Annotated in this window: 42 protein-coding genes (2 of these 42 cut by a window edge); 8 read left to right on the top strand and 34 right to left on the bottom strand. The window is 48.1% G+C overall.

What is annotated here, in order from left to right; translation table 11 throughout:
• The 7 genes from DW205_RS06065 to DW205_RS06035 all read right to left on the bottom strand — a co-directional run.
• On the bottom strand, nt 1-582 hold the 5' portion of the coding sequence (locus DW205_RS06065; RefSeq protein ID WP_005862998.1) for a GDP-L-fucose synthase. The gene continues 495 nt to the left of window position 1, outside the view; the window shows 582 of its 1077 coding nt (coding positions 1-582); the start codon lies at nt 580-582; the stop codon falls past the left edge of the window.
• Between the two features lie 25 nt (nt 583-607).
• Complete coding sequence (rfbA, locus tag DW205_RS06060; protein ID WP_005863000.1) at nt 608-1483, bottom strand: glucose-1-phosphate thymidylyltransferase RfbA; 876 nt, start codon at nt 1481-1483, stop codon at nt 608-610.
• Between the two features lie 88 nt (nt 1484-1571).
• Nucleotides 1572-2096 (bottom strand): nucleoside 2-deoxyribosyltransferase domain-containing protein, encoded by a 525-nt coding sequence (locus DW205_RS06055; protein WP_005863002.1) that lies wholly within the window; start codon nt 2094-2096, stop codon nt 1572-1574.
• Nucleotides 2097-2345: 249 nt separating this feature from the next.
• The gene (pgl, locus tag DW205_RS06050; RefSeq protein ID WP_008778414.1) at nt 2346-3047 is read right to left on the bottom strand and encodes a 6-phosphogluconolactonase; all 702 of its coding nucleotides are present in this window, start codon (nt 3045-3047) and stop codon (nt 2346-2348) included.
• Nucleotides 3048-3051: 4 nt separating this feature from the next.
• Nucleotides 3052-4518, bottom strand: coding sequence for a glucose-6-phosphate dehydrogenase (zwf, locus tag DW205_RS06045; RefSeq protein ID WP_005857714.1), 1467 nt, complete (start codon nt 4516-4518; stop codon nt 3052-3054).
• A gap of 4 nt (nt 4519-4522) precedes the next feature.
• Nucleotides 4523-5983 carry a decarboxylating NADP(+)-dependent phosphogluconate dehydrogenase gene (gnd, locus tag DW205_RS06040; RefSeq protein WP_005863005.1) on the bottom strand — a complete coding sequence of 487 codons (1461 nt, stop codon included), beginning with the start codon at nt 5981-5983 and terminating at the stop codon, nt 4523-4525.
• Between the two features lie 10 nt (nt 5984-5993).
• Nucleotides 5994-7373 carry an FAD-dependent oxidoreductase gene (locus DW205_RS06035; protein ID WP_005863007.1) on the bottom strand — a complete coding sequence of 460 codons (1380 nt, stop codon included), beginning with the start codon at nt 7371-7373 and terminating at the stop codon, nt 5994-5996.
• A 376-nt stretch (nt 7374-7749) separates the two neighbouring features.
• On the opposite strand from DW205_RS06035, the gene DW205_RS06030 reads away from it, so the two are divergent.
• Together DW205_RS06030 and DW205_RS06025 are read left to right on the top strand one after the other, a co-directional pair.
• Nucleotides 7750-8667, top strand: a complete 918-nt coding sequence (locus DW205_RS06030) for a DUF2156 domain-containing protein (RefSeq protein ID WP_005863009.1) — start codon at nt 7750-7752, stop codon at nt 8665-8667.
• A gap of 3 nt (nt 8668-8670) precedes the next feature.
• Complete coding sequence (locus DW205_RS06025; protein WP_005863012.1) at nt 8671-9633, top strand: GNAT family N-acetyltransferase; 963 nt, start codon at nt 8671-8673, stop codon at nt 9631-9633.
• A 67-nt stretch (nt 9634-9700) separates the two neighbouring features.
• Here the strand turns inward: DW205_RS06025 and DW205_RS06020 are convergent, their stop codons facing one another.
• The 23 genes from DW205_RS06020 to DW205_RS05905 form a co-directional block, all read right to left on the bottom strand.
• Nucleotides 9701-11944 carry an LruC domain-containing protein gene (locus DW205_RS06020; RefSeq protein WP_008778415.1) on the bottom strand — a complete coding sequence of 748 codons (2244 nt, stop codon included), beginning with the start codon at nt 11942-11944 and terminating at the stop codon, nt 9701-9703.
• 923 nt (nt 11945-12867) lie between these two features.
• Nucleotides 12868-14187, bottom strand: a complete 1320-nt coding sequence (locus tag DW205_RS06010) for a sigma-54 dependent transcriptional regulator (RefSeq protein ID WP_005863015.1) — start codon at nt 14185-14187, stop codon at nt 12868-12870.
• Nucleotides 14188-14237: 50 nt separating this feature from the next.
• Complete coding sequence (locus DW205_RS06005) at nt 14238-15410, bottom strand: DUF418 domain-containing protein (RefSeq protein WP_005863017.1); 1173 nt, start codon at nt 15408-15410, stop codon at nt 14238-14240.
• 370 nt (nt 15411-15780) lie between these two features.
• Entirely contained in the window at nt 15781-18267 is a 2487-nt protein-coding gene (locus tag DW205_RS06000) for an ATP-binding protein (protein ID WP_121963068.1), read from the bottom strand.
• 15 nt (nt 18268-18282) lie between these two features.
• Nucleotides 18283-20001, bottom strand: coding sequence for a phosphoethanolamine transferase (locus DW205_RS05995; protein WP_005863022.1), 1719 nt, complete (start codon nt 19999-20001; stop codon nt 18283-18285).
• Between the two features lie 136 nt (nt 20002-20137).
• On the bottom strand, nt 20138-21811 hold the full coding sequence (locus DW205_RS05990) for a sodium:alanine symporter family protein (RefSeq protein WP_008778417.1): 1674 nt from the start codon (nt 21809-21811) through the stop codon (nt 20138-20140).
• Between the two features lie 149 nt (nt 21812-21960).
• The gene (locus DW205_RS05985; protein WP_005863025.1) at nt 21961-22302 is read right to left on the bottom strand and encodes a hypothetical protein; all 342 of its coding nucleotides are present in this window, start codon (nt 22300-22302) and stop codon (nt 21961-21963) included.
• Nucleotides 22303-22421: 119 nt separating this feature from the next.
• Entirely contained in the window at nt 22422-23420 is a 999-nt protein-coding gene (locus DW205_RS05980) for a glycoside hydrolase family 130 protein (protein WP_005857736.1), read from the bottom strand.
• A 19-nt stretch (nt 23421-23439) separates the two neighbouring features.
• On the bottom strand, nt 23440-24759 hold the full coding sequence (locus DW205_RS05975) for an MFS transporter (protein WP_005863027.1): 1320 nt from the start codon (nt 24757-24759) through the stop codon (nt 23440-23442).
• A gap of 52 nt (nt 24760-24811) precedes the next feature.
• Nucleotides 24812-25696 (bottom strand): WD40 repeat domain-containing protein, encoded by an 885-nt coding sequence (locus DW205_RS05970; protein ID WP_005863029.1) that lies wholly within the window; start codon nt 25694-25696, stop codon nt 24812-24814.
• A 147-nt stretch (nt 25697-25843) separates the two neighbouring features.
• Nucleotides 25844-26716: a 3-hydroxy-5-phosphonooxypentane-2,4-dione thiolase gene (gene lsrF / locus DW205_RS05965; protein WP_005863031.1), complete on the bottom strand. Its 873-nt coding sequence runs from the start codon at nt 26714-26716 to the stop codon at nt 25844-25846.
• Between the two features lie 68 nt (nt 26717-26784).
• A complete protein-coding gene (locus DW205_RS05960; protein WP_005863034.1) occupies nt 26785-27399 on the bottom strand; it encodes a DAK2 domain-containing protein in 615 nt (204 codons plus the stop codon).
• A 9-nt stretch (nt 27400-27408) separates the two neighbouring features.
• The gene (locus DW205_RS05955; protein ID WP_005863037.1) at nt 27409-28425 is read right to left on the bottom strand and encodes a dihydroxyacetone kinase subunit DhaK; all 1017 of its coding nucleotides are present in this window, start codon (nt 28423-28425) and stop codon (nt 27409-27411) included.
• Nucleotides 28426-28466: 41 nt separating this feature from the next.
• Entirely contained in the window at nt 28467-28781 is a 315-nt protein-coding gene (locus DW205_RS05950; protein ID WP_005857750.1) for a hypothetical protein, read from the bottom strand.
• Between the two features lie 18 nt (nt 28782-28799).
• Nucleotides 28800-31247, bottom strand: coding sequence for a cytochrome c biogenesis protein CcsA (ccsA, locus tag DW205_RS05945; protein ID WP_005863039.1), 2448 nt, complete (start codon nt 31245-31247; stop codon nt 28800-28802).
• Nucleotides 31248-31363: 116 nt separating this feature from the next.
• Nucleotides 31364-35350 carry an SUMF1/EgtB/PvdO family nonheme iron enzyme gene (locus DW205_RS05940; protein ID WP_005863041.1) on the bottom strand — a complete coding sequence of 1329 codons (3987 nt, stop codon included), beginning with the start codon at nt 35348-35350 and terminating at the stop codon, nt 31364-31366.
• A 110-nt stretch (nt 35351-35460) separates the two neighbouring features.
• Nucleotides 35461-36219: a hypothetical protein gene (locus tag DW205_RS05935; protein ID WP_005863044.1), complete on the bottom strand. Its 759-nt coding sequence runs from the start codon at nt 36217-36219 to the stop codon at nt 35461-35463.
• A gap of 34 nt (nt 36220-36253) precedes the next feature.
• Nucleotides 36254-37348, bottom strand: a complete 1095-nt coding sequence (locus tag DW205_RS05930; RefSeq protein ID WP_005863046.1) for a hypothetical protein — start codon at nt 37346-37348, stop codon at nt 36254-36256.
• Nucleotides 37349-37359: 11 nt separating this feature from the next.
• Complete coding sequence (locus DW205_RS05925; RefSeq protein ID WP_005863048.1) at nt 37360-39135, bottom strand: YncE family protein; 1776 nt, start codon at nt 39133-39135, stop codon at nt 37360-37362.
• Nucleotides 39136-39152: 17 nt separating this feature from the next.
• Nucleotides 39153-39950: an IclR family transcriptional regulator gene (locus DW205_RS05920; RefSeq protein WP_005863050.1), complete on the bottom strand. Its 798-nt coding sequence runs from the start codon at nt 39948-39950 to the stop codon at nt 39153-39155.
• A gap of 165 nt (nt 39951-40115) precedes the next feature.
• Nucleotides 40116-40604 (bottom strand): Dps family protein, encoded by a 489-nt coding sequence (locus DW205_RS05915; RefSeq protein ID WP_008772444.1) that lies wholly within the window; start codon nt 40602-40604, stop codon nt 40116-40118.
• A 154-nt stretch (nt 40605-40758) separates the two neighbouring features.
• Nucleotides 40759-41442, bottom strand: coding sequence for a porin family protein (locus tag DW205_RS05910; RefSeq protein WP_005863056.1), 684 nt, complete (start codon nt 41440-41442; stop codon nt 40759-40761).
• Between the two features lie 135 nt (nt 41443-41577).
• Nucleotides 41578-42066: a Dps family protein gene (locus DW205_RS05905; protein WP_005863058.1), complete on the bottom strand. Its 489-nt coding sequence runs from the start codon at nt 42064-42066 to the stop codon at nt 41578-41580.
• Nucleotides 42067-42547: 481 nt separating this feature from the next.
• Between DW205_RS05905 and mfd the strand changes: the two genes are divergently transcribed.
• The 6 genes from mfd to DW205_RS05870 all read left to right on the top strand — a co-directional run bounded on the left by mfd (nt 42548) and on the right by DW205_RS05870 (nt 53307).
• Entirely contained in the window at nt 42548-45910 is a 3363-nt protein-coding gene (mfd, locus tag DW205_RS05890; protein WP_005863060.1) for a transcription-repair coupling factor, read from the top strand.
• 27 nt (nt 45911-45937) lie between these two features.
• Nucleotides 45938-47839: a long-chain fatty acid--CoA ligase gene (locus DW205_RS05885; RefSeq protein ID WP_005863062.1), complete on the top strand. Its 1902-nt coding sequence runs from the start codon at nt 45938-45940 to the stop codon at nt 47837-47839.
• A 9-nt stretch (nt 47840-47848) separates the two neighbouring features.
• Nucleotides 47849-48019, top strand: a complete 171-nt coding sequence (locus tag DW205_RS22110; RefSeq protein ID WP_008772450.1) for a hypothetical protein — start codon at nt 47849-47851, stop codon at nt 48017-48019.
• A gap of 342 nt (nt 48020-48361) precedes the next feature.
• Entirely contained in the window at nt 48362-49189 is an 828-nt protein-coding gene (locus DW205_RS05880; protein ID WP_005863064.1) for a DUF6261 family protein, read from the top strand.
• Between the two features lie 179 nt (nt 49190-49368).
• A complete protein-coding gene (locus DW205_RS05875) occupies nt 49369-51957 on the top strand; it encodes a DUF5686 and carboxypeptidase-like regulatory domain-containing protein (RefSeq protein ID WP_005863066.1) in 2589 nt (862 codons plus the stop codon).
• Nucleotides 51958-52011: 54 nt separating this feature from the next.
• Nucleotides 52012-53307 (top strand): Na+/H+ antiporter NhaC family protein, encoded by a 1296-nt coding sequence (locus DW205_RS05870; protein WP_005863068.1) that lies wholly within the window; start codon nt 52012-52014, stop codon nt 53305-53307.
• 151 nt (nt 53308-53458) lie between these two features.
• Here the strand turns inward: DW205_RS05870 and DW205_RS05865 are convergent, their stop codons facing one another.
• The 4 genes from DW205_RS05865 to DW205_RS05850 form a co-directional block, all read right to left on the bottom strand.
• The gene (locus DW205_RS05865) at nt 53459-54427 is read right to left on the bottom strand and encodes a hypothetical protein (protein ID WP_005863070.1); all 969 of its coding nucleotides are present in this window, start codon (nt 54425-54427) and stop codon (nt 53459-53461) included.
• Between the two features lie 6 nt (nt 54428-54433).
• Nucleotides 54434-54976 (bottom strand): ferredoxin domain-containing protein, encoded by a 543-nt coding sequence (locus DW205_RS05860; protein WP_005863072.1) that lies wholly within the window; start codon nt 54974-54976, stop codon nt 54434-54436.
• Between the two features lie 71 nt (nt 54977-55047).
• Nucleotides 55048-57162 (bottom strand): KamA family radical SAM protein, encoded by a 2115-nt coding sequence (locus DW205_RS05855; RefSeq protein ID WP_005863074.1) that lies wholly within the window; start codon nt 57160-57162, stop codon nt 55048-55050.
• A 123-nt stretch (nt 57163-57285) separates the two neighbouring features.
• Nucleotides 57286-57671 carry the 3' portion of a response regulator gene (locus DW205_RS05850; protein ID WP_005863076.1) on the bottom strand. The gene runs 10 nt beyond the window's last position, so 386 of the gene's 396 nt are visible here — the last part of the coding sequence; its start codon lies off the right edge, out of view; its stop codon occupies nt 57286-57288.

Raw genomic sequence — 57671 nt, 5'->3', positions numbered from 1 at the left:
GCATTTCGCCAGATGGATCTTACGGATCATGGCTGGCAACACATGCGAGGTCTCCAGATTGAAATTATCATTCGGCCCGTAGAGGTTAGTAGGCATCACGGCGATATAGTTCGTACCGTATTGCAGGTTGTAACTCTCGCACATCTTGATACCCGCTATCTTGGCGATCGCATAAGGCTCGTTGGAATATTCCAAGGGAGATGTCAGCAAGCAATCCTCCGGCATCGGCTGCGGAGCCTCACGGGGATAGATGCAGGTGCTTCCCAAGAATAATAATTTCTTTACATCGTTTTTCCAAGAGGCATGAATGACATTATTCTGGATCATCAAATTATTGTAGATAAAATCGGCACGGTACAGACTGTTCGCCATGATACCGCCGACGTGCGCCGCCGACAAGAACACATAGTCCGGCCGTTCAGCGGCAAAAAACTCGTTCACAGCGGCTTGATCCGTCAGATCCAGTTCCGCATGCGTACGAAGCAGAAAGTTCGTATACCCTTTGCTACGCAAATTATTCAGAATGGCGGAGCCTACCAAACCCCGGTGACCGGCAACAAATATTTTACTGTCTTTTTCCATCGATATCTCGTATTCTGAACTACTTCTACTTATTAATCAACCTCATCAAATACTGGCCGTACTGATTCTTAATCATCGGCAAAGCCACTTGCTCAAGTCGCTTCTCATCAATCCATCCTTGCTTGAAAGCGATCTCCTCCAGACAAGCCACCTTCAGTCCCTGTCTCTTCTCGATCACCTCCACGAAAGTAGATGCCTCAGACAACGAGTCGTGAGTCCCGGTATCCAACCAAGCGAATCCACGTCCCAATAGCTGCACTTTCAACTCCCCATCCTTCAAGAACCACTGGTTCACGGTAGTGATCTCCAGCTCTCCACGGGCGGAAGGCTTGATATTCTTGGCCACGTCCACCACCTTGTTCGGATAGAAATACAATCCTACCACGGCGTAATTCGATTTCGGTTCCTTCGGTTTCTCCTCGATACTGAGGACGTTCCCATCCGCATCGAACTCGGCCACGCCATAGCGTTCCGGATCGTTTACGTAGTAACCGAACACGGTCGCTTTTTGTTCGTTCTCCGCCTTGTCAACGGCCTCTTTTAACATACGGGTAAAGCTCTGTCCGTAAAAGATATTATCACCAAGCACCAAGCAAACGGAGTCATCGCCAATAAAGCGCTCTCCAATGATGAAAGCTTGCGCCAATCCGTCCGGCGAAGGCTGCTCGGCATATTCAAAACGAACGCCATAATCGGAGCCATCGCCCAGTAAACGACGAAAGCCCGGCAAATCCTGCGGGGTCGATATAATAAGAATCTCCCGTATCCCCGCCAGCATGAGCACGGATACCGGATAAAAAATCATCGGCTTATCATAAATAGGTAGAAGTTGCTTGGAAACTCCTTTAGTGATCGGATACAAGCGGGTACCCGATCCACCGGCTAAAACTATACCTTTCATATTCTTTCCATTTTGTTCGACAATACTCGCTTAGGATCGATTCCACACCGTCCCTAAAACTATACAAAGTTAAACAAATAATAATAGATTAGCGCATGGTTTTCAAAAAATCGTCCATATTCTGATACAATGGGACGCCATAGCGCGCACAAGTTAAGCGCACATTATCATACCGGTAAAAGCCGGGCTCGCAAATCACCCGCAACTTTCCGGAGCGCATAAACAGCCCCATCTCCAATAAAGTTATCGGGGATTTGCTGCTCGCCAGAATGTTCATGATAATCAGATCGGCTTTCTCCAGATGCTCCAGTTCCCAATTCACCTGATGCTCAAAATCGGACATCTCCCCGCTCAACCCTTTATCCCTACGAGGATTGAACAAGAGATACCGTCCCTCCGGAAGCGCTCGGAACCAGTCGCAGGTAGCCTTCTGCCAATCCACACTTTTCCCCATATCGATCGTGCCGGCCAAAAAGATTTTTTGGTATACTGCTTCATCCAAATCCTTATTTTCAGTATCGGGATACAAGACAACGACCTCAGATTGGGCAAACCCTCCCATCGGCACCAAAAACAAATATAATATACACAGTACAATATTTCTCGTATTCATGTCTCAAAGCTTACTTTTCAAGCAACAAACTTCGCAAAAAAACATGAATCCAACAAATACATTCACTTTAAATGTGGGCAACAGTCTTGTATATACTAATAGGATATCACGAGAAGTAGTACTTACTTGGACGGTGAAGTATATCTCCTAGGGTACTTGCAGTATATCTTCTCCAAGGAGAGGAGTATATGTACGTGTTTTTTCGAAAACACGTACATGTTTTTTGGAAGGACTCGGCATGTAGCAAAATCATGGGTTCAGCCCATAAATCGTAGCCTGTACGGCATGCGATAAGATATAGGCCGCAGGCGTGTCGTTTGAGGGGGAATAGCCTTTGGAGAGCCTCTGGATTACGGGTTCCTTGTTCGTGCCCAGTATCGGGACCAATAAGGGGGCGCCGTTCAAGATAAGCGGTCCCGTCATGGTGATCCGGTATTGGCCGGTAGAAGGTTGCTGGGATACCGCATAGTTACGGCTATCCGACAATAGCTCCATGGTGGTAGGGAAAATGGATGCCGTATGGGAATCCTCACCTACGCCGAGGATGATGCAATCGAACGTAGGCATTTGATTGAACAACGGCAAGAATTCCTTTACGACCCATGAATAACGCATCGCCTCGGTACCCGGCTCGTTCTCGCCCTTGATCCGGTGGATATGATCCGCCGGGATACACAAAGGCTTAAAAAGCAAATGATTCGCATGACCGTAATTACTATCCGGACTCGTTGGTGGAACGCAACGCTCGTCCACCCAGAAGAAACGGATGTTATTCCAGTCAATCTTATCCTTATACTCATCTACCCAGAGGGAAAACATATGCTTCGCCGTCTCCCCTCCCGAGAGCGCTAAGTTAAACGGAGCGAAGTCTTTGCGGCGAATCATCGCCATCATGTCCTCCGTCATCGACCGAAGCGCCTCTTTCATCTCATTATATCTCTTTATTTCCATAAAATTATCTTCTTTGGCAGGCGCAGACTTTCTTTTCCGCACCTAAAATAACAGTTTCCTCCGGTCCGTCCTCGCCCGGCTCATAGAAGAATAAGTTCTTCGAACCCTCCTCTTTCCAATGGAGCAAGATCGGATCGATAAATTTCCAGCTAGCCTCCAAAGCGTCGCTACGAGCATACAGGGTGGAATCGCCCAGCATGGCATCCAGCAACAGACGCTCGTAAGCGTCAGGAAGATAGCTCTTCGAGAGGGAATCGTAGCGGAAGTCCATGCTGACTTGCTTCACCTCGAAACCGGCTCCCGGCATTTTCAGCCCGAACTTCAAGGATATACTCTCGTTCGGTTGGATACGGATGGTCAATTTATTGCAGGAACCTCCCGAACATTGACCGACAAACAGTTGATGGGGCGTAGACTTGAAGTGGATCACTACCTCCGATGACTTCTCCGGCAACTTCTTTCCCGTATAGAAATAGAAGGGCACACCGCTCCAGCGCCAGTTATCGATAAAGAATTTCATCGCCACATACGTCTCGGTATTCGAGTCGGGAGCTACGTTCTTCTCTTCCCGATAACCGATATATTGTCCACGGACAACCATCTTATCCATATCCAACACCGTATACGGGCGTATGGAGCGGAATACTTTCACGATCTCGTCACGAATCGGTTCCGGCTCGAATATAGAGGGAGATTCCATGGCGATAAACGACATCAATTGCATTAAGTGATTCTGGATCATATCCCGCATCGCCCCGGCTCCATCATAATATTTCCCTCGATTCTCCACCCCCAAGGTCTCAGTAGCGCTAATCTCGATGGAATCGATATAATTATGATTCCACAATGGCTCGAAAATACCGTTCGAGAAACGCAATACCAAGATATTCTGCACGGTCTCTTTCCCCAGATAATGGTCAATACGATAAATCTCCTCCTCATGGAAGATATGTCGTAAATGATCATTCAACTGGCGGGCAGACTCCAAGCTGGTGCCAAACGGCTTCTCCACGATGATCCGCCGGAAACCATCCGGAGACTCGGTCTTGTTCAAACCACTCTCCAGCAAACATTGCGGGACGATCTCGTACATCACCGGCGGGGTAGCCAAGTAATAGATGATCTTATCCGGCAAGTCATGTTTCTCTTGCAAGAACTCGATGCGCTCACGCAATTTGTAGTATTCATCGGCGTTGGTGGAATCGAAGGCGAGGTAATAAACATTCTCCAAGAAGTCATCGATCAAGCCCTCGTCGTAGGTCTTTCCCTTCTGTGCCTCCAAGATATGCGTATGTTGCTCCGCACGGAACTCCTCATCGCCATAAGCGGTACGGGCGGCTCCCAAGATGCAGAAGCGGTCGGGTAGCAAGCCACGAACATATAACTCGAACAAAGAGGGAAGCAACTTGCGACTGGTAAGATCGCCCGACGCCCCGAATATAACTAATAATTGATTATCTGCTTTCTTCATGCCTTTATACGTTATAAGTTCCAGAAACCGTCTTTCCTCCCTCACCCGTCCAGTTGGTATGGAAAAACTTACCACGCTCCCAATCGACCCGCTCATAAGTATGAGCCCCGAAATAATCCCGCTGGGCCTGAATCAAATTAGCGGCGGAATGCGGGGTAGACAGTCCATCGAAATAGCTCAACCCCGAGCTCATCGCCGGCAAAGCCACTCCATGCAAGGCACCCTCGGCTACCACTTGCCGCCAAGCCAACAAGGAAGACTCGATCTTTTGAATAAAGAACTCATCGAATAAGAGGTTCTCCAGATTCCGGTTCTTCTCATAAGCCTGCGTAATTTTCTCCAAAAAGACAGAGCGTATGATACATCCCTTCCGCCAGATCTTGGCGATCGTACCGTAATCCAACTGCCAATCATATCGATTAGTGGCTTGGTACAACAAAGAGAATCCCTGCGCATAGGAAACCAACTTAGCGGCATACAAAGCCTGCTTGATCTCTTTCTCCGAGATCAAGGTCTGCCCCAGCACGCCACTCTTCGGATAAAGCGAGGACGCTTTTTTCCGTTCTTCCTGCATGGAAGAAAGCATACGGGCATAAACAGCCTCGGTAATCAATGTCAGCGGATCATTCTCGTCCATAGCGGCGATAGCGCTCCATTTACCGGTACCCTTCTGGCCGGCGGCATCCAATATCTTATCTAGCAGGTAGCCCTCCCCCGCCTCGTCCTTGAAGCGGAGAATATCGGCCGTAATACCGATCAGGTAGCTATCCAGCTCTCCCGTGTTCCAATCCTCAAAGATACGAGCCAAGGTCTCATTGTCCAGATCCAGACGATTCTTCAATAAAGAATACGCCTCGGAAATCAACTGCATATCTCCATACTCGATACCATTGTGTACCATTTTCACGAAATGGCCGGCTCCACCCGGACCAATCCATTGGCAACAAGGCGTCCCGTCGTCCAGCTTGGCGGCGATGCTTTGCAAGACATCCTTCACCAAAGGCCAAGCGGCAGGCGAACCACCCGGCATCACGGAAGGCCCGTACAAGGCTCCGATCTCGCCTCCGGAGATTCCGGTACCTACGAAGTACATCCCATGCGCCTCCATCTCCTTCACCCGGCGTTCCGTATCATGGAAATCCGAGTTACCACCATCAATAATCACGTCGCCGGGTGATAAGTAAGGAATCAATTGAGCCATCAGCTCATCCACCGGGGCACCCGCTTTTACCATCAGCATAATCTTGCGAGGACGCTCGATAGACTCAACAAATTCCTGTATCGTATGGGTTCCTATAAAATTCTTTCCTTTTCCACGACCGCTCATGAAGCGGTCTACCACGCCTTCCTCTCCCGGCGCTGTACGATTATAAACGGATACGGCGAACCCCTTACTTTCCATATTCAACGCAAGGTTCTCGCCCATCACAGCCAAGCCGATTAATCCAATATTTGATGTTTTCATATTTATGTTTTTATTTTATTAATCCAAATAAATCATTTAAAGCCTCACTCATCGACGGATGGGTGAATATCGAATCCCGAAGGAATGTGTAATCTTGCCCGAGACGCATCGCCAAGCTAACCGTATTTATGACTTCGCTGGACTCGGCGCAGAATAAGGTACATCCTAGGATCTTCCCGGTATCCGCATCTACCACGGCTTTCAGTAAGCCATCCGTCTGCTCGATGGTACGGGTACGAGGCATAGCGGCGGCAGGCAGGCTGGCCACCTTTATATTTTTCTCCATCTTACGGGCTTGCGTCTCGTTCAACCCGACATGGGCCAACGGAGGATCGATGAATACGGAATAAGCCACTGCTTCCCGATCGTCCAAGCTCCGGAAACCATTACCAAACAGCTCTTCCCGGATAATACGGTAATCATCCAAAGACAGATAGGTGAATTGTAATCCGCCATGTACATCCCCGATCGCCCAGATATTAGGGATATTGGTACGCAACTTACTATCCACCTCGATAGCGCCACGATTAGTCGTCTGTATTCCGGCGGCCTGCAGATTTAGGCTTTCCGTATTCGGTTTACGGCCGGTAGCCAAAAGCACCGCCTCAGCATCCAGCCGCAAGGTATCTCCCGAGATAGCGTTACGGCAGATCACCGCAGCCCGCTCAACATCCTGCTCAATCGTCTGCACAACCGTGTTCAAATGAATGGTGATCCCTTTTTTCTCTAGCGTGGACTTCACCGAATCGGCGATGTCCCGGTCCTCACGAGGGATGAACACCTCCCCTGCCTCCAAGATCGTTACCTTCGACCCAAAACCGGCGAACATGGAAGCGAATTCCAGCCCGATATATCCGCCTCCGACAATAACCAGATGCCGTGGCAGTTTCTCCAGTTCCATAATGGAAGTACTTGTATATACGTAAGGATTATCCTCGATACCGCTTATCGTAGGAATAATCGTCGTGGCTCCGGTATTGATGAATATCTTCTCGCCTTCCAGCAAGAAAGAGTCCGTATCCGTTTTCACGACAATCTCATAAGGGGAACGAAAAGAAGCCTCTCCGGTATAGACCGTTACGGTCTCCCGATCATCCAGATTCTTGAAATTCTTCTCACGAAGCAAAGAGGTCAGTTTCTCCTTGGCGAGGATCGCCTGCTTAAACTCCTCCGCATATTGCTCGAAGGTAGAAGGTCTGCGATACCCTGTCACTTGAGCGTAATGTACAAGCGCTTTCGTCGGTATACAGCCGATATTGATACAAGTACCTCCGTACATACCCGTCGAACGCTCCACCACAGCTACATTCCATCCATGGTTGGCCAAATCCGCCGCCAAGGTTTTTCCACCTTTCCCAAAACCAATAATAATCGCATCGTACTTTTTCATCTCTGATTTATCTTCTTTTCGTTAGACATTAAAATAACATTCGTTTTAACCTAATTGTTGCGAATTTCATATTGCAAAAATAGCTCCAGCCCCTATTTTACAAAATGGCTGTTCAACCTATAAGTTTAGCCATTTTTCCCGAAACAACAAAATAACGGACAATATGCTTCGCCTCATCCTTCTCTACGCCACCTAACGCACTCGTTAAGTCCACCGGAAAATATACATTTATGGACTATGTAAAGGTAGGGTTACCTTTACAAATCGTGATGGGAATCGTGATGGTATTTATATCACCTTTATTATTCCCATTCTAAACATTCGCACATGCATTTTAGTTTTATATTTGCAGTTGTAAAACAGTACAAGAAAATTTATGGATATACCGTTTAAACCGATTAGGTTAGAAGACAAAGAGATCATAACCTCATTTACATTTCCCAGCGATTATCGCAATTGTGATTTCTCATTCGCGAACATGTGCAGTTGGCGTTTCTTATATGACAGCGAATTCGCTATCGTGGATGGCTATTTATTAATCCGTTTCATGATCGAGGACAAGAGCCGTTTCGCCTATATGATGCCTGTCGGGGATGGAGATTTAGCGGGTGCCGTTCGTTTGCTAGAAGAGGATTCCTTAAAATATGGACATCCGCTCTGTATGCTGGGTATCACCCCCGACGCCAAGGAGCAACTGGAAGGCGCACTTCCCGGAAGCTTTTTCTATATCCCGGAGCGGGATTATTTCGACTATATTTATTTACGGGAGGATTTAGCTACCTTACGGGGTAAGAAATATCAATCCAAGCGTAATCATATCAATAATTTCAAGAAACGTTATTCGTACGAGTATGTCCCTATCACGCCGGATATCGTACCGCAATGCCTGAAACTGGAATGTAAATGGTATAAGGCAAATAATGGAGATAATGACGAGGAAGAGCTTAATGACGAACGTCGCTCCCTTACCTATGCCTTGCATCATTTTGACAGCCTAGGCCTGATCGGTGGCGCTCTCCGGGTGGATAACGAGATTATCGCTTTCTCTTTCGGGGCCCCTATCAACCATAATACATTCGGGGTTCACGTGGAGAAAGCGGATGTGAATTTCGACGGTGCCTATACGGTGATTAACCAAGAGTTCGCTTCTCACCTTCCGGAACAGTATACTTACGTGAACCGGGAGGAGGATCTCGGCATACCGGGGTTGCGCCAAGCGAAGCTTTCTTATCAGCCTACCATACTATTAGAGAAGAGTGCCGCAATAAAAAAGCAACTTACGCAAACTAAATAAATTATGGACAAGAAACAACAAATCGTAAACTTATGGCGTACCTGCTTCGGGGATTCCGAGGCATTTATCAGCCTTTATTTTGATCGTGTTTACAAGGACGAGAACGCAATGACCATCGAGAAGGACGGTAAAATAGTATCTGCCTTGCAGATAGTTCCTTATACGATGACTTATTTGGGTACCGAGATCTCGGTGGCCTATATCTCCGGGGTGTGCACGGCTCCGGAAGAAAGGGGTCAGGGGCTTATGCGGCAACTCTTGCAAGAGACATTCGAGGAAATGGAACGGCGTGAGGTCGCTATCTCCGCCTTGATCCCTGCCGATCCTTGGCTATTCGACTATTACCGGGAACAGGGTTATACCGAGGCATTCGATTATTCCGTGGAGACGTATATCCGCCCGAATACGCCGGTTCAACTCCCGAAGATAACGGTTATCCAACCGGAGGTACCGACAACCGACGAATTGTTCGCTTATTTCAACCGCAAATTACGTGAACGCCCTTCCTGTATCTTGCACTCGCAGGATGATTTCATCACAATACTCCGGGATCTGCAATTAGATAACGGAGGAATGTACACAGCCTTGGACGAGAACGAGAAGGTGGTTGGCATGGCTTTCGCACTGCCTCTTGAGGCGGGTACAGCGCCGTCCGACAAAAAGCTTTTTATCAAGGAACTTCTTTACGACTCGGAAGAGATCAAGGAATTACTATTGCAAGAGCTTACCCTGCAAAATAACATATCGCAAGCGACGGTCAATACCCCTCCCACCCCTCCGGGTACCTTACCTATGGGTATGGCCCGCATCATCGACACGAAACGCATGATCCACCTCTGGCTATCCAAACAACACGAAAGCCCCGTCTCCAAAAAAGACTTGGAACAAATGGATAACCAAACGCTAACACGACAGTTGATGGGGTACCAAGGGAGGACGGCTTATATGAGTTTGATGCTGGACTGACAAAGAAAATCCCCTAGCTAAGACGATTTTTGGCTAGGGGATTTTATATATAAATATATAACTACTATTATTTCTTTACCGGCTTATGATAAACATATTTCTCTTCCGGATTCATATACCAATTTTTCTGGCTTGTGCCTGATGAAGCAGACCATTCCTTAAATGCCGGGTATGCTTGATCAATAGAAACGACTTCTGACGCATATTTAAAATCACTCATCGGGATAATAAATCCCCACATTGTCTTATCTGAATTGTCAGGGTCATTAGCAACATAATTATTTGTCTCAGCTTTAACCCGATCAGTCGGTTTATAACCAGCCAAATGGACTTCTGAACGATTCTGGGCATTACCACCATTTACTATAAAGAAATTCAAATAGAACATATCCAGATCATCTGATGAAACAGGACTGTTGAATTCGACCTCATATTGCAAAGTTCTTATGCCATAATCGTTAGCATTATTAAATGTATTCACGGGCACTCGCTTATCCACATTACCCATAATCCTATGCGCATCATCAAACAAAGGTAGCACCGCAGCAGAAGGATTCGACTCTATTTCATTTGCCGATTCAAAATATCCATTATAGGCAAACACGCCATTCGGCACAGAAGCTTTCGTTATCTTGGCGGTCGTTAATCTATCAAACTGGATACCTGCTCCCAATGTCTTTGTAGCTCCTACCGCAATCAAGTTGACAGTTAAGATCATACTTTCTACATTGTTTGCGCCGTCCATAACCAATTGACTCTGTATGCCCAACACCAAATCATTCATATCATAATCACCAAAAGCAGGCCAATTATCTTCCATGGCGAATGTATAGTAGGGACCATTGGGAACTTCTATCGGATAATTAGGATTAGAAGGAGGATTTGTCGAACCTTGATTACCATCACCCGTGCAATCGCCCGCAGGAATTGCAATTGAAGCGTTTTTATCAACCTGCTTACTTCCACCAGACAACGTTAGATTTTTCGAAAGTTCATTCCCTTTCCATAAGTCTCCCAACAATTCCAAATTCCCATCCAACGAAAGCGTTCCTCCCGATAAATTAATTTGCGTGAAATCCAATAAGGCATAATCTGAATCCTTACACTCTATCTTGTTCCAACTTTTAAAAGATGCCAAATTCTGCCCTGACACATCATCTGTATCCGTAATTCTGAAAATCGAGTATTTTTCCATTTCACACTCAATCTCTTTCGCATCCATATATCTTGCTTCAAGCAGAGTAGAAGCACCCAAGAACATACCAACATTGTAAAGCGAAAGTCCGGCTTCAACATTAATCTTACAATGATTCTCTATCCGTCCACCATTGCCACTATTTTCTGCTGTCATATTAATATTAGTAGCCTTAATCGTACCATAATTTATTAGCTCAACAGCATGATTTTTCGATCTATATCCCGAAAGAATTACTTCTCCATAGTTCTCAAGATCATAATCAACTAATTTGTAAGCGGGTTTAAAACTATCATCCGGCTCTCCAAACTTCGCTCCACTTTTCACAACCAGCCTAGCGCCGTTACCTTGTGATTGTCCATCAGCTTCAAGGATTTTCAAACTACCCTTCTGGTCCAAAACAATAGTAGCCCCACTGCTTCCTATAAGAGTTGAGACAGACAATGCCCCTTCTACATATAATGTCACACTTCCGACCAGAGTAAGGGCCTTTGCCTCATAACCTTCTCCGACAAGCTTATACTCCCCTTCATACAAAGTAATAGAACCTTTATCCTTAGAAGCCATATTAAAAAACTCCTGGGCAGAAATCAATCTAGCTTTTCCTGAATTATAATTATCTTCTCCACTTCTCAATAAAGATTTAGTTGTTGTACCAACGGCAGAAGCTGGCTTAAAATCGCAAGCCAGATCCTTCATTGAGGGATCTACTAATACGGTCTTCACCGATTTTCCTTTTCGGGGATCAATCTGCATAATGTAAATTGTTTCTAAAGCTTGGGGCAATGTCATCGTGCGAACATACGGCTTATTCCCGTTGGCCACACCACCATATAATGGTTTAGCATCATCGGCATAGAAAGGATTCACGTCATATACCCATACTTGGTAATCATACTGGCCATTGAACTCATCATTCACCTCTACGGTTAAAGTCATTTGACGAATAGTAGCTGTCGATTGATTGAAATCATTAGGCAAAGACGGATCCGGCTTCTCCGGAGTAGGCGGAACCGGATCCGGCTTAGGTTCGTACACATCGGTAGTACACGCCGCCAATAGAACGCAAAGCGCGATAGCGACACATTTCATTGTTGATTGAATCATTCTTCTCATATTATTAAAGTTGTATTGTTCCCTAATCCTGTAAACATTTAAGTATTACCCTATAACACCGTTTAAAAAAGAAGTTGTATATTTTAATCAACTTATTGAGTATTATCAACAGCAAAGGTAGATTTTATTATAATGCGAAGTTCTTAAACGCACAAATATTATCACATCAATTAACTATAATTAATAATGCCCCAAAGAAAACACCTTTGATAAATAGACAATATTTATTTCATGCCATGTTAAAAAAGAACAATAAAAGACTATTCACCCTACTCCAACCATTCAATCAGCTTATCAGCCAAAGTTACTGTTCCCGGCAAAGGTGGTTGGTGCCGATGTGGAGAAGGCCCCTAGCGATTTTCTCTTGGCAATAACATGCCATCTGGCAATTTGACAAAATGAAAACCAAAGTCTCGGAGAATCGATTTTTTCGGGCAAAGGTACGGATTGCTCCCAAATACGAGAAGAAAAAACAGCATTCGTCTCGTTGATAGACGAATACTGAAAAATGGCCTTTCGCTCCAGAGAAATTAATTCATCATATCTCATATTTTGAGGCAAGAAAAGGGTAAAAGCAGTGTTACGATAGGGTTATAGCACGGTAAGAATGCCCATTCATGAGTACTCATAACCCTATGCACGACCGCTCATAATGCCTAACGCGAGTATCGGCATTGGGCAATACGACCTATCGCAACAGGTTTCGCCACCTATCGTGTACAAAATCGGCCCCTTTTTCAAGAAAAAGCGTGTTTATTGCCACGCCTATCTCATTATCTTGTCACTTTCGCACGAAGGGTATGTCAACATATTCGTATAATATGAAGCAAATAGTCAGAATAAGCTTCTATTTCGCAACAGACCCATCATACAAGCCAGAGGCTCCCAATACGCCTTAAGCACTCACATAAAACACGGAATTTTCAATCCAACTGATAAATCTTCAGCTTATTGTAAAGCGTCTTCCGGTCGATGCCCAATAACTGGGCCGCACGGGTCTTATTATTGCCGCACTCTTGGAGGGCCTTACGGATAAGGTCACGTTCATGCTCCACGTTCTTAAGCTGGATGTTGGTGTGCGAAGAGAGGTTCTCCGTCAGTTCCTCCGGGAGTTCCTTGCGGGTGATGTATCGACCGGTCGCCAATAAGGTAGCGTACTTGATAACGTTCTTCATCTGCCGCAGGTTACCCGGCCAAGAATAAGATTGGAACAATTGCATGGTATCGTTGTCGAAACCGATGATATCTTTCTGGAGCTCGCTATTCGCCAGATCGAGAAAATGATTGGCGAACAAGAGCAAATCCTCTTTTCGCTCTTTCAAGTCCGGGATACGGATCGTGAACTCATTGATACGATGGTACAGGTCCTCACGGAAATCTCCTTTCTCGATCGCCTGCCGCAAGTTCTCGTTCGTCGCGGATATCAAGCGCACGTTGATAGCGATCTCCTGATTGCTCCCGATCGGCTTTACCTTGCGCTCCTGTAGGGCACGCAATAGCTGAACCTGTACCTCATACGTCAGGTTCCCGATCTCATCCAAAAATATCGTACCGCCTTGAGCCGCCACAAACGCCCCAGTCTTGTTCTCGATCGCTCCCGTAAAAGAGCCTTTCACGTGGCCGAAGAACTCGGAAGCCGACAATTCCTTGGGGATAGCGCCGCAATCCACGGCGACAAACGGAGCCTTGCTACGATTACTTTGCTCGTGGATCCGACGGGCGATATACTCCTTACCGGTACCGCTAGCGCCGGTCACCAATACCGACATATCCGTCGGAGCCACCAAACGCACATGCTCATAAAGCTGGCGGGCCGCTTGGCTCTGCCCCTCGATATAAAGATCCGGGGCCGAAGAAACCGGGACTCTCGTCGGAGCCTTCTCCTCCACGTGCACAAGTTCCTTGATCTTTCCCAGCAACTCATCCGGGTTCAACGGCTTAGCGATATAATCCGCCGCTCCCAGCTTCATCGCCTGAACCGCCGTTTGTATCTCCGCATAACTGGTCATCATGATAAGGGGTAAGGAAGGATGGGTATTCTTCAGCCATTTCAATAAGTCGATCCCGTCACTATCCGGCAGGCGTAAATCCGATATAACCAAATCGAACGCTTCCTCCCCCAGCCTCCGTTTAGCATCGGAAACAGAGGACGAGGATCTTACGACAAACCCTTTCTTACCCAGCCATGTGGTAAGCATCAAGGAAAAAGTTATATCATCTTCAACGATTAGAATCGACAACATACCCACTCAGATTATTTATAGTAACCACAAAGGTAAATAAATAAAACGAATCAAGAAAACATCCACGTAGCTTTACGCCATACTCCCTCGAAAGGACCTTGTTTATGATGGGCTAACCACCAGTGGCAAAAACCTAGCTGGAGAATGAAAAGAAGGATTCCTACGGCGAAGCTGGCGGTCGTCCCCAGATCGTCATACAGGGATAAACCGTATCCGAAATAGATGAAAGAGCCTACCATCGATTGCGTGAGGTAATTCGTCAAGCTCATTTTCCCGTAAGGCACAAGCCCGTGAAGCACCTTATGCGGCGCTTTCCACTGCCACAAGAAGATAAAGGAGGATACCAATACGCACATGAACGAGAAATTACGCAAGGAAGACACGATCGTGCTCATCGGGCGAAGCTCTTCGGTACGCTCCAGCAAACCGGGTAGGGAAAGGGACAGATAATAGAGGGGAATGAAACAAACTACCCCGATAACAAAGGTCCTTGTCCAAAACGTCCGGTGCTTCTCCAGATCGACAAACAATCCCTTGCGTCCCAACAACATGCCCAGCATAAAGAGAGCCGATGTCTGGAAGAAACGTCCATAGCTCCAAGCCCAGAGAAGGCTATACAGCTGCCCGTCCCACAGATTGGACTTGACCATTTCCCAAAAGCTGGTACCTTCCATATACGGATAGATCCGCATACAGTGCACCAGCCATTGTTCCTTGGATGCCACATATTCCGGATGCATCAGGGCATACATGAATTTACCCCACTCCATAGGCTGTAGCATCAAGACCACGGCGATCGCCAAGACCACCTTATTACTCAACTTGCAAACCGGTATCAACACAATACCCAAGATCGAATAAAGCACCAAGATCTCCCCCGGGAAGAACGATGCGTTGAAGCAACCGATAAAGAATAGGAGCACCAACCGCCAGAAAAAACGAAGCCGGAAGTCCTTCCCTTTCCTCGCTTGGTTATCAAACTGGATAAAGAAGCTAAAACCGAACAGCAGGGCGAAAATAGCGTACGCCTTCCCGGAAAAGAGGAAGAACAAGGTATCCCATACCCCTTTATCCAAGGCTTTCATAAAATCGGTAGTAGCCTCCGGAAAATTATACAAGTTAAAATGCTCGATATTATGCAATAGGATAATAGCCATAACGGCAAATCCTCGTAATGCGTCGACCACCTCGATACGAGGTCGGGATTGTAGTGCGTGTTCCATGATATGATTCAGTAGATTTTATTATTTCGTGGCAAAAGTAACGAAACTAAATAGAAAAAGCATCCTCGAAAGGATGCCTTTTTCTTTTGCAGACTTAAATTGAATACTCAGGACTTAATCTTTCGCCATGAATAAATTCATGACTTTTGTTTTTAACGGTTTAAATGTAGAAACGCCCACTTGCGATTTCATTAAATAGATAGCGAATATCGTGCCAAAGCCAGCGAAACGCACGATAATGAATATCTAACTACTTATCCTTTAACAAGTAATAGATAAATTTTGTTTCTATAAAGTGGAATTTTATTTCAAAAGCATGGGGAAAGGCATTCCACGGATGGGTATTTATTCCACACCGGATTCCACAAGATTACCCGATGGCGGACTCCGCATCCTTCACGATAGCAAGCGCTTGCTCGATTACCTCGCCCAGCAGGTGGTACCAGCCGGAATCGGTCAGTTCCTCATCATTCTTCTCCAAGATCCGCAGGTGTTGTACCAATGAATTGGCCCCCAGCATCGTGAACAGGGGAATCAACTTATGAGATATCCGGGAGGCTTCCTCCCGGTCTTTTCCCTCTAACGCATCCCGAAGTAAGTCGATGCTCTTGCGGGTTTCCTCCGAGAAGGTTTTCAGTATAGAGGCTGAGGCCTCCGGATCCTCTCCGGCAAAAGCGGTCAACGAAGAGAAATTCAACTCGCTCCTTGCCTCCAGATGGAGTGTCAGCAACTCATTCAGCAAGGAGATTAATTGGGCGGCGGTAAACGGCTTGTTCAAGAAACCCGTGAAACCAGCCTCCAGATAATGCTCGTGCTCCTTGGCGATACTGGCGGATAGGGCGATCACCGGGATCTCATCCGTTCCGGGGATACCGGACGTACGTATCCGCTCCAGTAAATGATAGCCATCCAGCGTCGGCATCTGTATATCGGTGATAATGGCGTTGAATACGGTGTTCCGCAATAGCTCGAGGACGTTATGCGGATTCGTACAACCTACCACCTGCACGTGACTCTGCTTCAAGAGTTCCTCCGTCAAGGCCAGTTGTAGAGGATCGTCATCTACCAGAAGACAATAGACATCTTGCCCCTCAAACAAGGGTAAAGCCTCGGCCTCACCAGCATCCGGAGCCTCCGCCGTTACGTCCGGCAAAGATTGATTATCGGCCAAGGGAAGAGGTAGCAAGATCGTGAAATCACTGCCTTTCCCCGGGGTACTATCCAAAGCAAGCGTACCGTTCATCAAGGACAGAAGCTTACGGGTGATGGAGAGGCCCAGACCGAAACCTTCCGCCTCTTCCGTATCGGCAAGGCGGGTAAACTCCCCGAATATCCGCTCTTGTTCCTCTTTCGGGATGCCCGGACCGGAATCGCTGACGGTAATAGATAATTGATAATTGATAATTGAAAGTTTTTGGAGGGAGACAAGCAAAACGACTCGTCCCGCTTCCGTGAACTTGATAGCGTTGGATAAGAGGTTTCCTACGACCTGCCGGATACGGATCGGGTCGCCCATATAGACTTGCCCAGTCTCCTCCGGTTTCAGGTTCAAGACAAACCGTAAGCCTTTCGCCTCCGCTATCGGCTGGAAGCTGGTATAGATCTCATCGAACAAGACTGGGACACGGAAGGGAACGCTATGCACCTCCATCTCGCCGGACTCCAACCGCTGGAAATCCAACAGGTCGTTCACCAAGGAAAGGATATGATCCGAGGAACCTTTCATGTTCTCCAGATAATATTGCTGACGCTCGTCTGGATGGCGGCGTAGCAAAAGCTCGATATATCCGATGATGGAAGAGAGCGGAGCCCGTATATCGTGGCTGATCGTCAACATCAGCTTCTCACGGCTTCGCAATAAGCTCTCGGCGACCTGTTTCGCCTTTTCCAGTTGCATACGGTAATATTTACTTCGTGAGATATCCCGTGAGATAAAGAAGAGGAACAGAAAGGCGATTACCACGGAGACGATCGCGATTCCGGCGATCAAATGGGAGGTCTCCCTTAATAGTACCTGCTTCTTATAGACCCTTTCCAGCGACGCCTCCATCTCCTCCTCCTCGATATTACGGAGCATCTGGTTGATCTCCCGGGTAATCACGCTATTGTTATACCGTAAGTTAGAGGCCCTTTCCAACAACTGATCCATCAGTTGTTGCCGTTGCCAAGCCACACTGTCTTGGATGCTTTTCAGCACGCTGACAATCGTATCGGTCGGATTATAAGCGTTCACCAACGTATCAGTAACGATCTCCCGGGTCGTGTTCACCACGATGCTGGTATCTTCCTTGCCGGGAGAGAACACGTCAGCCAAACGCTTGAAGAATCCCCGCTTCTTACGGGGAACTACCACCGTATCTTGCTTGACCTCTACCCGCTCTTGTACCTGCACCTCGTTTACGATTGTATCCCGGACGGCAATTATTTTCTCGATATTCTCCGTATAAAGACGCTCCGTATTCGCTTCCTGCCAAGTCTCAAGCAAACGACGGGTATTCCATCGCTTACGCTCCAGCAGTATGTCGATCGTATCTATTTTCAGGAGTTGCATGGAGTCCGTCACCAAGGTCCTCAACGAATCCATGTTATTATGGGCCTTATTCAACGTACGATTGAAGTGGCGGAACTCGTTCTGGGGCATGCCTACCAACTGCCCCAATGCCTCGCTCTCATAGAGCAGGGAGAGGGTATTGGTGACCAAATACACCTTCCGGCGTGCCTGATGATCCGGCTCATCCTCCTCGGCCACTTTCTCTACGATATTATAAATGTAAGCGACCGAGCAGACTGCAATGGTAATCAGCAAAATATAGCCTAATATCACCTTGCTAGTAATATGTCCGCTTTGCTCTTTCATACGGTTGAGATCAGTCTAATTTCTATCGTAAGCGATATCCCATTTATCCATCATCTCAAAATCCTGCTTTTTCAAGCCGACTTTCCAGAATGGAATCGGGTCGTCATGGTCTCCCAGATACATACGGTCACGTACCTTGAAGGCACGATTCGTTAAGGCAAACGTGGAATCGGCCACCGGAGTCCGCACACCGGCTATATCAAGCATCGTATGGAATACGCTGTTCGTGCTAACCGGATAAGTCTCGTGTGCCTGCGCTTCCAGATATTTCTGGGGATATGACTCCCGGTAAGCCTTCGAGAACCAGATCACATACGGGATATGCAACTGGTAATAGGTCGGTATCGGAGACGCATGCAGATAACGGGCTCTGGAATCATCGAAGATATCCTCTCCATGATCGCTTAAGTAAAGCATGGATGCCGGAGCATTTGTCTTCGCCAACATATCCACGATTTCCCCCAGCACGTAATCTGTATAGTGGATGGAATTATCATAAGCGTTCCGTAACTCCTTTTTATACGAGGCACGAATTCCCTCCGCCTTATCCGGCCTATAGAAACGGAACTCCTTCGGATAACGTTCATGGTAATTAAAATGCGAGCCATAAGTATGCAGTACTACGAAAAGATTACCGTCCTCTTTATCCAGTTCCTTCTTTAGATAAGGCAGGATCGCCGCATCGTGCAAGGAGGTTAGCGTAGAACCCGTATTAAATGCACTCATATCGATAAAGGTATCTGCCTCCCGGTAAAAAGCGCCGATCATCGAGGTCGTTAGTTTCTGGTTGGCGATCACGAGCGTACGGAAACCAGCCTCTTTGAAAGCGGTCACGATACTTTTCTCGTCGTAAAGGACTCCATAATTCTCGGCGCTGGCAGCGGACAGGATAATGGGGACACTTTTATGCGTATTATTCGATTGCGTCACCACATCCGTGAAATGCACCAATCCGTCTAAAGCCTCCATACGGGGAGTCGTCTTGCGCTCGTATCCGTAAAGGCTCCATTCCATAGCACGGGAGGTCTCTCCCACTACCAAGACGTAGATCTCCCGTTTTCCCTCCGCTTGCTCCGGCTTAGTGGCGTCGAACTTAAAGTCGGCGGAAGTAATATGATACTTGCTGTTCCTCTCCGCCTTATTTATGGCGAAATATAAATTGTATAGGGCGTTAGCCGGATATACATCGTCCTTCCATGAGAACCGGTGATCTTGCGAAGGAGACAGGAAGCAAAGGAGCAAACCCACGACAAACATGCCTAGGCTGATCTTGGCCCATTTCTTCCGGAAAGGATTTCGCAGTTTCTCTTTCTGCCGTATCGAACGACAAGCGAGCACCAGCGTAGGTAATGTATAGAAAAAGAATACGCAACCGATCACCAAAATGATATTCCCCAATAATTCGCTAGCCTCGGAAGCGTTCGAGCTGGTAAGGTTCAAATACATATCAACCGCTATCACGGACTGCCCGAAAAGATACAGAAGCACCAACTGCCCTCCATCTAATATAACCTTCGGCAACAGGCACCAAACCACGATCCCCGGTTTACGGGCCACTAATAAAACACACATCCAAAAGGCCAAAGGTATCAGCAACGAGGCGATACCGACCGTGACGGGAAGCGGTTCCGTAAAAAAGAACACACAGTTTGGGATGATAAATAACAGGGCAAATAAGAAATATAAATGCTCCTGTGAAGATATCCAGCGTATTAACCTTGTAAAATACTTCATTCAATCAAAACTTTGCCAACTCTCAATCATTACTCTTCTCAACTAATACCCAGAACCTGAAATTCCGGCAATTGGCAAAGATAGGCGTTATTAAACACATACAAAGCGTATTATACACAAAAAATGTTATTGACATTCATAACTTCTCTTTCATCCGTCGCCAATACTCATTGACAGAGCTTTTCACTTCCTTATGTAACAGCAAGATACCAATCAAGTTCGGGAGCGTCATCAAAGCCACGGTGATACCGGATAATGTCCAAACAATAGTAGTATCCGTGAACGAGGCCAAGAAAAATCCGACAATATAGATTACGTGGTAAATACGGACATATTTCGTTCCCCAAAGATAGGTCACCGCCCGATCACCGTAGTAAGACCATGCTATCGTTGTAGAAAACGCAAACAACAACAGGGAAAACGGAATAATAAACTGCCCCCAATCCCCTAAAAAACCTTTCTTAAACGCCTCCGTAGACAAGGGGGCGGAATGAAGCAGCGACTTACCGGTTAAATACACCGCACGCTCTTTATTCATAGGCAACTCGATACGTCCGTCACGTACTGGGAGCGTACCGCTAAACAACGACTTCCCTTCCTTGACCCGCACGCTATCCGCAAAGGAGCGTGCGTGTAGTAACGTTATATCCGTATTTAGGATCTGTCCGTTCCGGACCTCCAAGGAACCTGTATAAAAAGGCAGGGGCTTATTCCCTAGTACATGCTCCGACACTGCGGATTTACCGTCCGGGTCCGATTCATGATAAGCACCGGACAAGACTACCGTATCCGCCTGCTGAAACTTATTCTCAAACTTTTTCAGCCAAGTACCGGATGACAATAGAACCAAGCCGGTTATCGAACAAATCACGATCGTATCGATGAACGGCTCCAATAAAGCGACCATACCCTCGGATACCGGCTCTTCCGTCTTGGCTGCCGCATGAGCGATCGGAGCGGAACCTTGCCCCGCCTCATTCGAGAATAATCCACGGTTCACACCTCGGTTAAAAGCCCAGACAACCGTCGCTCCTAAGAAACCACCCGTAGCCGCCGTACCGGAAAAGATATTCGAGAAAACAGAGATAAACGAAGGTAGGATATGCTGGTAATTATAGGCCAATATGCTGAAGGCACCGAGCAGATAGACGACCGCCATAAAAGGTACCAACTTCTCGGTAACCTGCGCTATACGCTTGATTCCCCCGATCACGATCAATCCCAGCAAGACCGATAAAACCGCCCCGGTAATATATTGCTGAATACCGAACGCCGAAAACATGGCGTTCGAGATGCTATTTACCTGTGGCAGACTACCCGTACCGAAAGAGGAGAAAATAGTAGCGACCGCAAAAAGTCCTGCCAACCAACGCATATGCAAACGATGCTTCATATAATACATCGGACCGCCGGAAATCGTACCATCTTCCGTCTGCTCACGATACTTATGGGAAAGGGTGACCTCTACCATCTTGGTAGTCATACCCAAGAACGCCGTCATCAACATCCAAAACAAGGCAGAAGGACCACCTAGATGTATGGCCAGAGCGACACCGGCTATATTACCGGTCCCCACCGTGCCCGAAAGAGCAGTTGCCAACGCTTGGAAATGGGAGGTATCTCCTATGTCTTGCTTATTGTCGTACTTCCCCCGCACGACCTTGATCGCATGCCCGAAAAAGCGCAATTGCGGAAACCGAAGATAGACCGTAAAGAACAATCCGGTTCCCAGTAATAGAAAAACAAACCATTGTGATCCTCCAAAATGAGCGTCAATAAGGGATAGTAAGTTATTCAACTCTTGCATCATCTGCCTACATTTTTAAATAATGATGCCGCAAGTTAAGAATAATAAAACAAAAAGCAACCTTACAAGCTTTTGTTTTTCATTTTAGACTTACAAGATTGCTTTTTCACAATCAAAAAGATACTATCACACAATAAAATTATATTTATCTCCTATATTTTCTGGAGGATAGCGATAAACTCATCATTCGTAATGTCTAGCTCCGGCTCTTTGTAATTGACATAATCCTCAAAATAGTCGCTGGCGATATCGGCTACGATCTCCCCTCCGTCCAAGCCATACGAGGAAACTAGTTTCTCCACCCGGTTACGTATCTGGCGAATCACCTGTAAACGATCCTCATAACGATCTGGCTTCTCCTGATCAGTGACGTGCTCATTCCGGGCGATCAAGTAAACTACCGTATAAAATTTCTCCATGCTCCCGAAAACAGGGACAAACAAGGATTTCTTCTCCTCGGGCAGATCTGCCAAAAACTGTTGTATCTTTGTCATAACTCTTACTCTTTTACCTAATAAAAAAAACAATATACTTTTTGTTCTAAAACAATATACTTTCGTGTGTAAAAGTATATTGTTTCGACAACAAAAGTATATTGTTCTTCTCGAGTCTGTTAAATGATAGAATTCTTCTTCGTAAAGTCCAAAATCTCATCAATATAGCCAAAAGCCAATCCTGTTACCGTATCCGCGCAGCCGTAATAGATAGCGATACGTTTCGTCTCCGGATCATGCAAGGCGGCACAGGGAAAGACTACGTTCGGAACGTCTCCCATGCACTCGTAATCCTTTTGCGGGGATAACAAATAAGGTCCGGAGCGGAATTTCACTTTCCAAGGTTGCTCCAAATCCAAGATAGCGGAACCGAAGCTATACACATACCCGTTGCAAGAACGAAGCACGCCGTGGTAAATCAATAACCAGCCCTCGGAAGTCTCGATAGGGATAGGGCCCGCACCGATCTTCGTACACTGCCAAGCGCTATCCTCGAACGCAGCCGGAGACATCACGTGGCGATGTTTACCCCAGAAACACATATCCGGAGACTCGCTATAGAATATATCGCCGAACGGAGTATGACCGTTGTCGCTCGGACGGCTTAACATGGCGAAGTTTCCGTTAATCTTACGAGGGAACATCACGCCATTACGGTTGAAAGGCAGATAAGCGTTCTCCAGCTGATGGAAGGTCTCGAAATCGAACGTGTAAGCCACGCCAATCGTCGGGCCATGATAACCGTTACACCAAGTCACATAATAACGATCCTCGATAAAACATACACGGGGGTCGTAGGCGTAAACAAACTCGCCGATCTCCTTGTCGTCGCACTCAAACTCGAGTTTTGTCTCGGAGATACTCCAATGAATGGCATCTGCGCTAAAACCTACGTGCAAACGCATCCGGCGATTCGTATCGTCGCAACGGAACACACCGGCATAACCACCTTTGAAAGGGACAACAGCACTGTTGAACACGCTGTTCGATGTCGGAAGGATATCACGAGGAATCACCGGGTTCTTCGAATATCTCCACAATACTTCTTTGCTACCCTCGGGACGATCTTCCCAAGGCATATCAGGCAGCGGAGCGCCTACGATTTTCAAATTATCCATAACTAATCCTATTAAAATATTACTGTACTAACTTATTACCTTTATCGTCATACGTGAACGGTACGAAATAGGCTACCAAGAATGAAGGGATCATCGCCAGCAAGGTCACGATAAAGAAATACTTATAACCTAGCCAGTCGCTCACGAAACCGCTCATCATTCCCGGAAGCATTACGCCAAGGTTCATGATACCTGAAGCGAACGCATAATGCGCCATCTGATGCTTGCCCGGAGCTACCTGTTGCATCATAAACAGCATTAAGCCCACGAAACCGAATCCATAGCCAAAATACTCGAATACGATGGCGGAAGCGATAATGAGACCATTATCAGGCTGGAAACACGCCAAGAACGTGTATACCAAAAACGGTATATTGAAACAACAACAAAGCGTAAACAATACCTTTCGCAACCCCTTGGCCGAGATATAATATCCACCGAGCAAAGAACCCAGCACGAACGCCGCCGCCCCAAACGTACCATAATACAAACCAATTTCTTGCTCCGTTAGTCCTAATCCTTGATCAGCTATCGGAGCTTTCAAGAACAAAGGTACGATCTTTATCACGAAACCCTCGGCAAAACGATACAATATGATGAAACAGATATACCACACGATATACTTCTTCGTGAAGAACTCCTTGAAGACCAGCCATAACTCAGCCATACTTTCCTTCAACGAATGTTCTCTGGTAGCGGCTTTCCCACCCGAAGGCAACATCTTCATATGATAAAAACCAAGCAGGATCATGATCGTACCGCAAAGCAGCATAACGATCATCCAAGCGTATATCACGGCCTCTTTCTCCAATCCTATCCCGGTAAAATATTGCATCATATAACCCGCCAGATAAACCAGACCACCCGTGGCTACGATCTTCGCCAAATTGTAAAACGCACCTTGCCAACCGATATATTTGGCTTGATCCTCCGGCGAGAGCTCTTTCATATAAACGCCATCCGTTGCCACGTCATGCGTAGCCCCGCTAAGCGCTATAATACCTAATAATGCGATAGATAGAGCAAAGAAACTCGGCAAGTTTAACGCCAAGGCCACTAAACCGAATAAGCAACCGGATAACAACTGAGTCAATACGACAAAGAATTTCTTAGTACGATACATTTCCAAAAACGGGCTCCATAAAGGCTTTAAGGTCCAAGGTAACATGATAACCGAGGTCCATAACGCAATCTGGGCATCCGATATATCCAATCCCTTAAACATGAGTACGGTAACCATGTTCAGCACTACAAAAGGCAATCCCATAGCAAAATAGACACTAGGGACCCAAGTTACAGGGTTTCGACGTTTAGTAGCATTCGTGTTTTTCTCTTCCATGCTTTATTTAGAATTTAGGTGTACAAATATAATTAATAATCCGGATATATCTTTAATCGATCGGACAAATAGAGGAGATCATCCCGAAGGTAGCGTTATCATTCAAATCCCAGACCATCTTTCCGGCTCCGTTTATCTCGATCAACTGCGGGTAATGTCCTTTCGCAGCCTCTCCGTCATGGCCTTGCCAGTTACAGATATACAAACCACCGTCCCGTTTAGGGAGCAACTGGGCAACAAAGAAAAGCTGGGCTCCCTCGATATCGTTCGCATTCATCTTGCGAACGATATCTCCTGTCTCGAAATTCAGCTCTATGAAGCAATGGGCATCACCGCAAGCGACCAGATAATTACCGTTATCCAACGCAGCCACGCTAAACGGGTTACCGTCTACTTTCACGCTTTTCAGCAATTGACCGGACGGGGATATTTCCCGGATCTCGGAGGTAGCGAACAAGGGCACTAGATAATTGCCCCGCTTATTCTTGTTTACTTGACGGAATTGTGCATGGGGTTGCTCAATTCGGGTATCGAAATCTGTTTTCGACAGGATCTCTCCTTTTGCGTTCACTTCCATGATCGTAGCCGGGTTTCCACACCACGCCAATAAATAATTACCGTTGGAAAGTACACGGGCTGTCTGCATCTCACACCCTTCCGGAGCGGAGATATTCCAGACCTCCTCATGATCCCGGGTGATTAGCTTCGCCCCTTTCGAATAGGAAAAAAGGATATTCCGATCGGGAGTAACAGCTACGGAATTACATTCCCATCCTTTTTCCAAGGGATGCTCCCATTCAATTTCTTTCGTGTTCTTGTTTACGATGGCGATCTTATCCCAGCCGGAACCGCCTAATAAAAGATGATGCGACGCCTCATGACATGCGGAACATACGAGTAGCAGGCATGCGGATAATATAAAAGTATAGATTTTCATGGTATATAATAATGTACTAATTAGATAATATGCCAATTATAGCAGGATGGACACATGGGATCCACCCTGCAAAAAAAGATCATGTGTGTTGTATTCGCATTGGCATATTGACACATTTAGCGAAACGACACATTGGTTCATTCTTCTTTATTTCGCTAAGTCACGGAACAACTCATATCCCTGATCAGGCGTGATACCTTGATGCACGACCGCATGAACCGCCTGGATCATGGCGACAGGAGAAGTACTCTGGAATACATTACGTCCCATATCCACGCCGGCCGCACCGTCGTTAATCGCATTATAACATAATTCCAACGCCTCCTTCTCCGGTAATTTCTTACCACCGGCGATTACCACGGGAACCGGGCAAGCGGCGGCTACCTTCTCGAAGCCCTCACAATAGTAGGTCTTCACGATATTAGCGCCATTCTCCGCACAGATACGGGAAGCCAGACCGAAATAACGAGCGTCTCGAGCCATTTGCTTACCAACAGCGGTAACACCCATTACCGGGATATTGTAACGGCTAGCCTTATCGACCGCCTTATATAAGTTAGCCACAGTCTTAGCCTCATGCGCCTCGTCGCCGATAGCCAACATAACCGCCATGGCGGAGACGTTCATACGGATAGCGTCCTCTATATCGATCAATACATTATCGTTCAAATCCGTAAGGATAGACGTTCCAGCGTCCGAACGAAGACAAATCGGTTTCGTCGTATTCGCCGGAATCGTAGATTGCAAGATACCACGGGTACACATCAAGCAATCCGCATATTCAATCAAAGGAACGATATTTAAGTCGATACGCTCCAGACCGGAAGTCGGCCCCATGATGAAACCATGGTCAAAAGCAAGCATAACCGCCTTGCCTGTCTTCGGGTTGAAGATACGGGATAAACGGTCTTTCATACCCCAAGGTAAGTTCTCGGCTCCCTTCACATGGAAACTCTGGTTCTCACAATTGATGCCTAAACCGAAGTCCGCACCTTCTCTTAAATCATCTAAATCTGCCATATTTATTATTCGTTTATTATTATATTTTATAGAGACGGGGCATGCCCCGCCTCACGCTGTGTATTATTTTATAGCGCCTCAGCAAAAGAAGCGAACATACAGCTCCAAGAAGTAGCCCCGCTATCAGCGAAACCAATCGAACGCTCACCATAATTACGGGCACGGCCAAAATTAGCTTTCATCGGTACCGTAGCCTCCGCTCCCTCAAGCGCCGCTTTAGCGCCAGCATTCAAGACTTCCTTGATATCATCCGACGTACAAGCCTGCATAGCCTCCACCGCCGGGATCAAGGCATCCATCATCGTCTTGTCGCCTCGTTTCGCTTGGGTTTGTTGTTGCACATTCGCCAAGCCACCGGCGAACATAGCTTTCACGCCTGCAGCATCCAACTCGGTTCCCTCTGCATGATCGCTCATACCCAAGAAGAAAGCGCCGAGCAAGGTACTTGTCGATCCGCTCACTTCCATCATCACGTCCATACCCATATCACCAAGCATTTGCTTGAACTCCGTTCCAGACTGAGCGCTTTTATTCACGGCAGTCATAGCGGCAACGATAGCGGTACCATGATCTCCATCCCCGATTACGGCATCCAATTTAGAGAATTCCTCCTCACGTGCCTTGATCTGTTTCAGCGCATTGTCTAACATGGCCTTGAAGGCCTCGATAGTAAGTTGTTTCATATATATTATTTATTTACCTAGGGTTGTCCAATAAGGTGCGTCCGCACGTTTGTTATTCAAATAATCGATATGGTCCTCATCCAAGATCGCCATGATCATCTGGAATCCAGCTTGCTCCTGTACGGTCAAGATCTCTTGGATACGGCTTACCACCACCTGCAAGCCACGAGCCTCTAATTCCTTATAAGCCTTGCGGAAGATGATATTCAATTCCATATGGGTAGTAGCGCCTACGCCGTTAATGATCAACAACATCTTATCACCGGCTTTTGGCTGTAACTGCTGGCAAAGTAGGTCTACCATCTCCGCTGCCGTATCATCGGCGGATACCAACGGTTTCTGTCCACCACCGCCTTCGCCATGCTGGCCCATACCGATCTCCATGATTCCATCGGGAAGATTCGTGATCGTACCTCCGTTCTGGGGATGCGTACAAGAACGCATAGCGACAGCCAAGGTAGCCACGTTCTTATTATAGCGTTCACCTATCTCAATCAACTCGTCTAAAGACTTCCCTTCCTCGGCGGCGGCACCTAATATCTTATACAAAGGAACACAACCGGCCAAGCCACGACGATCGTCTATATTCGCCCCGATACCTGCGCTGATATCATCATGCGTAAGTAATTTCTTCACCTTGATACCCTTACGAGCGGCCAACTGGCAAGCCATATTAGCGCTCATCACGTCGCCGGAATGGTTCAATACGACCAGCAAGATCCCGGCCTCACGATCCATCAATTGCAGTGCCTGAAACAAACGTTGGGCACCCGGAGCGGCGAATACGTCACCCACGACGGAGCAATCCAACATGCCCTCTCCTACGAAACCGCTCAAGGCAGGCTCATGACCGGAACCGCCTAAGGTAACGATCGCTACCTTATCATTGCCTTTCGGGTTAGCACGTACGACGATATTCTCAGCCGCCAACTTTACTTGATTCGGATACGCTAACGCATAACCTTCCAATAACTCAGCCGTAATATTCTCAGGATCATTTATGAATTTTGTCTTGATGTCTGACATGGTATTATCCTCCTTTAGATTTATGAATTTTGATTTACGAATTATTTTAGTTCCATGATCTCGATAGCGATACCTTCTTCCTCGATGAAAGCGATCGTCAAGTGCTCGTCGCAAACAGCCGGGCCGAAGATTACCTTCTTACCTTCCAACTCTTTTTCCAAACAAGGAACCGTATAAGCGATATGGCCATTGGTCTGTACCAACTCCGGTAGGCAGCTGCCTTTCTCGAATTTCAAGAACTCGATCCGGTTCGGACTCTTGCTGTAATCCGTCAACCATACACTCAGGCCTTCGTTATAAACCGCCCCTTCTTTACTTTCCGTAGTGACAATTCCTACGTGATTAAATGTTCTCATGATCTATTCAATTTATAGTTAGACAATTATATTATTAAAATTCGTTCTCTTCCGATAGGATATAAAGCCAGCCCCCAATACTAGGATGATCGACAGATAAAGATAAATAAATATCCCGTTCACGTTGTCATTCTGGCCATAAGAGTGCATGCCACTCAAGAAATAATTCACGCCGAAGAAGGTCATCAACACCGAATAGAAGGCCAAGATAGACGTAAAATTAAACAACCACAGGTTATTGCATTTCGGTATCAAGCGGAGATGCGTCACGATCGCATATATCACCATCGTAATCAACGCCCACGTCTCCTTCGGGTCCCAGCCCCAATAACGTCCCCACGACTCATTCGCCCAGACCGCTCCCAAGAAAGTACCGATCGTCATCAGGGCCAATCCGATCCAAAGTGACATCTCGTTCACGATACTCAATTCTCGTACCCGTTCTTTGAGCATCACGCTGTTCTTCTCCCCGCTTACGCTCATCATCACCAGATTCGTCAAGCCGATCAGACAGCTAATACCGAAGAAACCGTAAGCTCCCACGATAACCGCCACATGGAACATCAACCATGGGGATTTCAAGACCGGAACCAACGGATTGATCTGCGGGTCCATCCAACTCAAGCCGGACACGAACAAGATGATCCCCCCGAATAAAGTAGCCAACGCAAACGTAAGCGTACTCTTGCGTACGAACAACAACCCGGCGAACACCGTAGCCCAAGCCACATAAACCATCGTCTCGTACGAATTGCTCCAAGGGGCGTAACCTGCGATATACCACCGCATTCCCATCCCATACATATGGAAAACGAATACGGCCAAAATGCCCAGACTCAATACCCAAGTCGTATAGGTAACCCATTTTTCCTTCTTGAATAAGGCCACGAAAGCGAAGACCAGCAACAAGCCTCCCAAAATCAAGTACCCTTTCTTACATTGCCGGAATACATCCATTTGATTATATTTAATCTCGGCCTGTATTTTCTCAGGGCGAATGTCTACCGTCTTATTCTTGGCTTGCTGATACGTATGGATCATTCCGATTACCTCGTCCGCTTTCTCCCAATCACCACTCTTCAATCCTTCCTGTATCTCCGATAAATACCAGCCCATAATGTGGGTAACGAACATGGAGTCCTTTCCGGAAAACGCCGATAAATCATCGCCCGGCGCATACCATTTGTGATCCGGGTCGTCCTCTTTCGGGAAAAGGTTTAACATCTGGTAATTGATCAATTGATGGAAGATATTTACCTGCTCATCCAGCTTGATCAAGTCTTTATCGAAGCGGGTACGCTCCGCTGGCATTTTATTGTAGGCCTCTTCCAGCTTCTCTTGCAATTTATAGCGTCCGTTACTATCGAATACCTCTATATAGGCGCAATCCTTATCCGTAAGGTCGTAATAATTAGCCAGCTCACTATTAGACAAGGCGATAAACGGCACCCGGACCCACATATCCGGCATAGCCAAGACACTCAACAAGAACTGATCAGAGTTCAAGGAACCGAACTGATCCGATTTATGCAACTTTCGCAGTACCTCGGAAGAAAATGTATTGATCGGCAACATACGTCCGCTTACCGATTGGATCGGCAACGCACCGAACTTAGCGGCATGTTCCGGACTTATCGCATATTTCTGTATGGCCTCCTTCATCTCGGGAGCGGCCGCACCTTGCGCCCGCAAGCCCCCTACGGAAAGAAGAATCGCTACTAACAGGGTCGTTTTACGAGCGCCCGATCTTAAATCTTTCAACTGTCGGCTTAATTTCATGAAACGGGAGTTTTTACCTACCAAGCAAAGTATAAAGCCGATCACTAAAATCACGTAGCCGGTATACGTAATATTCCTTCCGGCCAGATCTCGGTTCACGGAAAGTACCGTTCCTTGCTCATCCGGGTCATAGGAGGCTTGGAAGAAGCGATATCCTTTCACGTCTAATACATTATTCATATATACCCGGGCATGGCGAGTCTGTCCATCTACATGTACCAGCAACTCACTCTCATAAGCGGAGGGACTGGCAGAACCGGGATAGCGGGTTAAGGTAAATTTCACGAGTTCTACGCTAAAAGGAAGCGTATGATAGAGAGTCTGGTCCGAGGTACGGATCATGATACGATCGCTAGCCTCTCCCTCACGCAGGTGAAGGATTCCTTCCTCGCCGAAAAGGTGGGAAATAAGGGCACCCAGAAGGATGACAATAAAGGCGGCATGGGTGACCATCAATCCCCATCTACGCCGCTTAAGTAACTGGTGCTTGATAACGATAGCCACGAAATTGGCTACCAATAAGAATTGGAGTAAGAAAAATACAGGAGAATAGTAAATCATCGCTTTAGCGGCGGCAGTACCATGATACTTCTCTATAAAAGTAGCGATAGCCAAGCCAAAGGCGTAGATCAATAGAAGGACGATAGTCGTCACGGAAGAAGAGATAAATCTTTCTAGAGTTTTCATTTGCTCATTTATTAATAACACTGATGCGACAAATGTACGCAGATTAATCATTTTTGAAAGAATCGGCGATTAATTTGCCGCATCCATGTTATCTATCTATAAATAGACCTTGTCTATTAATCCTCAATAATTACCCGGAAGCCTACGTTGAACACACGTTGGTACGGATAATATCCTTTACGGGTATAAGCCGTCGAGAATTTCGGTCGTTCGATATAAGAACCGCCACGAACCACCTTATACTCGGAGACCTCTTTCGATTTCTCGTTGTAAGGATAAGGCAAGTAATCTGAACGAGTCCATTCCGCCACGTTACCGTGCATGCAATACAAACCGAACGGATTCGCTTCATATTGCTTACCACCCACCTGAACCAAATTGCCATCATCCACGCCTTCCTCTTTCGGTAAGTAAGTATAGTACTTGTACCAATAAGAAGTCTTAGGCATCGGTTGCGGGTCGATACCGCTTACGGCAAGCAGGAGCGTGGTTACGTCGGCTAGGTTATCCTTTTTACCGAAGTCCGCATTCATATCGCCATACCAGAAATCTTGATCGCTACCGGCACGACAAGCCCATTCCCATTGCGCCTCGGTCGGAAGCGTGATGTTCAAGCCTATTTTCTCACTCAGCTTCTTACAATAATCCATCGCGTCATTGTAACTTACACGGATTACCGGTTGCTCTGGCTTATTAGCGGGATATCCTTGAACCACGTGATCCTTCCATTGCTGATCCACGAAACGGCTGTCGTGATCCGGGAAAATCACGTTGAATTGCTGGTTCGTAACCTCCAACTCACCCATCCAGAAAGCTTTGTCAATCTTCACTTTCGCCGTCGGACGAGTATCGGATTGCCCACGATAGCTACCCATCACGAATTGTCCGGCCGGAACGCGAACAAATGTCATCTTGATACCCGGAGCCAACTCGATCTCCTTACGGGTTTCCTTCTCGTCGGCCAACATAGCCTTGATCCGGTCCGCATCGAATGGCCAACCTTTCACCTTCAACTCTTTTTCCTTGACAGGAGCCAATTTCTCCGGCATCTCCGGTTTGATCTCACCTTTACCCTTCAAGTAAGCGGCATAATCGGAGATCTCTTTCTTCCAATCCACGCCTGCGCCATTCGCATACTTATCCGTCAACTCTTTACGGCGCTTGATCTGGTCGAAGCCTTGATACGGGATGATATCCTTCGAAAGCACATTTGCGTTGAAATAACCCTTATCCGGAGCGTTGTAATCAATCCAGTTATAAAGGGTTTTCCACTCTTTATCCGTCAGTTGCACGTTAAAGTGCCCTTTCTTCAACATACGAACCAGTTCACTCGTGTTCGGATGATATTCATACGGTTGAAGAACCACCATATCACCCTCGCCACCTTGACGGTGTACATACGGATGCAGATTCAAGTAAGAAGTGCCATAACCTAATTTATCCTTCTTGCCCCCACGCAAGTCGAAAGCCTTACCCTCACCATTATGGCAAGCGATACAGGCACGATCCAAGATCGGTTGGATCTCCAGATCGAACGTGAACGAACGGGTCCCCCCTTCCGGCGGAGTCAACGCATGCGGGGCTTTCTGCGAAGCCATCACACGTTTCGGGATAGGAATCTGGTTCTGGTCCTCATGGCAACCGATACAAGATACCACCTCGCCCGGCTGACCGGTCAACCAGCTACGCATCCACTGGATAGCCACTCCGTCTTTGTCTAACGGCTGGATAGAGATCGGCGTATTCGCCGGGATCTTGAAGATAGCGGAGCCATCCTCTTCTACCGGAACCGTACCCAACATACGCTTGATGTCCCAACCGGACTGGATTCCATGCCAGTTATGATCGGAGGTAGTCTTCACGTAAGCATACTCATAAGCGTGCAGACGAAGAGACTTAACCGTACCCCGGGGAATGCCTCTCAAACCCTCTCCCTCGTAAATATCCTGAATAAAGACCGTAGCCTCTTTGTCATTCAATTTCACACGGTCCGGAATAGCCGGAGGAGTCTGTGTCTTACGTACGGCAACCGGACTGATATAGCCCTCACCCTCTACCTTACGCAAACAAGTCACGTTATCGAATACGTCCACCAAATAGATACCCCATAAATCCTGTGGATCTAATTTAGCGGCCACCAAGAAATATTTATCATTCAGCGGAGTCGGTTTGATAAACTGCGGCCATACGCCATTTACCAACTCATCCTTAATCTCCTCCACGATCGGCCGGTTACGATACGGGATCTCCTGTACCATACCAGCGGCGCCTTTACGGGCTTTCGCCGGATCGAACACGATCAAACGACCGGAACGGGCAATACCATGGTGACCGGAGATAATTCCCACGAAAGCGGAACCGTGGCCCGGCAACGGCTGAATATCGAACGTACTGTTCGGGAACATCGATCCGCTACCATACAGCGCTTTCTGCTCCGTACCATCCGGATTCATGTTCATCACGATACGGGAATAATAGTGCGTCAAGTCCGTGTACTCCCAACGAGTGTACATCACACGACCGTTATTCATCACTACCGGGTTCCAGTTTGCGTCTTGATCGAAAGTCAGACGGCGCAAGCTCTTCGTGTCCGGCGTATAAAGTACCATATTACCGACAGGGTCATCACCGCTTACACAAGGCACGCCTTGATAACCGATATTCGAGTTGGCGATGATACGTCCGTCCGGCAGGTAGGTTCCGTCGTAGAACTCCAGATCCGGCTCCTCATTATGAATCAATTGCTTGAAACCGGTACCATCCAATTTCACCTCGAATACGTTCCAACGCTTATCGGGCATCGTCTGGGTAAACATAGCACGATCGCCATCCCAATGCATCCGCAAGTCGGCGACAGAGGAACCGTTTTCCGGTTTATAGATCGACCGTACCTGTACATCCTCCCCGCGTAAATTACTCAACTCCACGATATCGGCGTCGAAGCCCATACGGCGGGCGGACTCTTGGTTACTCCAGTTATTACCCTGCGTACCCAAATCCGGAGCCATTGCCTTATGAGCGTTTACACCTAATTTAAAGCGGGCAGCCAAGACTTTATCACCATCCAAGAACGGGTTCGCCAGCAAGATCGTACGTTTATTCGCGATCGCTTTCTCGGCATTAACCAAAGCGGCCTCATCACCATTATAAATGCCATCGAAACCTTTCTTTACCTGCTGTTCCAACTCATCCAGAACCGGTTGATATTTAGTGGCGTCGAAGCCTTTCAACTTTTTCATATCGTTGAAAGCCAAACGAATCGCCTCCATATTCAACCAACTCAAGTCGCTCTGCAAATTACAGATACGTTGAGTTTTCTCATAAAGTTTCAAATACTCACGGATCTGAGTATCAATATCTTTTTCCGTCTCGATCTGCTTAACAGCGTTCTTTACATACGCAGCGTCTTTCAGACGAGAAGCCAAATTCAAGACAATATCACGCTCGGCGGAAGCGTCACTAGCGGTCAACCAGTTCTCCAACCCATCGATATTAGCGTTTAAGGCCCCCAATTCCTTCGGATAAGCGGCTAGCAAACGTGCGGCCTCCTCCTTCGGGAAAACATTCATGATACGGAAGAATACACTACCTACCGTCGACTGATCGGCCAAACCCACCTCAGCCTCGAAGCGTACATATTCCTTATTGATATTGTACACCATCACGCCATTGGCATGGCATAATACACTATGATCGTATTTCTTACCGCCGATCAACAAAGGATTCCCGTATAAATCCGTATTCTTGCGGATACTGCCCGAGCCAGAAACCCAATAATCAGGATCTAACTCATCCAACCAAACCGAACTACCGTCCGCCTTGATTAAACGGGCGTTCGCCCATGTACCCCAATCCCAATCCGTACCATCCGGTCCGGCAGCCGTAACAAGCACCAACTGATCCAGCCCCGTCAAATCGGCGGACATCGGGACAGCCTTCTGCTTCGCCTTGATCCAAGCCGACATGATCGGCATGTTCGCCTTCACCAAAGAGGCACGAAGCTCAGACTTTTGTTTTACTGAGGCGTCAATCCAGTTATCCACCTTCTTTTGCTTCGGACCTGCCGAAACAAGAAGAGAGGTCGACAACAAGAGTGATACCATTATATAGTATTTATTCATGTATTAAATTTAAATTTAGAAGGTTGTTTATTGAAACCCTAAGGATCACGATCGGCAACCCTTAGAATTACGAAGCATAACCCTAGAGGTTTTTATAAAGCGGCCTTCTGGTTCGTGAAACGTAAGCCAGCGTTGTCGTGATAGCATGCCCACTCATCTACGATAGCGCCTTCCGGACCTGCCATCATAAAGTGGAATGTCTCCAATTTCTTCAGACGTAATACGTCGCCGACCTTCTGAACCACGAAATTCTTGCTCTTGATCGGTCCGTGTCCAGCAGGGATAGCCGGGGCGTTCGGAGTCTCGTCACCTACCTCAGAGAAGTTGTATACCCAACCCTTCTCTACCATCCAAGACTCATGTTTAGCAGGGAAGTCAGTCTTTACGTGAGCGTGTTCCGGAATCATCTGGCCCGGCAACAAATAGATAGCGTGAGCGAAATACTTATACTCCGGATCGTTGATCCAGAAAATACCACCCATACCTACATTCTCGAAATCACCCAAACCAAAGTCTGTCACCCACATATCTTTCGCCATCAACTCCGTGAAAGGAACATCGTAGAAAGCAAACATATCTTTCATCGCTTCCATAGCGACATCTTGTTGAAACTTGCCGTCTTTATAAAAATCGGCGTTCGTGTACTTCTTTGAATAAGCCATTGTTCTATTTTTTTGATTGTTAGTATTACATGCGTTCGTGCATTCTTTGCGGCAAGTTCCTTCCGGACAATTACCCTCCCCGTTAGCGGCGCAACAAGTAGCGTCTGTTGTTGTCTTTCCCGTACATGCGACCATAGATGCCAACGCCAATCCCATAGCCGCCATTTTCATGTTCAAACCTTTTCTCATTTGTTTTTGTGTATATTTGTTAGTACTATCTGTTTCAACGTATCGCTATTCCCTCGATCTCGATCAATAACTCATCCCGGCAAACGTCGGCCCACATATAAGAGATCGGGATATTTAATCCGTAGGTATTCATCAAACGCTCAGCCTCCTCGTAGTCGGATTTATTCTTCAAGTAGACTCGTAACTTAACCAATTTAGCGTCAGCGATCAGTTCCGCTATATTTTCCATCGTGATCCGTAATTGACGTTCCAGCCCTACTCCCTTCAAGCTCTCCTCACCACGGATAGCGGCTGTACCGGAGATATAAATCAATTTACGATCCTGAAAAGACATACTCTTGGCACGCTCGAACTTAGGAGTCGTCTTCTTTTGTCGGGCAACTTCCAGTACTTGTTCCGAATACGCATGGGCAGCCACCTGCAACTTATTATCGATCGGCGTAGCGAAAGCATCCGGCGTAGTAAACACGGCGGCATCCACATCGATCAAGATACCTCCCAGATTCGCCCCGATACCCGTAGCGGCAGGATAACCATTCGTCCATTCCGTTTTACTATAAAAATCAGACCGGGCGTTATTAAACGCTTGATAATGCTGATCCTGACCGTCGAAAGCTGTTATACGCTCGATATAATTCCACTGACGGATAATGCTATTCAACGGAAAACCCTCCCGACGAAGCACATCCCCCAATAACCGGAAAGCTTCCACCGACTGAGGCTCTATACCAAAATGGAGTACATCCCCTTGAAAACCGCCGGCAAAAAGGAAACGTCCCGAGGCATTCTCCAACAAGACATAAGGAACACCTTGATAATGACGGAAAGTAATCCGATCCTGCGCATCGGGCACATAGCTATGTACCTCCATCAGCAAAGGAGCGTTCAGCGGCGGTTGGGAGACATAGCTCAAAGCCGGTTCGCAATCCCCATAATACCGACGGATTTTCTCCCGCAGCAAAACCCGGCGTGCCACGTATTCCTCATTCGTACCCGGAGTACCGAAAAAGGCCAGTCTCATGATCACCTCGTTTTGAGGTAATTGAGACAATAGATCGTCCACCATAACCGCGAACTCAGCCGGCTCAGTGTTTAATATCGTATAATGTATTTTCTCACAATAATTCATATCCTTTTATTTTACAGGGAGTTTACATATTCCGTTAATGCCTCGACATCTTTCTTGGAGACCTTTTTATCGATACCATGCTTATGGACCTCGAACACCTCTTCCATGGTAGCCGCACGCCCATCAAACAGATAAGGAGCCGTACGCCAAACCTCAATCAAAGTAGGAGTGTCCCACCCTTTCTCAAATTCGATATCCTCGCCGATACGGTGCATCTTCATATCCGTATAATAAGGACCGCTATGACACTCGCCACATTTCAGTTTCTCAAACACCTTTCTTCCCTCTTTCGCCTTATCCGATAATTCCCCATTTACTAAATACGGACTAGGCACCGGACGCAAGGATTTCATATAAGCGTCCACACATTTCGCCATTTCCTCTTCTGGCTCAAAAAACTGGATGAACTTAAAACCGGCACGTACCGCATATTCCGCACTCTCACGAACACCCGAGATCATGCTTGGGGGAGTCACATGCGAATACAACATGCTCTTACAATTCTTCGAGTTACCAACTCCATCATTCATCAAGTCCCAGTTCATCCCGTCCGTACGGGCATCCCCCGGATGGCAACCATTACAACTCTGCCAGCCTTGATAACAATGATTCGCATCGTTAAAATATTTCTCGCCCTTGTTCTCCGGCGTTTCCGTACGACCCGGATTCATGTCGGTAGCCGTTACCTCCAATGTATTTATATCGACGGTATTCAAGATATCGGCGAAATAAGTAGGGATTATCAACTTATCTCCCGAAAATATAAAATTTCGGGGACCGTTTCCTTGTAAGGGAACTCGCTCACGAAGTCCATACAAGAAATTCAAGTCGTAATCCAGACGGCTCTTATCCTTATAAGACTCAAACTTCGCCAACATCGCCGGATGATCGATCAAGCTTACCTCATGCGTACCGCTATGCGTGATAAAGATATGCTTGTCATCGCAAGCGATACTCCAGATACCGGCAGCGCCACGATCCGGCTCGTCCACCAATACCGCCCCAACGAATTCCTGCTTCGCCACATCGATCACGCTAAAAGCACTCGTGTTCATCCAACCTTGTTGAAGCTGGGAAGTAGGCACCGTGAATCGTCCCAAGTTATGAGACACGTATATATATTTCCCGTCCGGCGTGATGCACATCCCTCGTAAGGCATTGCTACCATTCGCCAATTGGATATCTTTCACTTTCGTAAACCCATCCATCTCGATTACCGATACGCAAGCGGCCACCACATCCACGTCCGCCCGTTGTGCGGGCAGGAAATTCGTAACAAACATATACTTGCCATCCTTGCTGAATACCGCCGATTTAGGCTCACGCAACACTTTCACGCTCCGGACTACCTTACGCATCACCGGATCTACCTCGACCACCGAATTATCGAACTGATTACATACATATATATGTTTCTTATCCGGCCCGAACATCGGATGGCAGGCTCCCGATCCCGTCGGTATGGCCGCTTCCACCCTACCCGATTCCAAGGAAAGAACTTGTAGGCGGCCGGTGTTCTCGAAGGTCGTCACATACACCTTATCCCCATCCGGAAGCAATCCGGTCGGGATCTCATCAAACGGAAACGAATGAAGCAAGCTCTTACCGTCCGCTGAAAAGATATCCAGATGTCTCGTTCCTTTCTGTGTCATTAATAGCTCCCCCTTTGCGTTCAATACGGCATCCGTAGTAAAGAAAGGTGGGTTGCCGGCTGAAGCGAGAGAAACGCAACAGCCGACAAGACAAGCCACCAATGAGTTTTTTATCAAGTATTTTCGTGTGTTCATGGTATATTTTGTATTCCTTATTTTCTAAATCCTAGTTCGTTCGAGATTACCCCGGCAACCTCCTTGATCGCCTTCACCGTATTTTTCACCACCTCTTTCGATAAGCGGTCTTTCGGGCCGGAGATCCAAATCGCTCCACAAGGATATCCCGTATAATTAAAGATCGGGGCGCCTACACAGATCACGCCGCTCAGCTCCTCCTCATTATCCATGGCATACCCCAGTTTGCCAACCCTTTCTAATTCCTCCAGATAGGCCTCACGAGAAGTGATCGTCCGGGAATTATACCGTGTAAACGTCATGTAGGACAGGTAACGATCTCGCACCGTCTTCGGCAAATAAGCCATAATCGCCTTTCCCGGAGCCGAACAATGCAACTCAAACGGCTTTCCCGGCGACAGGACGAAGCGGAACGTATGATGTCCTTGCGCTTGTTCGATAAAAATCCCTTTCTCATCTCCCAAGACACCAAAGCAAGCGGTCTCTTTCACTTGATCACGTAAATCACGCAAATGTGGCAAGACGGTCTCTAAAAGATTGTGTTCATTCAAGGATCTGAAACCAAGAGTCAATAATTTTCGGGAAAGTTTATAGCGTTTCGTGTCTTCACTAAAATTAAGATATTCCAGCCGCACCAATGTATTCAAAATACGGTAAGCCGTGGTCTGCGATATATCGAGCGCCGACTTAATATCTTGCAATGTTTCCCCCGCCGACCGCAAGGAAAGGTACTCAAGAACCGCAATGCCCTTCTCTAAATTAGGCACTTTATAGTTCTCATCCACTTTTTCCATATTTGGCAGCGTGTTTTCCATATTTGAAATTGCGTTTCAGATTTGAATCAAATATAGCAGTGATGAATTTAAACAAGATACGAAATATGTAAAAAGGTGTTAAGTATGTTGCAGAGCATAAATATCATAGAACAAAAAAGCCGGAATCTCTTCCGGCCTTCTTTAAACGCAATGAATCTACTATTTTTATTTCTTGCAATCGCAAGTTGAGTAGGCTACTAACATCCAAACCAACTTCTCCTGTTCTTTCAGATAATCGCTCATCAAAGCGACCGTAGCCTCATCGCCTGCCTCAGATGCCAAGGAAAGAAGTTTACGCTCCTCACCGATCAGATGACCGTATGTATCAAGAATATTCTTTAACGCCTCATCACCGCAAGATACGCCTGATACCTCTTTTACACGGGCTACTTTCAAATACTCGCTGAACTTGTTCTCCGGCTCGCCTCCCAACATCAGGATACGTTCCGCCAACTCGTCAACCTTCTCGGCAGCGTTGTTGTACATATCCTCGAATTTACCATGAAGAACGAAGAAACCGTGTCCCTTAATATTCCAGTGGAAACCACGAAGGTTCGTATAGAATACTTGGTAATCCGCCAATAATTGTTTCAAGCTTGCTACTACGTTACTTACCGCTGACGCATCTAAATGAAGATAATCTAATGTTTTCATACTGCTATTTTTTAATTGTTATACTTTTCGTTTTTCTTATATTGCAAAGATATGGCAAATATAAACAACTGTCAAACAGATAATTCCTATACATATATAGATAAAATCTATATTTAAACGATCAGCAAGAAGACTTGCGATAGAACTTGGGTTTCTATTTACCCAATTTAAACTTATATCCTGCGGTAAGAGCCAAAGTATGGTAATTCGCCTCGATCGATCCTCCCTTATGCTCTTTACCTAACGATACATCATAGCCAAAATTGATAAAGCATTGTTTTATTTCCACACCTACAGTGGCACTTATCCCCCAATCAAAAGCACGAAGCCCTTCACAGGGATCATGGGTATAAAACTTAGCGGATTCTTCCGAAGCGACAGACCATCCCCCGAACATTCCTTTATCCAATACGCTTACGGCTATATAAGGGCCTACTCCAACATTCAAACGAATATCCTCAGCTAATTTGAATGAGAAATTAGCCATAATCGGTAATTGCAAGAAATTTCGTGTCACCTTATTTGAGTAATCATACGCATATCCATACGGATCATAAGTAGGTCCCGGCACTGCCCACCAATAACACCCATATCCATATCCGGGAAATTTGTCATTACTATATCCCCTTTGCGTATAATACAAACCTGACTTCAGAGAGAGAAATTCCGGCTTCAACTGATATTCCACTCCTACCCCAATCTTCCAACTCGGTTTCCAATCAACCATTGGACCCGCCTTCATCACTGTCATACCCGCTTCCGGAACTACCGACCACTGGGCTTGTACCGATATTACACCCAACATTAACACCATCGCAAATAATACAACTCTTTTCATATACTTTTTATTTTGATAAAATAATCGAACGACATATATGAATAAGACATGAAACAATAAAAAACCCCTATTGGCACCAACAGAAAAAGGCCGGAATCACTTCCGACCTTCTCCAAACGCAATGAATCACCTTTTTTACTTCTTGCAATCGCAAGTTGAATATGCTACTAACATCCAAACCAACTTCTCTTGTTCTTTCAGATAATCGCTCATCAAAGCGACCGTAGCCTCATCTCCCGCCCCGGATGCCAAGGAAAGAAGTTTACGTTCCTCATCGATCAAATGACCATACGTATCAAGAATATTCTTTAACGCCTCGTCACCACAGGACACGCCTGATACCTCTTTTACACGGGCTACTTTCAGGTACTCGCTGAACTTGTTCTCCGGCTCGCCTCCCAACATCAGGATACGTTCCGCCAACTCGTCAACCTTCTCGGCAGCGTTGTTGTACATATCCTCGAATTTACCATGAAGAACGAAGAAACCGTGTCCCTTAATATTCCAGTGGAAACCACGAAGGTTCGTATAGAATACTTGGTAGTCCGCCAATAATTGTTTCAAGCTTGCTACTACGTTACTTACCGCTGATGCGTCTAAGTGGATATAATCTAATGTTCTCATAATTGCTACTTTTTAATTTGTTATACTTTTTGCTTTTCTTGTACCACAAAGATACGGCAAGTATAAGTAGCTGTCAAACAGATAATTTTTATATCAAGATAGAGGAAATTTATTAAACTATTCCATACAATAAGTATGCAAATGACATGAATACATAAATAATTGGATACTAACATTTTAAAAAGACGATTATCATTTTCGAAAAACACGTACGTGTTTTTTTGAAAAGTCGTACATGTTTTTCGGGAAACACGTACGACTTTTTACAGAATCATACGGCAAGGAACTAGAACATACATAAAAATATACGATAAGTCTCCCTTTTTCAGGGGGCCCAAAAGCATTTCCCCCAAAATCCCCTACTCGAATTATCGCTGTGGTTTTAGAGAGCCGTAAAAGTTACTTGATAAAGAAAGAAACCGGACGAACACCTATAAAAACTTAAGCAAAAAGGTTACCTTCGCGGAAACAAGATTTCGCTTTGGAAGTACAAGAATTATTGAAACTATATGCCGCTCACCCGCAAGTGACGGCGCTGGACACCTTACTGAAAAACGATACGTCCCGCAATATATTCCTAAAGGGACTGAATGGCTCGGGTCCGGCAATGACGATCGCCTCTCTTTTTACGAAAGGAAGGGGGAGTTATGTGTGCGTGTTGAACGACCAAGAGGAAGCCGGCTATTTCTATCACGACTTGATGCAACTTACCGCCAGCAATGAGGTATACTTCTTCCCATCCGCTTACCGGAGGGCCATCAAGTACGGGCATGTCGATCCGGCGAACGAGATCCTGCGCACCGAGGTACTCAGCCGGTTGCAAGACCCGGACGCCTCTTTCGTGATCGTCACGTATCCGGACGCCTTGGCGGAACGAGTCGTGGCCCGGGAGGTATTGAAGGAGAATACCTTAAAGATCAGCGTGGGCGAGAAGCTGGATAATATGTTTGTCTCCGACGTGCTGGACGAGTATGGCTTCGAGCAGGTCGACTATGTATATGAGCCGGGGCAGTACGCCCTCCGTGGCAGTATCCTCGACGTTTTCTCTTTCTCCAACGAGTTTCCTTACCGTATAGACTTTTTCGGCGACGAGGTGGAGACCATCCGTACGTTCGACGTGGAGACGCAACTCAGCAAGGAGAAACTGGACAGCATCTATATCGTACCGGAGATGAGCAAGAACGCCATGGATAGTAATTCCTTGCTAGGCTCCCTTCCCCGGAACACCTGCATAGCGGCGAGAGATCTCGCATGGTGCAAGGAGCGCATCGGAAGCGTATGGAACGACGATCCGGTGGTAGCCGACGAGGAATCCTTCGCCGATATCGACCAGATGCGGAAGAAATTAGTCCGGGGCGAGGACTTCCTACGGGAGGTCTTGGATTTCCGTCGCATCCATTTCGGGGCACGGCCGATGGGAACGGCGGACGCTACCATCCATTTCTCTACGCAAACGCAGCCGATCTATCATAAGAATTTCGACCGGGTGAGCGAGTCGTTCCATAAATACCTCGACGAGGGCTATACATTATATATATTGAGCGATCAAGAGAAACAAGCCAACCGTATCCGGATGATTTTCGAGGATAGGGGCGACAATATCCCTTTCACCGCCGTAAACCGCACGATACACGAGGGATTCGCCGACGATACGCTACGCATCTGCTTTTTCACCGACCATCAATTGTTCGACCGCTTCCACAAGTTCAACTTGAAGAGCGATAAGGCACGAAGCGGAAAGATCACCCTTTCGCTCAAGGAGCTGAACCAGTTCTCGCAGGGGGATTATATCGTACATATCGACCATGGCGTAGGACAGTTCGGAGGCTTGGTACGCACCGAGGTGAACGGTAAGATGCAAGAGGCCATCAAATTGATTTATCAGAATAACGATATTATATTCGTCAGCATCCATTCCCTGCATAAATTATCGAAATACAAGGGGAAAGAGAGCGGCGAGCCGCCTAAGTTGAGCAAGCTCGGCACAGGCGCTTGGGAAAAGATGAAGGAACGTACCAAGGCGAAGGTGAAGGATATCGCCCGGGACCTGATCCTCCTCTATTCCAAACGCAAGCAAGAGACGGGTTTCGCCTACACGCCGGACAGCTTCATGCAGCATGAGCTGGAAGCCAGCTTCATCTATGAGGACACGCCGGACCAGATGAAGGCTACCGCCGAGGTCAAGGCGGATATGGAAAGTACCCGTCCGATGGACCGGTTGATTTGTGGAGACGTTGGTTTCGGAAAGACCGAGGTGGCTATCCGCGCGGCATTCAAGGCGGTATCGGACAATAAGCAGGTGGCCGTGTTGGTACCCACCACCGTACTGGCTTTCCAGCATTACCAGACGTTTTGTGAGCGCTTGAAGGATTTCCCTTGCAAGATCGATTATATCAGCCGGGCCCGTACGGCCGCACAAATCAAGGCTACCTTGAAAGAGCTGAAAGAGGGCGAGGTGAATATCTTGATCGGTACCCACCGGATCGTCGGCAAGGATGTACGTTTCAAGGATCTGGGCTTGCTTATCATCGACGAGGAGCAGAAGTTCGGGGTATCCGTCAAGGAGAAGCTTCGGCAGCTGAAGGTGAACGTGGACACCTTGACAATGACGGCCACCCCAATCCCCCGTACCCTACAGTTCTCCTTGATGGGGGCCCGGGATCTTTCCAGCATCACCACGCCACCGCCCAACCGTTATCCCGTGCAGACGGAGGTGGAGCGTTTCAATCCCGATATCATCCGGGAAGCGATCAATTTCGAGATGAGCCGGAACGGGCAGGTATTCTTCATCAACAACCGTATCCAGAACATTTACGAGATGGAAGCCTTGGTACGGCGGGAAGTCCCCGACGCACGGGTAGCCGTGGGGCACGGGCAGATGGAGCCGGAGAAGCTGGAGAAGATCATCCTCGACTTCGTGAACTATGAATACGACGTATTGATCGCTACCAGTATCGTGGAGAGCGGCATCGACGTGCCCAACGCCAATACGATCATCATCAACAACGCCCAGCAATTCGGGCTTAGCGACCTCCATCAGCTACGCGGACGTGTAGGACGAAGCAACCGGAAAGCCTTCTGCTACCTCCTTTCCCCGCCCCTCACCTCGCTGACGCAGGAGGCACGGCGCAGGTTGCAAGCGATCGAGAACTTCTCCGAGCTGGGTAGCGGTATCCATATCGCCATGCAAGACCTCGATATCCGGGGGGCCGGCAATATGTTGGGGGCCGAGCAAAGCGGTTTCATAGCGGATCTGGGTTACGAGACGTACCAGAAGATCTTGGAGGAGGCGGTAGACGAGTTGAAAAGCGAGGAATTCGCCGATCTTTACGCCGATAACACCGAAGGGCACCGGGATACGGGCAGCGAGTACGTCCGGGAGACCTATATCGAAAGCGACCTGGAATTGATGTTCCCTCCCACCTACATCCCCAACGACTCGGAGCGTATCTCCCTATACCGGGAGTTGGATAATATGGAGGAGGAACGTGATATCCTCGCCTTTACGGAGCGCTTGAAAGACCGCTTCGGCAAGATACCGAAGGAGGGCAAGGAGTTGATCCGGATCGTGCGCCTCCGTCGTATGGCCAAGAAACTGGGTATGGAGAAGGTGATCCTGAAGAAAGGGCAGATGAGCCTCTTCTTGGTGAATAACCCGGACAGCCCGTATTACCAAAGCGAGGCGTTCGGCAAGCTGCTGGGCTTCATCCAAAAGCATCCCCGTGAATGCAACCTCCGGGAGCAGAATGGCAAGCGAAGTATCGTGATCAAGAACGTCCCTACGGTGGAAGCGGCATGCGGCTACCTGCAAGAGATGGAAAAAATAAACTCAACCAACTTTTGACACATCCTCTTACAAACACGAAAAGATATGGAAAAGAAAACGATTATAGACCTTTTTGAGAGTTCAGCCAAGCGATTCCCGAGTAATCCTTTTTTATGGGAGAAGACGGGCAAGCGATTCGAGCCAACCACTTACGCCGAGGTTCGCGACCTCGTCTATGAGGAAGGCGCCGGCCTCATATCGCTGGGTGTGCGAAAGGGGGATAATATGGCTTTACTGAGCGAAGGGCGCAACGCGTGGATCATCGGCGAGCTGGCCATGTTCTACGCCGGGGCGACGAACGTGCCCCTATCGATCAAGCTGGAGGAGGCGAACGACCTCCTGTTCCGTCTCGTCCACGCCGACGTGAAATATATCATGGTATCGGGCCAGCAACTCAAGAAAATCCGGGCGATCAAGGATCAGCTCCCCGCCGTACGGAAGATCATCGTACTCGATGAGCAAGCGGAATACCAAGACCGTGAGATGTCGCTGTCCGAGATACGCCGGATGGGGAAGGTCTATCTGGGTATTCATCCGATAGAGGAGTTCTTGGCGATCGGGCAATCGCTGGGCAACGATGATTACGCCACCATCACCTATACCTCCGGCACGACCGCCGATCCGAAAGGCGTGATCCTCACCCACCGTAACTATACGGCGAACGTGGAGCAAGCGCTCACTTGCGTGGATATAGACGATACGTGGCGTACGTTGGTGATACTCCCGCTGGACCATTGCTTCGCCCACGTGGTAGGATTCTACATCTTCATGTCGAAGGGAGCCTCGGTAGCTACCGTGCAGGTAGGGCGTACCGGTATGGAGACCTTGAAGAATATCCCTATCAATATAAAGGAGTTCAAGCCGTACCTGATACTGAGCGTCCCTGCCTTGGCGAAGAACTTCAAGAAGAATATCGAGCAAGGTATCCGAGCGCGAGGCAAGAACGCCGTCCGCCTTTTCAACCTAGCCTTACGGATCGGTTATATCTATAACGGGGATAGCGACGAGGAGGAAGGAAAAGGTTTCCGCGTCCTCTTGAAGCCACTGGTCCGTTTGTTCGACAAGCTATTGTTCGCGAAAGTCCGTGAGAACTTCGGGGGCGAGCTGAAGTTCTTTATCGGAGGGGGCGCCTTGCTGGATAAGGACTTGCAGAAGTTCTATTACGCCTTGGGAATCCCGATGTACCAAGGATACGGGCTGAGCGAGGCGACACCGATCATCTCGACCAACGGCCCCCGCCGCCATACCTTCGGTAGTAGCGGCGTATTGGTGCGGCCCCTCGACCTAAAGATCTGCGACATGGACGGCAACGTACTTCCTCCGGGAGAGAAAGGCGAGATCGTCATCCGGGGAGAGAACGTGATGGCCGGCTACTGGAAGAACCCGGCATCGACGGCCGATACCGTAAAGGAGGGTTGGCTGTACACCGGGGATATGGGATATATGCGTGACGGGCTTCTTTATGTGTTGGGGCGTTTCAAGAGCCTGCTGATCGGAAGCGACGGGGAGAAATACAGTCCGGAGGGTATAGAGGAGGCCTTGGTAGAGCATTCCTCTTGCATCGACCAGCTGATCCTATACAATAACCAGAGTCCGTACACGACCGCCCTGTTGGTCCCTAACAAAGAACGGTTGAGGAAGCATCTGGCCCACCAGAATCTGGACCTTACGAGCGATCAAGGCCGAGAAGAGGCCATCCGTATCATCCAGCGCCAGATCGACCGTTTCCGCAAGGGAGGCGACCTGTCCACTCTATTCCCGGATCGTTGGTTGCCGACCACCTTCGCCATCCTCCCCGAGCCTTTCACCGAGCAAAACGGCATGGTAAACAGCACCATGAAGATCGTCCGGGGCAAGGTAGAGAAAGCCTACGCCGCCCGTATCGCCCAGCTCTATACCCCCGAGGGGAAGAACCCGCAGAACAAGTGGAACAAGGAGGCGTTGTAGAGACGCGGCGTGCTCGCCTACTCCATGCGTCCCCGAGAAGGCTCCCTAAGCACGAAGCAGTATTACAACCCGGAATATTATCCGTTCTTGGTTCCTACGTTAGATGACAATGGCAAGCAGATCGGGGATCTGGTACAGCCCGAGGGCGGCACACGTATCATCGTGATCAAGAAGAAATGATTTATCGGCGAGGCCCGGCCACCAAGGTTGGGCCTCGCATTTTCTAAAGATTCCACCGCGCACCTGCCGCGAGGTGCCGCATTTCCCCAAGATTCGACCGCGCACCCGATGTACCCCCCGTATTTTTCCAAGATTCGACCGTGCACCCGCCGCAAGGTCTCGCATTTCCCCAAGATTCCGTTTCGCGCCCGATGTAAGCCCCGTATTTTCCCAAGATTCGACTTTTCACCTGCCGCGAGGTCGAATCCGCGAAAAATACGGTAGTTTCCAGAGCTATATCCACCGATTTGTCTTACCTTTAGCCAGTATTAAACCTGATCATGGATCTAAATCAACAAGAAAATGGAAAAGATTACAAAAGTAAAAGACATTAACATCACGAAATTGAACAACGCCGAGTACCGAACCTTCATGGCCCGCTACGGGAACCTGCTCGCGGGTGGCGGAGGCGACTCGGAATCTCCCGACGAGATCAGCTTCGACCCGAACGACCCGCTGGGCATCCCCCAAGAACTTCGTACGGCCTTCGCCACCGATTTCGCCCTGTTGACCGACGCCGTGAACCAATCCTCGGCCAGCGAGGAGACCGCGCAGATGTCCGCCCTCGACAAGGAGAGGGATGATCTCTTGATCTTCATTACTTCCACTATTACCCAAATGACGAAAAGCCCGCTGGCGGCGCAACGCACGGCGGCCGAGAAGCTATACCTTCCCGTAAAGCCCTACATCGGAGCCGCGCGCCTCGCCAACTTGCAGGAGACGGCCGCCATCGAGGGCTTGCTGGTAGACCTCGACAAGGCCGGGATGCCCGAGGCGCTGGCGGCGATCAACCTCACCGAAGTAGTAGCAGCGCTGAAAGAGAAGAACAAGCAATACGCCACGCTCACCGAGCAACGCGCCAACGCCAAGGCGGACGACCCCGTAGAGAGCGCCAAGAAAATCCGCCTACGCATGGACGAGGAATACGACGAGATGTCCACCTACGCCTTCGCGCAAAGCGTGGTGAAGCCCACTCAAGAGACCGCCGCCTTCATCAACCGCCTCAACGCGCTGGTCGACGAGACGAACGCCCTCTACAACCAACGCATAGCGCAGGCGAGGGCCGCAGCCGCCAAGAAACAAGAAGGCGACAAGCCCGCTACCGACAGCGACTCGCCATCAGAGATATAAAATAATGAAGATCTTTTTCGTTAAATAATGAAGCTCGCGTTTTCTACCGCCGGGTTTCCCATCGAGCGGTGGGAAACCCGGTGATTAATGATTATTAATAGCCTCTCCCCCCTCCCTCCCACGAAAAAAACATACCTTTGCCAACAGTATTATCCGTGAAGGAATAACGAGACATTTACATGATAAGATCTATTCGCTATATCACTTTGCTAGTCCTGTTACAATTCGTGACCGGCATTTCCGTCCTATACGCCCAGAGCATAACTTCCGCATCCGGAATCGTGAGAGACTCCGTAAGCGGGGAACCCCTATCCTACGTATCCGTCATGTTCGAGAACTCGACGATCGGGGCGATGACCGACGATGACGGGGCTTTCAGCCTCCAGAATGACAAAGGGCTTACCCGGCTGGTCGTATCCTCGCTTGGATATGACAATAAGGTCGTAAACCTAAAGGCGGGGCAAAAGAACAACGCCCTCAACGTGCTCCTCCGGCCTACCTCGTTCGAGATTGCCGAGGTAGTCGTCAAGCCTAAACGTGAGAAATATTCCCGCAAGGACAACCCCGCCGTGGAACTGATCAAGAAAGTCATAGAGCATAAGAACGACAACCGCATCGAGGCGAAGGACGAGTACCAAAGCGAGGTGTACGAGAAGCTCAGCATGTCGCTGGACGACTTCAACCCCAATCTCGAGAAGAATAAGTTCCTGAAGAAATTCAAGTTCATCAAGAACTATCTGGATACCTCGGAGTTCAACGGGAAACCGATCCTGACGATCTCCGTCCGTGAGACGATCTCCGACCAATACTACCGCAAACATCCCAAGGCGGAGAAGACGATCACCAAGGCCAAGCGCCAGCAGGGTATCGACAAGACCTTGGACGATGGAGGCGCCATCACCGCCAACCTTGAGGAGATATTCAAGGGCGTCAATATCTTCGACAACAATATCAATATCTTGTTGAACCGTTTCGTGAGCCCGCTGTCTTCCACGCTGGCCGTCTCCTATTACAAATATTATATCATGGATACGGTGGACGTTGCCGGAGATAAATGTGTGGATCTCGCCTTCGTGCCCGTAAACAGCCAGAGTTACGGCTTCACGGGCCGCTTGTACATCACGCTGGACGGTAATTACGCCGTCAAGAAATTCCTCTTGAACACCCCGGCGAACATCAACCTCAACTGGGTGGACAAGCTCCGGATCGAGCAAGAGTTCAAGCGGATGCCGGATAGCACTTGGGTGCTCGCCAACGAGAATACCTACGTTAATTTCTATATCGTAAAAGGGGCGCAACAGCTCTATGCCCACCAGCTAAGGAATTTCGATAAGTATCAGTTCGACGTGCAGAACGCCGACTCGATCTTCGGCCTTCTCGGTCCGATCCATGAGTTGCCCGAAGCCACCGCCCAGACCGACACCTTCTGGATACACAACCGCCATGTCCCCTTGAAAGAGAAAGAGAGCGCCTTGGACGACTTGCTGGCGCAACTTCGCAAGGTACCGGCTTTCAACGTGATCATCAAGACCGCCGAGATATTGATCACCGGTTATATCCCGACCACGGCGGACAAGGATAAGAGCAAGTTCGATTTCGGACCGATGAATACCACGTTCAGCGCCAACCATCTGGAGGGCTTCCGCATGCGTGTGGGAGGTATGACGACGGCAAACCTCAACCCGCACTGGTTCGGTAGCGGTTATCTGGCCTATGGCGTAAACGACCGTAAGCTAAAGTATAACGCCAAGCTGACGTATAGCGTGAACAAGAAGAAATATCACGAGGGAGAAAGCCCGGTGAACAATATCTCTGCGATCCAAGAGTACGACGTATATACGCCTGGTCAGGACTTCCTCTTCACCAGCAAGGATAATATGTTCGTGGCATGGAAGGTGGGCGAGCCCGTCACCATGATGCAATACATCCGCAAGACCATGCTCCAGTACCAGAAGGAATGGCTGAATGGCCTGACCCTTACCACTTGGGCGCGGAACGAGAACAACGAGGCGGCCGGAACGCTCCGCTACGACCGTTACGACGCCGACGGGACATTGACGAACCTAAAGAGTTTCACCAACACGGAGCTAGGGACCCAGCTTCGTTTCGCCCCGGGCGAGCGTGCCTATAACGGACGAGAGGGTAAGAACTCGCTTTTCAACCTCTCGAAAGACGCTCCCGTATTCAAGCTATCCCATCAGATGGGATTGAAGAACGTGTTGGGGAGCGACTTCAACTACAACCATACGGAGATCAGCGCCGAGAAACGGATCTGGCTCTCTTCCTTCGGACATATCGACGCCTTGGTGACGGCGGGCAAGGTATGGGACAAGGTTCCTTTCCCCTTGCTCATCATGCCGAATACCAACCAGTCCATCACGATCCAGCCGCAAGCCTTCAACATGATGCGTGCGCTGGAGTTCGTAAGCGACCAGTATGTTTCGTTCTACTTCACGTATTATATGAAGGGATGGATCTTAAACCGTATTCCCGGCGTGAAGTGGCTACGTTTGCGTGAGGTGATATCGTTCAGCGGTTTCTACGGAGGACTGACCGATAAGAATAACCCGGCCTTGGACCCGACGGGACTATACCGCTTCCCCGAGGGAACCTCGCCGATGGGCCGTACGCCTTACCTTGAGGCCAGCGTAGGTCTGGAGAACATCTTCAAGATATTACGGATCGATTATTACCGCCGGTTGACGTATCTGGACCAACCGAATATCAAGAAGGGGGGCGTGCGTATAGCGCTGCGGTTCTCCTTCTAAGAGTTGACAGTTGAGAATTGACAGTTGACAGTTAAATGTAGGAGAGATAAGAAAATGGGGGAGTTGGAACGCAGACCGAACGCATGGGCGTTGACGCCGCTGGTGGTATTCTTATTGACTTATTTGGTGGTGTCTATCGTGGCGGGGGATTTCTATAAGATGCCGATAACGGTAGCCTTCGTCATCTCCTCGATCGTAGCGATAGCGATCTCCAAGGGAGGCAAATTAAGCAACCGTATCGAGCAGTTCTGCCGGGGGGCGGCCAACAGCAATATCATGCTGATGGTATTGATCTTCATCCTCGCCGGGGCCTTCGCCCAGACTGCCAAGGCGATGGGTGCCGTAGACGCTACCGTGAATCTGGCGATGTCCATCCTGCCCGGTAACCTGTTGGCGGCCGGAATCTTCCTAGCCGCTTGCTTCATATCCATCTCGGTAGGTACGTCGGTGGGCACGATCGTGGCCTTGGCCCCGGTAGCCGTCGGTATAGCGGACAAGACGGGGATGCCGGACGCCCTTATGCTGGGTGTCGTGGTAAGCGGCGCCATGTTCGGCGATAACCTGTCGTTCATATCCGATACGACCATCGTAGCTACCCGCACGCAGGGTTGCCAGATGTCCGATAAGTTCAAGGTGAATATCCGTATCGCCCTCCCGATAGCGATCCTGACCGGATTGATATACGTGCTGGTGGGAAGCGGCGTGGAGAACGCTTACGCTCCGGCCCCGATCGAATGGGTCAAGGTGATCCCTTATCTGGTGGTATTGGTAACCGCCGTTTGCGGGATCAATGTCATGCTGGTGCTATTCATCGGGATCGTCCTGTCCGGTATAGTAGGTCTGTGGACCGGTAGCTTTGATATCTGGGGCTGGAACGCCTCCATGGGATTAGGTATCACCAATATGGGCGAGCTGATTATCGTGACGCTTCTGGCAGGAGGCATGTTGGAGATGATCCGTTATAACGGGGGTATCGACTGGATCATCCGCAAGCTTACCTCCCGCATCCATTCCTCCAAGGGGGCCGAGATGAGCATAGCGGCCTTGGTGAGCTTCGCCAACCTCTGCACGGCCAACAATACGATCGCCCTCATCATGGCCGGCCCGATCGCCAAAGATATAGCGGACCGGTTCAAGATAGATCCCCGCCGCAGCGCCAGCCTATTGGATATCTTCTCTTGCTTCGTACAGGGAATCATCCCCTACGGCGCCCAGATGTTGATGGCCGCCGGACTCGGGCATGTCTCCCCTATCGAGATCATGCAATATCTTTACTACCCGTATCTATTGGGAGCAGGCGCCTTATTGGCGATCTTATTCAATTATCCGAGGAAATATACACTCGTATAGACTGCCCGTCCTTACGAAAAAACACAATAGTATTCAAAGCAAAAAGACTATTGTGTCCGGGATTGAATACTATTGTGTTCGCTGATGAATACTACTGTGTTCAGGTGGGAACACGGTAGTGTTTGGGAGCGAAGGGAATACCGCTGTCGGATTAGCCGAACAAATCCAGCGTAAGCTGTTTCTTCGCGGCTTCCAGTTTACGAAGATGCCGCTTGCCTTGAGGGGTGACGATCTCCATCTTATCGAAACGGGTACGTATCACCGTAGTCACGGTATAGCTCACGTTGACCACCTCTCCTAGCTCCGACAGACGGCGAGCGATCTCCAAGACGCAATCGATGCACATACCGCTCGTGAACGAGATCTTGTCCTCGAACATCTGTTTCTTGAAATCCTCATCTTGCATATAGAAATCGATCGTCTCGCCTCCCTTGTTGTAGATACCTTTCCACCGATACTTACTATCTTTCAGTACCGGCGAGATGATCTCTATCGTGGCCTTATTATCCTTGACCGTAGGCAGATCGTCGCTACGCAAGATAAAATAATCGAACTGGTCCCGTTTCACCTCCAGCGAACCGGAACGGTTACGATCCTTCTCGTTCAACTCACGTACCGAGATTTTCGTCACCTTCGGATACCCTTTCAAAGCCTCGTAGAAATTAGACTTGCACTTGCAGAAACGGGGCGAGGCGTTCAACAGGTCGATCAAGCGGTGTGAAGGCGTAACCCCCGGAGTCTTCAGCCGTAGTTCACGGCGTAACTTGAACAGCTCACGCTGCATCTCCTCCTCGTCCGCCGGCGTACGATCCATCAGCGGCTGTCCACCCACCGACAAGGAAGGACGGGTCAATATCTGCATCACCAAGTTCAACACGATAGAGATAGAGCGGCTACTCTCCCCAGCCACGCCCAGCTTCTCACGGAAACCACCCTCCTTATCGTAAGGCTCGTTGTAAACCGTCAGCTTCACGTCCAGCATATCCGCCAAGGAACGTATCAGCGTAAGAATCTCCTTCTCACACCGGTGCTTGGTCATGGCATCCATATAATTGGATTTATTATTAAAGGAATAACGTATCTCCAGCTTATTCGCGAATTTTAGAATAGAGTCACTCATTTGTTTCTAGTTTTTCGGTTCTTCTTTCGGTTTACGATCAAAAAACGGGTTCTTCGACGAGGCGCTGACCGGTATCGCCATCACGCATTTACAGTCTCCCAACAGCCCCAGTCGTTGGGCCGCCAAGCCGGCGCTGAACATGACACGAGTATCCACACGCAGGTCCGCCGCCGTAGCGCAAGCCGAGCCGATAGCGATACCCAGATCGACGGAATTAATAGCGCACGGAACCAAGTCCGGCTTCTCCACGCAGGTATCGAAACCGCAATGGGCGCAGTTCAAGCCTTGTACTTTCTGGGAGGTACCGATAATCACCACGGCGTCGGCACTCTTTATATTCTCGGCGTCACGGAGCAGGAACTTGAATCCGGTCTCGGCCGCTATCCGGATCATCTCATCGGACAAGCGCAAAATATCCCCATCCGTCACCATCGCTATCTCTATGATATCAATACCCTTGCCTTTAGGAGCCGTGCGAGCGGCTGTCATCATACGGCGTGCGGCCTGTAACACAAGCTCATGCCTGATTTCTCTTTCGTTCTGTATCATATCCTTCTAAATTCAGTGAAACAAAATTAAGCAAAATATACGAAACCAAGGCAAACATATGAGGATAGAATTCATAATTCAAGATTAGTCATTCGGTCCGTGGCCTTAAAGGGATAAGCCGGGTATTCATAAATACTGAAGCGAGGCTCCGTCTCTCCCTCGCAATAATTCCAGATCGTACGGTACTCATTGACATCCTCGCCCATCTCCTTCAATTGCCTAAGGTAAGCGGCCACGGATTTATTCTCCACGATATAAACCTCACCCATTTGATCGATAATCGGGCTATGCCGACGGCTCCCGTCGTGATCGAACTTAAGAATCCGCTTTCCCTCGGAAGTCAGGCCTATGGTATGGAAAGTCATGCTCTTACCAATAGCGGGCAAGTTCAATACATTACGATCCGTACCTGCGAACAACAACCCGTTTTCCTTCAGGAAACGAACCAAACGCTTGCCTAAAGGACGTTGGTTACGGATCATATCATACAACTCCGCCTGTTTCTCCTTCGGCACCTGCCCGAAGATCTTCTCCTCACGAGCCTCTTGCAACGAGCGGCTATTCGGGGTGTAAACCGCATAATTCTCCCGGAATCCTTTCACGGAGAACGTATAATAGCAAACCACCCCAAGGGCGTTTAAGGTCTGCCGTAATTTCGCCGTATGTCCCTTACGGGAAGCCGAAACCGTATATACCAACTGATTCGTGATCGTCCAGCCCGCCGCCAAGATCGCCTCGATAGCGTGCCTCGCCTCCGGTGTCACCTCTAGTGGAGACTGGAAATGCGTTTGTATATAGAACTGGCTCACGCCGATAGCGGAAGCCTTCTCCTTGAACTCCCTCAATATACCGACCAACTCATCGGTCACACGCAGCGGAAGATAAGCCAGCAACCGGGAACCTAGCCGTACCCGTTGCAGCTCGGCGTACTTCTCGCCCTCCGGACGGCTCTCGTTCGCCTTCCGTTTCCGCACCGCCATCTTATATACCGCCTCCAATATCTTACGCAAGGTAGCGTTCTGGCTCATCAAGGCATCCCCGCCCGTTATCAGGATATCCCGTAGCTGGGCGTCTTCCTCGAAATAACGCATCAGACGACGTAACTTCCGGTCCCAACTCTCCTTAGGCTTCAGGACCTCGAAATCGAAATTCAACCGCTCGCTCTGGAAATCATACATGCGCTGGCAAGAAGCGCACAATCCACCGCAGGCACGCCCCATCGAATCGGGGATCAAGATCGCCACCTCCGGATACCTCCGGTGTATATTATGTCCCTCCGGCAATAGCCAACCCGCCGCATTCGGCTCATCGGCAACGACCATGTCTTCCTTTTCCCACGCCTTAATGCTTCCATACGTATCTACCAGCTCGTTCGAGTACATGATGTACGATCGCACCGTAGCGTCGTCATACCCCTCATGTTCTATATTTAATAGGGAAAGATAATAAGGAGTCACAAAAAAGGGCATCCCCTTCTTTTTGGCACGGGCCAATAAGCTCATCGTCTCGTCCGACAGGGAATATCCCAAAAAGAAGTTCAATTCCGTAGGACTCTTGATCGCCATCGACAAATGGAAACGAGCGGTATTCCACCATTCACGTACCCGGGCCTCTTTCTCCTCATAGGAGATGCCCTCGGCGAACTGAAAACGTGACGAAGGGCTATGGCGTCTTTCTATCTTCTTGATCAAGCAAGAGATGATACGCTCCTTGTTCCTCTCACGGATAGCGATTACCTCCGGGTCAAGCCCGGTCGGCCAACGGCTCATCTGCCTTTTCACCAATGCCCGGTCCGGTAGGATCTCAACCGGATATTCCAATAAATCAAACTGATGGTATAGGTCAATGAATAAATCAGGAGAGACCTCATTTTCCAAATGGCCGATCAGGAACTGCCAAAGATAAGTGACCGTCCGCACCGGAAGACGCTCGCCCGTAGACAGCTCGTCCACGAAAGTATCATCATGCTCAATCAAAAGAAGGATACGTCTCGCCACCGCCATTCCTACGTTTTCTTGGGTACTTTCCTTTTCCGTGAGCCGGGATAAAATAAGAGAACGCAAAGCATCCTTAAAATACTTTGCGTTCTCACTTTCTTCCGCTAAGGTCACCAACCAAGGGAAGCTCTGATTATATACTTTTTTTAGTTTAGAAATGTCGGATACAAGATGTTCTTTTTTTATCATAAGCATGTCATTTTTGTAGATTAGAATACATTTGTAAAGCGCCCTCTTGACGATTTTCTACAAAAATAACAAAAAATACGGCAAAATGCCGTTTATACAAATCTAAAACATCTTAATAAATCCTTACCATACGATCGACGGACAATACTGCGATATCGTATTTTTCAATACCTTTAGATTGATCGGCTTCGTGATAAAACCGGAAGCCCCGGCTTCTTTAGCGGCTTCCATATCAGAGTCGAATACATAAGCCGACTGCATGATTACGGGGATATCTTTCGATAGCTTACGGATTTCTTTCAAAGACTCGATACCCGTCATCTCAGGCATCTTTATATCCATCAAGATCAAGTCCACCTCGTTTTCCTTAAAGAGAGCCAAAGCTTCCAAACCAGTTTTAGCACGGATCAAATTACAATATTTATGTAAAATGGTCTTCAGAAGTAAATAATTACTTTCCTCATCCTCCGCGATTAGCAACGTGGGCTTTCCTCCACTCAAATCATTTT

It is taken from the genome of Parabacteroides sp. AM17-47 (genome assembly GCF_003434625.1).
GTDB classification, from domain to species: domain Bacteria; phylum Bacteroidota; class Bacteroidia; order Bacteroidales; family Tannerellaceae; genus Parabacteroides; species Parabacteroides distasonis.
Note: the sequence above shows the minus strand (reverse complement) of the source record. Positions and strands in the feature narration are given on the sequence as shown.

Coding starts and splice junctions, on each gene's coding strand:
- rfbA (WP_005863000.1), bottom strand. CDS start 1,483: ATGAAAGGTATAGTTTTAGCCGGTGGATCGGGTACCCGCTTGTATCCG.
- DW205_RS06055 (WP_005863002.1), bottom strand. CDS start 2,096: ATGAATACGAGAAATATTGTACTGTGTATATTATATTTGTTTTTGGTG.
- pgl (WP_008778414.1), bottom strand. CDS start 3,047: ATGGAAATAAAGAGATATAATGAGATGAAAGAGGCGCTTCGGTCGATG.
- zwf (WP_005857714.1), bottom strand. CDS start 4,518: ATGAAGAAAGCAGATAATCAATTATTAGTTATATTCGGGGCGTCGGGC.
- gnd (WP_005863005.1), bottom strand. CDS start 5,983: ATGAAAACATCAAATATTGGATTAATCGGCTTGGCTGTGATGGGCGAG.
- DW205_RS06035 (WP_005863007.1), bottom strand. CDS start 7,373: ATGAAAAAGTACGATGCGATTATTATTGGTTTTGGGAAAGGTGGAAAA.
- DW205_RS06030 (WP_005863009.1), top strand. CDS start 7,750: ATGGATATACCGTTTAAACCGATTAGGTTAGAAGACAAAGAGATCATA.
- DW205_RS06025 (WP_005863012.1), top strand. CDS start 8,671: ATGGACAAGAAACAACAAATCGTAAACTTATGGCGTACCTGCTTCGGG.
- DW205_RS06020 (WP_008778415.1), bottom strand. CDS start 11,944: ATGAGAAGAATGATTCAATCAACAATGAAATGTGTCGCTATCGCGCTT.
- DW205_RS06010 (WP_005863015.1), bottom strand. CDS start 14,187: ATGTTGTCGATTCTAATCGTTGAAGATGATATAACTTTTTCCTTGATG.
- DW205_RS06005 (WP_005863017.1), bottom strand. CDS start 15,410: ATGGAACACGCACTACAATCCCGACCTCGTATCGAGGTGGTCGACGCA.
- DW205_RS06000 (WP_121963068.1), bottom strand. CDS start 18,267: ATGAAAGAGCAAAGCGGACATATTACTAGCAAGGTGATATTAGGCTAT.
- DW205_RS05995 (WP_005863022.1), bottom strand. CDS start 20,001: ATGAAGTATTTTACAAGGTTAATACGCTGGATATCTTCACAGGAGCAT.
- DW205_RS05990 (WP_008778417.1), bottom strand. CDS start 21,811: ATGATGCAAGAGTTGAATAACTTACTATCCCTTATTGACGCTCATTTT.
- DW205_RS05985 (WP_005863025.1), bottom strand. CDS start 22,302: ATGACAAAGATACAACAGTTTTTGGCAGATCTGCCCGAGGAGAAGAAA.
- DW205_RS05980 (WP_005857736.1), bottom strand. CDS start 23,420: ATGGATAATTTGAAAATCGTAGGCGCTCCGCTGCCTGATATGCCTTGG.
- DW205_RS05975 (WP_005863027.1), bottom strand. CDS start 24,759: ATGGAAGAGAAAAACACGAATGCTACTAAACGTCGAAACCCTGTAACT.
- DW205_RS05970 (WP_005863029.1), bottom strand. CDS start 25,696: ATGAAAATCTATACTTTTATATTATCCGCATGCCTGCTACTCGTATGT.
- lsrF (WP_005863031.1), bottom strand. CDS start 26,716: ATGGCAGATTTAGATGATTTAAGAGAAGGTGCGGACTTCGGTTTAGGC.
- DW205_RS05960 (WP_005863034.1), bottom strand. CDS start 27,399: ATGAAACAACTTACTATCGAGGCCTTCAAGGCCATGTTAGACAATGCG.
- DW205_RS05955 (WP_005863037.1), bottom strand. CDS start 28,425: ATGTCAGACATCAAGACAAAATTCATAAATGATCCTGAGAATATTACG.
- DW205_RS05950 (WP_005857750.1), bottom strand. CDS start 28,781: ATGAGAACATTTAATCACGTAGGAATTGTCACTACGGAAAGTAAAGAA.
- ccsA (WP_005863039.1), bottom strand. CDS start 31,247: ATGAAAACTCTAGAAAGATTTATCTCTTCTTCCGTGACGACTATCGTC.
- DW205_RS05940 (WP_005863041.1), bottom strand. CDS start 35,350: ATGGTATCACTCTTGTTGTCGACCTCTCTTCTTGTTTCGGCAGGTCCG.
- DW205_RS05935 (WP_005863044.1), bottom strand. CDS start 36,219: ATGAGAAAAGGTTTGAACATGAAAATGGCGGCTATGGGATTGGCGTTG.
- DW205_RS05930 (WP_005863046.1), bottom strand. CDS start 37,348: ATGAATTATTGTGAGAAAATACATTATACGATATTAAACACTGAGCCG.
- DW205_RS05925 (WP_005863048.1), bottom strand. CDS start 39,135: ATGAACACACGAAAATACTTGATAAAAAACTCATTGGTGGCTTGTCTT.
- DW205_RS05920 (WP_005863050.1), bottom strand. CDS start 39,950: ATGGAAAACACGCTGCCAAATATGGAAAAAGTGGATGAGAACTATAAA.
- DW205_RS05915 (WP_008772444.1), bottom strand. CDS start 40,604: ATGAAAACATTAGATTATCTTCATTTAGATGCGTCAGCGGTAAGTAAC.
- DW205_RS05910 (WP_005863056.1), bottom strand. CDS start 41,442: ATGAAAAGAGTTGTATTATTTGCGATGGTGTTAATGTTGGGTGTAATA.
- DW205_RS05905 (WP_005863058.1), bottom strand. CDS start 42,066: ATGAGAACATTAGATTATATCCACTTAGACGCATCAGCGGTAAGTAAC.
- DW205_RS05885 (WP_005863062.1), top strand. CDS start 45,938: ATGGAAAAGAAAACGATTATAGACCTTTTTGAGAGTTCAGCCAAGCGA.
- DW205_RS05880 (WP_005863064.1), top strand. CDS start 48,362: ATGGAAAAGATTACAAAAGTAAAAGACATTAACATCACGAAATTGAAC.
- DW205_RS05875 (WP_005863066.1), top strand. CDS start 49,369: ATGATAAGATCTATTCGCTATATCACTTTGCTAGTCCTGTTACAATTC.
- DW205_RS05870 (WP_005863068.1), top strand. CDS start 52,012: ATGGGGGAGTTGGAACGCAGACCGAACGCATGGGCGTTGACGCCGCTG.
- DW205_RS05865 (WP_005863070.1), bottom strand. CDS start 54,427: ATGAGTGACTCTATTCTAAAATTCGCGAATAAGCTGGAGATACGTTAT.
- DW205_RS05860 (WP_005863072.1), bottom strand. CDS start 54,976: ATGATACAGAACGAAAGAGAAATCAGGCATGAGCTTGTGTTACAGGCC.
- DW205_RS05855 (WP_005863074.1), bottom strand. CDS start 57,162: ATGATAAAAAAAGAACATCTTGTATCCGACATTTCTAAACTAAAAAAA.